Origin of the sequence: Streptomyces sp. NPDC088785 (genome assembly GCF_044750685.1) — a bacterium.
In the GTDB taxonomy this organism is placed as follows: Bacteria; Actinomycetota; Actinomycetes; order Streptomycetales; family Streptomycetaceae; genus Streptomyces.
This window is the reverse complement of the sequence record NZ_JBIVKH010000007.1, coordinates 278,515-330,999: the sequence shown is the minus strand read 5'-3', so window position 1 is coordinate 330,999 and position 52,485 is coordinate 278,515. Positions and strand designations below refer to the sequence as shown.

At 73.9% G+C, this 52,485-nt stretch carries 43 protein-coding genes and 1 pseudogene (1 of these 44 only partly in view); 20 read left to right on the top strand and 24 right to left on the bottom strand.

Translation table 11 applies throughout. From position 1 onward, the window contains the following. The first annotated feature begins 505 nt into the window (after positions 1-505). Positions 506-955 carry a PTS glucose transporter subunit IIA gene (locus tag ACIP5K_RS22025; protein ID WP_401411850.1) on the top strand — a complete coding sequence of 150 codons (450 nt, stop codon included), beginning with the start codon at positions 506-508 and terminating at the stop codon, positions 953-955. 75 nt (positions 956-1,030) lie between these two features. Then, complete coding sequence (ptsP, locus tag ACIP5K_RS22020; protein WP_401411849.1) at positions 1,031-2,701, top strand: phosphoenolpyruvate--protein phosphotransferase; 1,671 nt, start codon at positions 1,031-1,033, stop codon at positions 2,699-2,701. Positions 2,702-2,776: 75 nt separating this feature from the next. Here ptsP and ACIP5K_RS22015 read toward each other — a convergent pair whose 3' ends face one another. Further along, on the bottom strand, positions 2,777-3,679 hold the full coding sequence (locus tag ACIP5K_RS22015) for a hypothetical protein (protein ID WP_401411848.1): 903 nt from the start codon (positions 3,677-3,679) through the stop codon (positions 2,777-2,779). Between the two features lie 79 nt (positions 3,680-3,758). After that, the gene (locus tag ACIP5K_RS22010) at positions 3,759-5,732 is read right to left on the bottom strand and encodes an acetoacetate--CoA ligase (RefSeq protein WP_401411846.1); all 1,974 of its coding nucleotides are present in this window, start codon (positions 5,730-5,732) and stop codon (positions 3,759-3,761) included. A 214-nt stretch (positions 5,733-5,946) separates the two neighbouring features. Here ACIP5K_RS22010 and ACIP5K_RS22005 point away from each other — a divergent pair, with 214 nt between their 5' ends. Then, positions 5,947-8,310 (top strand): glycoside hydrolase family 31 protein, encoded by a 2,364-nt coding sequence (locus ACIP5K_RS22005; RefSeq protein ID WP_401411845.1) that lies wholly within the window; start codon positions 5,947-5,949, stop codon positions 8,308-8,310. Positions 8,311-8,458: 148 nt separating this feature from the next. On the opposite strand, the gene ACIP5K_RS22000 is transcribed toward ACIP5K_RS22005, so the two are convergent. Next, positions 8,459-8,995: an NUDIX domain-containing protein gene (locus tag ACIP5K_RS22000; RefSeq protein WP_401411843.1), complete on the bottom strand. Its 537-nt coding sequence runs from the start codon at positions 8,993-8,995 to the stop codon at positions 8,459-8,461. Positions 8,996-9,066: 71 nt separating this feature from the next. On the opposite strand from ACIP5K_RS22000, the gene ACIP5K_RS21995 reads away from it, so the two are divergent. The 5 genes from ACIP5K_RS21995 (at position 9,067) to glpK (ending at position 14,511) form a co-directional block, all read left to right on the top strand. Beyond that, positions 9,067-9,876, top strand: coding sequence for a M15 family metallopeptidase (locus tag ACIP5K_RS21995; RefSeq protein ID WP_401411842.1), 810 nt, complete (start codon positions 9,067-9,069; stop codon positions 9,874-9,876). Positions 9,877-9,967: 91 nt separating this feature from the next. Then, positions 9,968-10,426: a Zn-ribbon domain-containing OB-fold protein gene (locus ACIP5K_RS21990; RefSeq protein WP_401411841.1), complete on the top strand. Its 459-nt coding sequence runs from the start codon at positions 9,968-9,970 to the stop codon at positions 10,424-10,426. Beyond that, positions 10,423-11,613, top strand: a complete 1,191-nt coding sequence (locus tag ACIP5K_RS21985) for a lipid-transfer protein (protein WP_401411868.1) — start codon at positions 10,423-10,425, stop codon at positions 11,611-11,613. The genes ACIP5K_RS21990 and ACIP5K_RS21985 overlap by 4 nt, the downstream gene beginning before the upstream one ends. A gap of 539 nt (positions 11,614-12,152) precedes the next feature. Next, positions 12,153-12,908, top strand: a complete 756-nt coding sequence (locus ACIP5K_RS21980; RefSeq protein WP_401411840.1) for an MIP/aquaporin family protein — start codon at positions 12,153-12,155, stop codon at positions 12,906-12,908. 85 nt (positions 12,909-12,993) lie between these two features. Further along, positions 12,994-14,511 carry a glycerol kinase GlpK gene (gene glpK, locus ACIP5K_RS21975; RefSeq protein WP_401411839.1) on the top strand — a complete coding sequence of 506 codons (1,518 nt, stop codon included), beginning with the start codon at positions 12,994-12,996 and terminating at the stop codon, positions 14,509-14,511. 113 nt (positions 14,512-14,624) lie between these two features. Here glpK and ACIP5K_RS21970 read toward each other — a convergent pair whose 3' ends face one another. The 4 genes from ACIP5K_RS21970 to ACIP5K_RS21955 form a co-directional block, all read right to left on the bottom strand. After that, complete coding sequence (locus ACIP5K_RS21970; RefSeq protein WP_401411838.1) at positions 14,625-15,230, bottom strand: GTP-binding protein; 606 nt, start codon at positions 15,228-15,230, stop codon at positions 14,625-14,627. 125 nt (positions 15,231-15,355) lie between these two features. After that, entirely contained in the window at positions 15,356-15,760 is a 405-nt protein-coding gene (locus ACIP5K_RS21965) for a DUF742 domain-containing protein (RefSeq protein WP_401411837.1), read from the bottom strand. Between the two features lie 9 nt (positions 15,761-15,769). Next, positions 15,770-16,207 (bottom strand): roadblock/LC7 domain-containing protein, encoded by a 438-nt coding sequence (locus ACIP5K_RS21960; RefSeq protein ID WP_401411836.1) that lies wholly within the window; start codon positions 16,205-16,207, stop codon positions 15,770-15,772. Then, complete coding sequence (locus ACIP5K_RS21955) at positions 16,204-19,047, bottom strand: nitrate- and nitrite sensing domain-containing protein (RefSeq protein WP_401411834.1); 2,844 nt, start codon at positions 19,045-19,047, stop codon at positions 16,204-16,206. The genes ACIP5K_RS21960 and ACIP5K_RS21955 overlap by 4 nt, the downstream gene beginning before the upstream one ends. Before the next feature lie 418 nt (positions 19,048-19,465). Here ACIP5K_RS21955 and ACIP5K_RS21950 point away from each other — a divergent pair, with 418 nt between their 5' ends. Beyond that, positions 19,466-19,930 (top strand): hypothetical protein, encoded by a 465-nt coding sequence (locus ACIP5K_RS21950; protein ID WP_401411832.1) that lies wholly within the window; start codon positions 19,466-19,468, stop codon positions 19,928-19,930. Between the two features lie 21 nt (positions 19,931-19,951). Here ACIP5K_RS21950 and ACIP5K_RS21945 read toward each other — a convergent pair whose 3' ends face one another. The 4 genes from ACIP5K_RS21945 to ACIP5K_RS21930 form a co-directional block, all read right to left on the bottom strand. Continuing rightward, positions 19,952-24,586, bottom strand: a complete 4,635-nt coding sequence (locus ACIP5K_RS21945) for a hypothetical protein (RefSeq protein WP_401411830.1) — start codon at positions 24,584-24,586, stop codon at positions 19,952-19,954. Between the two features lie 43 nt (positions 24,587-24,629). Then, positions 24,630-25,523 carry a hypothetical protein gene (locus tag ACIP5K_RS21940; RefSeq protein ID WP_401411829.1) on the bottom strand — a complete coding sequence of 298 codons (894 nt, stop codon included), beginning with the start codon at positions 25,521-25,523 and terminating at the stop codon, positions 24,630-24,632. A gap of 49 nt (positions 25,524-25,572) precedes the next feature. Further along, positions 25,573-27,099, bottom strand: coding sequence for a hypothetical protein (locus tag ACIP5K_RS21935; RefSeq protein ID WP_401411828.1), 1,527 nt, complete (start codon positions 27,097-27,099; stop codon positions 25,573-25,575). Between the two features lie 69 nt (positions 27,100-27,168). Next, entirely contained in the window at positions 27,169-27,867 is a 699-nt protein-coding gene (locus tag ACIP5K_RS21930; protein ID WP_401411827.1) for a GntR family transcriptional regulator, read from the bottom strand. 157 nt (positions 27,868-28,024) lie between these two features. Between ACIP5K_RS21930 and ACIP5K_RS21925 the strand changes: the two genes are divergently transcribed. The 4 genes and pseudogenes from ACIP5K_RS21925 to ACIP5K_RS21910 all read left to right on the top strand — a co-directional run bounded on the left by ACIP5K_RS21925 (position 28,025) and on the right by ACIP5K_RS21910 (position 31,283). Then, complete coding sequence (locus ACIP5K_RS21925) at positions 28,025-29,329, top strand: MFS transporter (RefSeq protein WP_401411826.1); 1,305 nt, start codon at positions 28,025-28,027, stop codon at positions 29,327-29,329. 58 nt (positions 29,330-29,387) lie between these two features. Further along, positions 29,388-29,790 (top strand): annotated as a pseudogene (locus ACIP5K_RS21920) (D-glutamate cyclase family protein); the annotation flags it as partial. A gap of 63 nt (positions 29,791-29,853) precedes the next feature. Continuing rightward, on the top strand, positions 29,854-30,315 hold the full coding sequence (locus ACIP5K_RS21915) for a MerR family transcriptional regulator (RefSeq protein WP_401411867.1): 462 nt from the start codon (positions 29,854-29,856) through the stop codon (positions 30,313-30,315). Next, positions 30,312-31,283 (top strand): NAD-dependent epimerase/dehydratase family protein, encoded by a 972-nt coding sequence (locus tag ACIP5K_RS21910; protein ID WP_401411825.1) that lies wholly within the window; start codon positions 30,312-30,314, stop codon positions 31,281-31,283. The genes ACIP5K_RS21915 and ACIP5K_RS21910 overlap by 4 nt, the downstream gene beginning before the upstream one ends. Here the strand turns inward: ACIP5K_RS21910 and ACIP5K_RS21905 are convergent. The 5 genes from ACIP5K_RS21905 to ACIP5K_RS21885 form a co-directional block, all read right to left on the bottom strand. After that, positions 31,251-32,150, bottom strand: coding sequence for an SGNH/GDSL hydrolase family protein (locus ACIP5K_RS21905; protein WP_401411823.1), 900 nt, complete (start codon positions 32,148-32,150; stop codon positions 31,251-31,253). The genes ACIP5K_RS21910 and ACIP5K_RS21905 overlap by 33 nt on opposite strands. After that, a complete protein-coding gene (locus tag ACIP5K_RS21900) occupies positions 32,147-33,418 on the bottom strand; it encodes a glycosyltransferase (RefSeq protein WP_401411821.1) in 1,272 nt (423 codons plus the stop codon). Before ACIP5K_RS21900 ends, ACIP5K_RS21905 begins: the two co-directional genes overlap by 4 nt. After that, on the bottom strand, positions 33,415-34,539 hold the full coding sequence (locus ACIP5K_RS21895) for a glycosyltransferase family 4 protein (RefSeq protein WP_401411820.1): 1,125 nt from the start codon (positions 34,537-34,539) through the stop codon (positions 33,415-33,417). The genes ACIP5K_RS21900 and ACIP5K_RS21895 overlap by 4 nt, the downstream gene beginning before the upstream one ends. A gap of 151 nt (positions 34,540-34,690) precedes the next feature. Next, positions 34,691-36,103, bottom strand: coding sequence for a HEAT repeat domain-containing protein (locus ACIP5K_RS21890; RefSeq protein ID WP_401411818.1), 1,413 nt, complete (start codon positions 36,101-36,103; stop codon positions 34,691-34,693). A gap of 279 nt (positions 36,104-36,382) precedes the next feature. Next, the gene (locus ACIP5K_RS21885) at positions 36,383-36,775 is read right to left on the bottom strand and encodes an ankyrin repeat domain-containing protein (protein ID WP_401411816.1); all 393 of its coding nucleotides are present in this window, start codon (positions 36,773-36,775) and stop codon (positions 36,383-36,385) included. 279 nt (positions 36,776-37,054) lie between these two features. Between ACIP5K_RS21885 and ACIP5K_RS21880 the strand changes: the two genes are divergently transcribed. Both ACIP5K_RS21880 and ACIP5K_RS21875 read left to right on the top strand, forming a co-directional pair. After that, positions 37,055-37,249 (top strand): hypothetical protein, encoded by a 195-nt coding sequence (locus tag ACIP5K_RS21880; protein WP_018534760.1) that lies wholly within the window; start codon positions 37,055-37,057, stop codon positions 37,247-37,249. A gap of 112 nt (positions 37,250-37,361) precedes the next feature. Then, positions 37,362-38,921, top strand: coding sequence for a hypothetical protein (locus tag ACIP5K_RS21875; protein ID WP_401411814.1), 1,560 nt, complete (start codon positions 37,362-37,364; stop codon positions 38,919-38,921). A 7-nt stretch (positions 38,922-38,928) separates the two neighbouring features. On the opposite strand, the gene ACIP5K_RS21870 is transcribed toward ACIP5K_RS21875, so the two are convergent. Beyond that, positions 38,929-40,428 (bottom strand): PLP-dependent aminotransferase family protein, encoded by a 1,500-nt coding sequence (locus ACIP5K_RS21870; RefSeq protein ID WP_401411812.1) that lies wholly within the window; start codon positions 40,426-40,428, stop codon positions 38,929-38,931. Between the two features lie 251 nt (positions 40,429-40,679). On the opposite strand from ACIP5K_RS21870, the gene ACIP5K_RS21865 reads away from it, so the two are divergent. From ACIP5K_RS21865 to ACIP5K_RS21850, 4 genes are all read left to right on the top strand, one after another. Then, the gene (locus tag ACIP5K_RS21865) at positions 40,680-41,300 is read left to right on the top strand and encodes a YitT family protein (RefSeq protein WP_401411865.1); all 621 of its coding nucleotides are present in this window, start codon (positions 40,680-40,682) and stop codon (positions 41,298-41,300) included. Then, positions 41,297-42,064 (top strand): glycerophosphodiester phosphodiesterase, encoded by a 768-nt coding sequence (locus ACIP5K_RS21860; RefSeq protein ID WP_401411810.1) that lies wholly within the window; start codon positions 41,297-41,299, stop codon positions 42,062-42,064. Before ACIP5K_RS21865 ends, ACIP5K_RS21860 begins: the two co-directional genes overlap by 4 nt. Positions 42,065-42,123: 59 nt before the next feature. Beyond that, positions 42,124-43,488 carry an MFS transporter gene (locus ACIP5K_RS21855; protein ID WP_401411808.1) on the top strand — a complete coding sequence of 455 codons (1,365 nt, stop codon included), beginning with the start codon at positions 42,124-42,126 and terminating at the stop codon, positions 43,486-43,488. A 256-nt stretch (positions 43,489-43,744) separates the two neighbouring features. After that, a complete protein-coding gene (locus ACIP5K_RS21850; RefSeq protein WP_003977404.1) occupies positions 43,745-44,119 on the top strand; it encodes an RNA polymerase-binding protein RbpA in 375 nt (124 codons plus the stop codon). A gap of 90 nt (positions 44,120-44,209) precedes the next feature. On the opposite strand, the gene fxsA is transcribed toward ACIP5K_RS21850, so the two are convergent. From fxsA to ACIP5K_RS21830, 4 genes are all read right to left on the bottom strand, one after another. Further along, a complete protein-coding gene (gene fxsA / locus ACIP5K_RS21845) occupies positions 44,210-44,791 on the bottom strand; it encodes an FxsA family membrane protein (RefSeq protein ID WP_401411806.1) in 582 nt (193 codons plus the stop codon). A 69-nt stretch (positions 44,792-44,860) separates the two neighbouring features. Continuing rightward, positions 44,861-45,634 carry a polyprenol monophosphomannose synthase gene (locus ACIP5K_RS21840; protein ID WP_401411804.1) on the bottom strand — a complete coding sequence of 258 codons (774 nt, stop codon included), beginning with the start codon at positions 45,632-45,634 and terminating at the stop codon, positions 44,861-44,863. 500 nt (positions 45,635-46,134) lie between these two features. After that, positions 46,135-47,748: an amidohydrolase gene (locus ACIP5K_RS21835; protein ID WP_401411802.1), complete on the bottom strand. Its 1,614-nt coding sequence runs from the start codon at positions 47,746-47,748 to the stop codon at positions 46,135-46,137. Between the two features lie 101 nt (positions 47,749-47,849). Beyond that, positions 47,850-48,290 (bottom strand): Lrp/AsnC family transcriptional regulator, encoded by a 441-nt coding sequence (locus ACIP5K_RS21830; protein ID WP_111665596.1) that lies wholly within the window; start codon positions 48,288-48,290, stop codon positions 47,850-47,852. Between the two features lie 223 nt (positions 48,291-48,513). Between ACIP5K_RS21830 and ACIP5K_RS21825 the strand changes: the two genes are divergently transcribed. Further along, positions 48,514-48,963, top strand: a complete 450-nt coding sequence (locus ACIP5K_RS21825) for a hypothetical protein (RefSeq protein ID WP_401411800.1) — start codon at positions 48,514-48,516, stop codon at positions 48,961-48,963. 11 nt (positions 48,964-48,974) lie between these two features. Here the strand turns inward: ACIP5K_RS21825 and ACIP5K_RS21820 are convergent, their stop codons facing one another. The 3 genes from ACIP5K_RS21820 to ACIP5K_RS21810 all read right to left on the bottom strand — a co-directional run. After that, a complete protein-coding gene (locus tag ACIP5K_RS21820) occupies positions 48,975-50,078 on the bottom strand; it encodes a phosphotransferase family protein (RefSeq protein WP_401411798.1) in 1,104 nt (367 codons plus the stop codon). 28 nt (positions 50,079-50,106) lie between these two features. Next, a complete protein-coding gene (locus ACIP5K_RS21815; protein ID WP_401411796.1) occupies positions 50,107-51,249 on the bottom strand; it encodes a hypothetical protein in 1,143 nt (380 codons plus the stop codon). Between the two features lie 525 nt (positions 51,250-51,774). Further along, positions 51,775-52,485, bottom strand: partial view of an acyl-CoA dehydrogenase family protein gene (locus ACIP5K_RS21810; protein WP_401411794.1) — the 3' portion only. 453 nt of this gene lie beyond the right edge of the window; only the last 711 of its 1,164 coding nucleotides appear in the window; the start codon falls outside the window, past its right edge — the gene reads right to left on this strand; its stop codon occupies positions 51,775-51,777.

Sequence of the window (52,485 nt, the reverse complement as noted above, 5' to 3'; positions counted from 1 at the left end):
TGATTTTTGGCACGCTGTTGAGTTCTCAAGGAACGGACGCTTCCTTTGTACTCACCCTCTCGGGCTTTCCTCCGGGCGCTTCCCTTCGGTCTTTCGTGTTTCCGACTCTATCAGACCGTTTTACTGGCCGATTTCCTCGGGGTCTTGCTTCGCCTTCCGGGATTCCGCTTTCGCGTTTTCCTTTCCGGCGGCCGTAACTCTAGCAGTCTTTTTTCTGTCCTCCGACCACACCCGTGAGTGCACAGGTCTAGACCAGAGGTAGGGTTCGACTCTTAGAGGCCGCAGGAGACCGGGCACTCGTTGGCACCTCTTGCTCCCTGGCGGAGGTACGACAGTACATGGGGCCCCGCGCGCGGTGCAAATCGTTTGCGGGGTGCTCTACATCAGCCAACCGGTACCTCTCATGCGGAACCGGGACTTTTTATGACTTACGCTTCGAAACGGTACGTCGTCCAGGACAGGCAGTGACGACGACCATCAATCTCCACCCCCTGGGAGGCTTGCCATGACCGATGTGACGTCCCCGCTTGCAGGACGCGCCATTGGGCTCTCTGCCGTTCCTGACCCGGTCTTCTCCGGTGCGATGGTCGGCCCCGGCACCGCCATCGACCCCGTGCGCGAGCCCTCCGAGGCCGTCGCTCCCGTCAACGGCATCGTCGTTTCCCTGCACCCGCACGCCTTCGTCGTCGTCGACGAAGAGGGACACGGTGTGCTGACGCACCTGGGCATCGACACCGTGCAGCTCAACGGCGAGGGCTTCGAGCTGCTCGTCAACAAGGGCGACACCGTGACGCGCGGCCAGGCGGTCGTGCGCTGGGACCCCGCCGCCGTCGAGGCCGCCGGCAAGTCGCCGGTCTGCCCCGTCGTCGCGCTCGAGGCCACCGCCGAGTCGCTCTCCGACGTCGTCGAGTCCGGCGACCTCACGGCGGGCGAGCCGCTGTTCGGCTGGAAGTAGCAGTCGGCCGTCGTGGACGGCCCGCAGGACAATCAACGCGGCGGCACAGCCGCCGCACTATCGGAGACGGGTGAGATGGAGACAACGCTGCGAGGCGTCGGCGTGAGCCACGGTGTGGCGATCGGCGAGGTTCGGCACATGGGGACGGCGGTGCTCGAACCGCCGGCCAAGCAGACTGCGCCGGAGGACGCGGAGCGCGAGCAGGGGCGCGCCCGTCAGGCCGTCGAAGCTGTCGCGGCCGACCTGATTGCGCGCGGCAATCTGGCCGGCGGCGAGGCACAGGCGGTGCTCGAGGCCCAGGCCATGATCGCTCAGGACCCCGAGCTGATCGCCGACGTCGACCGTCGCATCACGGTCGGCAGCACGGCCGAGCGCGGTATCTACGACGCCTTCTCGCACTATCGCGAGCTGCTGGCCGGCGCCGGTGAGTACATGGCCGGCCGCGTGGCCGACCTCGATGACGTGCGGAACCGTATCGTCGCGCGCCTCCTCGGTGTTCCGATGCCGGGTGTGCCGGACAGCGACGAGCCGTACGTCCTTATCGCCCGCGACCTGGCACCCGCGGACACCGCGCTGCTGGACCCCGCGCTCGTGCTCGGTTTCGTCACCGAAGAGGGCGGCCCGACCAGCCACAGCGCCATCCTGGCGCGTGCCCTCGGGGTGCCCGCCGTCGTGGCGCTGCCCGGTGCCGGGGAGCTCGCCGAGGGCACGGTCGTCGCCGTGGACGGCAGCACGGGCGAGATCTTCGTCGACCCGAGCGCCGAGAAGCGCGCCTCCCTCGAGGCCGCGGCCGCCGAGCGCAAGGCCGCCCTGTCCGCGTCGTCGGGTCCGGGTGCCACGTCGGACGGGCACAAGATGCCGTTGCTGGCGAACATCGGTGGCCCCGCGGACGTGCCGGCGGCCGTCGATGCGGGGGCCGAGGGCGTCGGTCTCTTCCGCACCGAGTTCCTGTTCCTGGACGACAGCGCGCACGCTCCGTCCGAGGAGAAGCAGGTCGAGGCGTACCGGCAGGTGCTGGAGGCGTTCCCCGAGGGGCGTGTCGTCGTACGGGTCCTGGACGCGGGCGCCGACAAGCCGCTGGACTTCCTGACCCCCGCCGACGAGCCCAACCCCGCGCTCGGCGTGCGAGGGCTGCGGTCGCTGCTCGACCACCCCGAGGTGCTGAGCACGCAGCTCACCGCGCTGGCCAAGGCCTCCGAGGGCCTGCCGGTCCACCTTGAGGTCATGGCGCCGATGGTGGCCGACCGCGCCGACGCGAAGGCGTTCGCCGACGCCTGCCGGGCGGCCGGGCTCCAGGCCAAGTTCGGCGCGATGGTGGAGATCCCCTCCGCCGCGCTGCGTGCCCGTTCCGTGTTGCAGGAGGTCGAGTTCCTGTCGCTGGGCACCAATGACCTCGCGCAGTACACGTTCGCCGCGGACCGTCAGGTCGGTGCCGTGTCGCGGTTGCAGGACCCCTGGCAGCCGGCGCTGCTCGACCTGGTGGCGTTCTCCGCCGACGCCGCCAAGGCCGAGGGGAAGAGCTGTGGTGTCTGCGGTGAGGCGGCCTCCGACCCGCTGCTGGCCTGCGTGCTGACCGGTCTGGGTGTCACCTCCCTGTCCATGGGTGCCGCGTCGATCCCGTACGTGCGCGCCACGCTCGGGAAGTACACGCTGGCCCAGTGCGAGCGCGCGGCGTCCGCGGCGCGTGCCGCGGACTCCGCCGAAGAGGCGCGCAACGCCGCTCAGGCCGTGCTGTCCGGCGAGTAGCCGAACCGGTCCGCCGGTCCGCGAAGGGCGTCCCACCTCGGGTGGGGCGCCCTTCGTGCGGTCCGGGCGGGTTTGTCAGTGGCGGTGCCCGCCCTCCGGGTCGGTGGTGGGCACCTCCGGCGCGGTGCAGTAGTCGGCGTCGGGCTCGGGGGCCAGCAGCTCGCCGGAGTAGGCGTCGATGCAGTAGGCGTCGAAGACCTGTGCCGCCGTCAGCTTCCGCAGGCTCTCCTCCTTCACCCGCCAGCCGTACACCTGGTCCCGCTCCCCCGCCCTGGCCGTGCGCACGACCAGGGCGCACGCGCTGCCGGTGGCCAGGGCCAGGGCGAGGACGGTGGTCAGCTCCAGCGTCGCGGTCTCGTCGAGTTCGAGGGTGTCGGGTGCGGTCGCGTCGGCGTGGAGCACCGCCTGGAGCGGGTCGCGGCCGGTGGAAGCGCTGCACACCAGGTGGTGGGTGCCCGCGCCGATCGTGTCGAGCACGCGGGTGACGAGATAGGAGGCCCGGGCGAAGGCGATCCGGCCGATGTCCTGGTGGCAGATCGCGCAGGGGCCCAGGCGGGCGAGGACCGAGGACGCGTAGGTCCAGGTGGCCCGGCGGACGGCCGCCTCGACGAGGTCGGGGACGAGGTCGGCCAGGGGCTGTCCCTCGTACGGCAGGGCGGGGCCGGTCGAGGCGAGTTCGGCGGTGAAGCGGCCGCGGCTCGTGGGGGTGTCCGGTTCGATGCCGGTCTCCGCGCAGAATTCCGCGTATTCGACGGGGTCGAAGAGGGCGACGCTGGTGTGGCTGCCGGAGGAGGCCAGGGATTTGAGCAGGCCCTCCACCTGCCGCAGGTAGGTCTGGTGGTCGCGGAAGGTGAAGCTGCGGTAGCGCCGCATCGCCGTGAAGTCCTGCTCGTCCGCCAACAGGCCGATGGTTCCGGCCACCTCGCGACGCAGGAGCTGTCGCGAGGTGGTGGTCCTGCCGTGCTGTGTGTTCGCCATGATTCCCCCTGAGCGTGCTCGATCAATGCTCACTCAGAGTAATCGGGGGTACTGACAACGGGTCTGCCGCGGCGGGTGCTCAGGCGCGCTTGCGGGCGATGTCCTCGTAGAACGCGAGCAGGTCGAGGTTGTCGATGGAGCCGGGGTTCACCGCCTTTTCGAGGGGGGTGCCCTGGAGGAGGCGCTTGACCGGTACCTCGATGCGTTTGCCGGTGAGGGTGTGAGGGATGCCGGGGGCTTCGATGATCTCGTCGGGGACGTGGCGGGGTGAGAGCTGTTCGCGGATGGTCCGCTTGATGCGGGAGCGCAGGTCGTCGTCGAGGGTGGCGCCGGGTGCGAGGTGTACGAAGAGCGGCATCCAGTAGCCGCCGTCGGGCTGTTCGAGGCCGATGACGAGGGACTCGCGGATCTCGGGGAGCCGCTCCACGGCCTCGTAGATGTCGGCCGATCCCATCCGGACGCCCTGGCGGTTGAGGGTGGAGTCGGAGCGGCCGTGGATGACGACGGAGCCGCGTGAGGTGAGGGTGATCCAGTCGCCGTGGCGCCAGACGCCGGGATAGGTGTCGAAGTAGCTGTCGTGGTAGCGGCTGCCGTCGGGGTCGTTCCAGAAGCGGATCGGCATGGACGGCATGGGGTTGGTGACGACGAGTTCGCCGACCTCGTCGACGAGGGGGTCGCCCTGCGGGTCCCAGGCCTGGAGGTCCGTGCCGAGGGCGGGGGCCTGGAGTTCGCCGATGTGGACGGGGAGGGTGGCGACGGCCCCGGCGAAGCAGGAGCAGACGTCGGTGCCGCCGCTGACCGAGGCGATCCAGAGGTCGTCGCCGACCTCGTCGTGGAGCCAGCGGAAGCCGTCGGGCGGGAGCGGTGAGCCGGTGGTCGCCACGCAGGTGACGCGGGACAGGTCGTGGTCGCGCGCGGGGTGCACGCCGGCCTTGCGGCAGGCCATGACGTAGGCGGCCGAGGTGCCGAAGAGGGTCGCTCCGGTGCGCTCGGCGACGGCCCACTGGGCGTCCGTCCCGGGGTGGCCGGGGCTGCCGTCGTAGGTGACGATCGTGGTGCCGGTGAGCAGGCCGGAGACGAGGAAGTTCCACATCATCCAGCCCGTCGACGTGTACCAGAAGAACCGGTCGTCGGGGCCCAGGTCGCAGTGGAGGCCGAGCTGTTTGAGGTGCTCGACGAGGATGCCGCCCTGCGACTGGACGATGGCCTTCGGCAGGCCGGTGGTGCCCGAGGAGTACAGGACCCACAGGGGGTGGTCGAACGGCACCTCCTCGAAGACGGGCGCCTCGTCGCCGGCGGTGAGGGCGGCCCAGTCGAGGGCGCCGTCGGGGGCGTCGGTGCCCAGCAGCGGGATGTGCACCACGGCGCGCAGGGAGGGCAGCGCGGAGCGGAGTTCGGCGACGGTGTCGCGGCGGTCGTGCTCCTTGCCGCCATAGCGGTAGCCGTCGACGGTGAACAGGACGACCGGTTCGACCTGTTGGAAGCGGTCCAGGACGCTGCGGGCGCCGAAATCGGGCGCGCAGGAGGTCCAGACGCCGCCGACGGCCGCGGTGGCGAGCAGCGCGACGACCGCTTCGGGGATGTTGGGCAGGTAGCCGCTGACGCGGTCGCCGGGGCGGACGCCGAGGGCGCGCAGGCGCGCCGCGAGGGAGCCGACCTGGCGGCGCAGCTCCGCCCAGGTGACGGGGCGGGGCTCCTGCGTCTCGTCGACGTGGAGGATGGCGGGGGTGTCCGCCCGGGCGGGGTCCTCCGCGGTGCGCAGGGCGTGTTCGGCGTAGTTGAGGGTGGCGCCGGGGAACCATTCGGCGCCCGGCATGGTGCGGCTGCCGAGCACGCGCGCGTAGGGGTGGGTGAAGCGCACGTCGAACCAGTCGGTGACGGCTTTCCAGAACGTGTCGAGTTCGGTCACCGACCAGCGGTGCAGTGCCTCGTAGCCGCCGTCGGCGGGTGCTCCGTAGTGGTCGGCCGCCCAGGCCTGGAAGCGGGTGATCCGTGCGTCGGCGATCTGTTCCCGATCGGGCTGCCAGAGCGGCGAGGGGTTCGCAGTGTCCATGGGGCGGCTCCCGGAAGTACGCGGCGTGAGCGTGCTGGGCGCGCACGGGCTGGGGTGTGCGCGTGACGCGGCTGACACGGACGATGCCACGTGATCGACTTCGACACCAGGGCGTCCGCCACATAGTCCGTGTCGCGACGATGTGTCTGCACCACTGGTGAACGGCAGTTGAACGCGGCACGCGCGCGTGGCGGTCGGTGGCAGGGTGAGCAGCATGAACGGTCGTGACCTGGTGCGCTCGGTGAAGGTGGTTTCTCAGGTGGGTGCCGCCCAGGGGCTGCGGGCCGTGCGTGCCTCGTGGCGGCATCGCAGGGCGGACTCGGCGGGGCTGCCGCGGCAGGGACAGGCGCGGGCGCGGGTGCCGGGGGCGGTGGTCGGGGTGGAGCCCGCGCCCGGTGGCGGGCGGGTCCGCTTCGCCCGTTCCGAGCTGCGGATCCTGGTCACGGTGCAGGGGGCCGTCTTCTGGGGGTGGGACGGCGCGGATCCCGAGCCGTCGTACGCCCTGGCGGGGCGGTGTCCGGAACCGGACGCGCGGGTGACGCTGGAGCCGGACAAGGACGGCGGGTGGCGGGTGGTCGCCGAGCGGGCGACGGTGACGGTGTCCCGGCACGGCGCCGTCGCGCTGTGCACTCCGGGTGGTGTGCTGCTGCGGCGTGATCTGCCGCCGCGCTGGTGGGAGCCCGAGGCGGGTGGCGAGGCGCGGTGGGCGCAGCGGTCGGAGGTCGCGGCGGACGCGCGGTTCTTCGGGCTCGGCGGGCGTTCCTCGGGACCGCGGCTGCGGGCGGGCACGTACCGGCTGTGGAACACGGCTCCGCACGGTGCGTCCGGTCCGGGGGACGATCCGCTGTCCGTGACGATGCCGGTGCAGCTGGTGGTCGCGGACGGGGGGACGCATCTGGTGTTCCACGACACGACGTGGGACGGCACCGTGGTGCTGCGCGAGGGGCGTGAGGGGGGCGGGTCGGGGCACGACAGCGCCGGGGCGAGCGAGCTGCGGATGCGGGGTGGGCCGCTGCGGTGCTGGGCCCTGGTGGGTACGCCGTCGCGGGTGTTGCAGGGGTGGACGCAGTTGACCGGTGGTGCGGTGGTGCCGCCTTCGTGGGCGTTGGGCCATCAGCACGCGGTGTCGGGGGCCGCCGACGCGGTCGGCACCGACCGGGAGGTGCGCCGGGTGGTGGCGGGCCACCGGGAGCGCGGTCTGCCGCTGGACGCGGTGCATCTGGAATCCGCTCCTCACCGGGTGCGGAAGGGGGCGACGCCGCGGGCCGGGGAGCCTTCCTCCGTGCGCCGGCTGGCGGCCGATCTGCGCTCCGACGGGGTGCGTCTGGTGTCCGTGGTGGAACCGGGGGTCGTCCCGGAGCGGGGTGCCGCCGTGTACGACGGCGGGCGCGCGATCGACGCCTTCGTGCGCGACATGGCGGGCCGGGTGGTGCGGGGAGTCGTCCCGGGCGGTGAGTCGGTGTATCCCGATTTCACGGCGGAGCGGGTGCGCAAGTGGTGGGGCGGGCTGTACGAGGCGCGTCTGGCCCAGGGTTTCTCGGGGTTCCTGCACGAGGTGGCCGAGCCCTTGTCGTTCGCCGGGCTCGGGGGCCGTGCGCTGCCGCTGTCGGCCCGGCACGATCTCGACGGCCGGGGCGCCGACCATCGGGAGGTGCACAACGTGTACGGGGCGTGCATGGCGCGTGCGGGCCACGAGGGGCTGCGGGAGCTCCAGCCCCGGGAGCGGCCCTTCGTGTGCTCGCGGTCGGGCTGGGCGGGGATGCAGCGGCACGGGGGGAGCTGGTCCGGTGAGGTCGAGACGGGCCGGCCGGGGATGCGGGCGTCGCTGTCGCTGGTGGTGGGGCTCGGTCTGTGCGGGGTTCCGTACGCGGGGGCGGACGTGGGCGGGGGCGACGGGGAGCTGTCGCCCGAGCTGTTCCTGCGCTGGTTGCAGCTGGGCGCCTACCTGCCGCTGTTCAGGACGCGTTCGGCGCCGCGCGGCGGCGCGAGTGGGGCGTGGGTGTACGGCGACGACGTGCTCGCCCACGCGCGCGTGGCGTTGGAGGAGCGGCGGCGTCTGCTGCCGTACTTCATGACGCTCGCGCACGTCGCCCGGCATACGGGGGCTCCGTATGTGCGCCCGGTGTGGTGGGCGGCGCCGGAGGACCGGGCGCTGCGTGACTGCGAGGACTCCTTCTTGCTGGGGGACTCCCTGCTGGTCGCCCCCGTGTGGGAGGCCGGTGTGCGGAGTCGGGACGTCCTGCTGCCGCCGGGGCGGTGGTACGACACGGTGACCGGTGAGGTGTTCGACGGGCCGGGCCGGGTGACGGTGAGCGCTCCGCTGGAGCGGATTCCGGTTCTCGCGCGCGCGGGTGACGTGGTTCCGGTGCGTGCCGCCGGCGGGGGGATCGCTCTGGACGTGTGGGCTCCGGCGCCGGGCCGCACCGGCGGCGGGGTCTTCGCGGGCGACGTGGACGGCTGCGAGGAGCCGGAGATGGAGCGTTTCCGGGTGTACCGCAGCGGTGATCGGGTCGTCGTGGAGGCGGAGGCCGAGGGCGGTGGACCGCCGCGCCGGCCGGTGCGGGTGCGGGGCCTGTGAGGGCCCCGCACGGTCCGGGTGGGGAGCGGGTCGGGTGGTGCCGACGGGGCCGGGGCCTGTCTTCGCACTCCCGTCGTCGCCCGAAGAGCGGCCGCGCGGCGTGGTCGCCCGCGGGGCGGCCTCGCGGCGTCCGGTTCGAGAGCAGGCCCTAGATGTAGCGGCCTTCGAACCATGCGCGTACGGCCACGGTGTGCAGCGGGAAGGCGAGTTCGGCCGGGCGGCGCAGCAGGTGCCATCCGTCGGTCTCGTCCGTGGGCTCGCTGGCGGGCAGCTGGGCGGCCGGGCATTCGGGCAGCAGGCCGAAGAGCAGGAGGTGGCCGTCGGGGGCGCTCATGGCGTCGACGAGGCGGACGTCGCGGGTCGCCGCGTCGATGCCCGTCTCCTCCCGCAACTCCCGGACGACGGCGTGCCGCCAGTCCTCCCGGTCGTCGACGAAGCCGCCGGGCAGGGCGACCTCCCCGCGCGCGGGCGCGATGGTGCGGGTGATCACGACGAGGGCGGTGCCCGTCGTGTCGTACACGGGTTGCAGGGCGATCGCCACGGGCAGCGGATTGCGGTAGGCGACGGAGTCGCAGGCGGGGCAGGTGCGCGGCCAGCCGCGTACGTCGGTCCCGTAGGCGGCTCCGCAGCTGGAACAGTGCGAATCCGGAACGGGGTTGACCGGGGAAGGGGTTGATGCGGACACGGCGCGGACTGTATCCGATCACCGGAGCGGGGTCTTCCCCGGTGGGCCCGTCGCCTGATAGACGCAGGGCCATGACTCGAACTGCCGCCGCTCTGCGGAGACTCGCTGTGCTCACGGCCGCCGCGCTGCTCGGTACGGCCGCCGCCCCCTCGGCCGCCCGGGCGACCGCCGATCCCAGGGCGCCCGGGGAGTTCGTGGCGCTCCGCCGCGTCGATCCCACGATCATCCAGGAGATCCGCTACTCCACCGCCCACAACTTCGTGGGCGAACGGGTCGACGGCTACCGCGATCCGATGTGCATCCTGACGGCACCGGCGGCCCGGGCGCTCCGCACGGCGCAGCAGGGGCTGCTGAAGCGGGGCTACTCCCTGAAGGTCTACGACTGTTACCGGCCGCAGCGGGCCGTCGACCACTTCGTGCGGTGGGCCGAGGACCTCGGCGATCAGGACATGAAGGCGGAGTTCTATCCGCGGGTGGACAAGACGCGGCTGTTCGCGGACGGTTACATCGCCGAGAAGTCCGGCCACAGCCGGGGCTCCACCGTCGATCTGACGGTCGTGCGGCTGCCGGCGCGGCCCACGCGTCCGTACCTGCCGGGCGAGCCCCTCAAGCCCTGTTACGGGCCGCAGCGGGAGCGCTTCCCCGACAACTCCCTCGACATGGGGACGGGGTTCGACTGCTTCGACACGCTGGCGCACACCGACGACCCCCGGGTCCGGGGGGTGCAGCGAGCCCACCGCGACCTGTTGCGGAACGCGCTGTCGGCCCAGGGGTTCGTCAACCTGCCCGAGGAGTGGTGGCACTTCACCTACAAGCCCGAGCTGTTCCCGGACACGTACTTCGACTTCCCCGTCGCGCGGAGGTCGCTGACCGGGCGCTGAGCCCGCACGCGGTCGCGCGGGCCCCCTGACGGCGGGCGGCCACCCGTGGCACACTTCTGACGTTCCGTCAGATTCGGTGTCGGGAGGGTTCGTGACGCGTACGCGCACACCGGTCGTGGCCGGGTGGTTCGCCGGTGAGGGTGAGGACTTCCGCCTGTTGGGGACGCGCTGCTCGGCCTGCGCGTCCGTGTTCTTCCCCCGGGAGGAGGGGGCCTGCCGCAACCCCGGGTGCGCGGGCGGCGACCTGGTCGAGGTGCCGCTCTCGCGACGCGGGCGGATCTGGTCGTACACCGATGCGCGCTACCGGCCGCCGGAACCGTACGTGTCGGACCGGGAACTTTCCTGGGAGCCCTACACGTTGATCGCTGTGGAGCTCGTTGCTGAGCGATTGGTGGTGCTCGGGCAGGGGGTTCCCGGGGTGTCCGTGGCCGATCTGGAGATCGGCATGGAGGTGGAGGTCGTACCGGGGCTGCTCGGCGAGGAGGGGGACGAGGCGGGCGGCACGGCTTGGACGACCTGGCACTGGCGGCCGACGGGGGTGACGGCATGACGGGGGACGTGGCGGTGCTCGGCGCGGGCATGCACCCCTGGGGCAAGTGGGGACGGAGTTTCGTGGAGTACGGGACCGCGGCGGCGCGGGCGGCGCTCGCCGACGCGGGGATCGACTGGCGGGAGGTGGGGTCGGTGGTGGGCGCCGACACCGTGCGCGGCGGCTATCCCGGCTATGTGGCGGGGGCGACGTTCGCGAAGGCGCTGGGCTGGCAGGGGGCCCGCGTGACCAGCGTGTACGCGGCGTGCGCCTCGGGTGCGCAGGCCATCGCCACGGCGCGGGCGCAGATCCTCGCGGGCCTCGCGGACGTCGTGCTCGTGGTGGGGGCGGACGCCGCGCCCAAGGGGTTCTTCCGGCCGGCCGGCGGCGACCGGCCGGACGATCCGGACTGGCTGCGGTTCCGGGTGCTCGGTGCCACCAATCCGACGTACTTCGGCCTGTACGCCCGCCGCCGGATGGCGTTGCACGGGGACACGCTAGAGGACTTCGCCCGGGTCAAGGTGAAGAACGCGGCCTGCGGGGCGCTCAATGCGAACGCCCGGTACCGCGCGGCCGTGACGGCCGACGAGGTCGCCGCCTCCGCCGTCGTGGCCGATCCGCTGCGGCTCCTGGACATCTGCGCCACGTCGGACGGCGGTGCGGCCCTGGTCCTGTCCAGCATGGCGTTCGCGCGGCGGCACGGAGCCGCCGATCCGGTCCGGATCAGAGCGGTGTCCACGGTGACACCCACGTATCCGAACACGGTGCTGGACCTGCCGGACATCGCCACCGACTCGGCGGCGGGAGCCGGGCCGGACGGCCCCTCGTTCCGGTCGTCCATCGCGCGTGCCGCCTACGAGGAGGCCGGTGTCGGACCCGAGGACCTGTCGCTCGCCGAGGTCTACGACCTGTCCACCGCGCTGGAGTTGCAGTGGTACGAGGATCTGGGGCTGTGTGCCGAAGGGGCGGCGGTGAAGCTGCTGCGCGAGGGGGCGACGGCGCCCGGCGGCCGCATCCCCGTGAACGCCAGCGGCGGCCTCGCGTCGTTCGGGGAGGCGGTACCGGCGCAGGCCATCGCTCAGGTATGCGAGCTGACCTGGCAGTTGCGGGGCACGGCCGGGGCGCGGCAGGTCGCCGGGGCGCGGGTCGGGATCACGGCCAACCAGGGGCTCTTCGGCCACGGATCGTCGGTCGTGGCGGTCCGCTGACCGGCCGGCGCGGGCCTGCGGCGCCGGCCGGGCCCGACGGCGCGCCGGTGCGGCGGGGCGGCGGAGCGCCGAGGTGACGCGGCAGGGGCTTCGCGCACGTCGGGACGCTGCCGTCAACACCCCTTCGGGACACGGCACTTCAGGGGCTTCGCGCACGTCGGGACGGTGCCGTCAACACCCCTTCGGGACACGGCACTTGGTGAACCGCGCACCCCCGGCCAACCGGTGCGGTCGGCGACCTTGACGCTCCTGTACGGCCGGTGAACACTTCCGGGTGTCAGTCGGCCTCGCCGCATGACGGCCCCTCTCCGACGCCCCGGGTCCGCTCGCCGTTCCCGAGGCGCCCCCTGTCCGGTCGTGGCAGGTCGGGGCCGCTCCCCCACGCGCGGTTCCGGCTGTGCGGGCACGCTCGTCACGGACGCCGGGCAGGGTACGGGATCTCCCTCGCCCCGGCGGAAGTCGCCAGAACCAGCCGGGGGGAACGCCCTCTGTGCACAGGACCGGGGCGCGCCGCTCCGGGCGAGGGGCTAGGAGCCGCTATGCACAGCAACGCAGACATCTTCGTCGGTGAGCTCATCGGCACCGCTGTCCTGATCCTGTTCGGCGCGGGCGTCTGCGCCGCCGTCACGCTGAAACACTCCAAGGCGAGGGCCTCGGGCTGGATCGTCATCGCGTTCGGCTGGGGGTTCGGCGTCCTGGCCGGCGCGTACACGGCGGCGCCCCTGTCGGGCGGCCACCTCAACCCCGCCGTGACGCTGGGCATCGCCATCGACACCGGCGACTGGGACCAGGTCTGGGTCTATCTGTGCGGGCAGATGGTCGGCGCGATGCTCGGCGCCGTCCTCGCGTACCTGGTGTATCTCGCGCAGTTCAACGCCAACGCGGGCGTCGCCGGTGACGCGACGGCGGCCGACGGGGACGGTCCGCTGCCGACGCTCGGCATCTTCTCCACGATCCCCGAGATCCGGAACCCGGTCGCCAACCTGCTCACCGAGGTCATCGCGACGATCGCGCTCGTGCTGCCGATCCTGGCGTTCGGGCTCAGCAAGGGGCTGGGCGAGTCGGGCACGACGGCGCTGGTCGTGTCGCTGCTGGTCGTGGGCATCGGCCTGTCGCTCGGCGGGCCGACGGGGTACGCCATCAATCCCGCGCGCGACCTGGGCCCGCGCATCGTGCACCAACTGCTGCCCATCCCCAACAAGGGCACCTCCGACTGGGGTTACGCCTTCGTGCCGGTCGTCGGTCCGCTGATCGGCGGCGCGCTGGCGGGCGTCATCTACAACGCAGCGTTCTGAAGGGGCCGCGGGGCCCGGCCGGCCCGGCGCCGCGCCGTCCCGCCACCCGATCCACGCACGACCGACTTCTCACGAAGGGGTAGCCATGCCCGGGACTTCCGTGAAGTACGTGGCCGCGATCGATCAGGGCACCACGTCGAGCCGTTGCATCATCTTCGACCACGCCGGTGAGATCGTCGCCGTCGACCAGCGTGAGCACCGCCAGATCTTCCCGAAGCCCGGCTGGGTGGAGCACGACGCCACGGAGATCTGGTCCAAGGTCCAGGCCGTCGTGGCCGGCGCGATCGCCAAAGCGGGCCTGCGCGCCGACCAGCTCAGCGCCCTCGGCATCACCAACCAGCGGGAGACCACGGTCCTGTGGGACCGCGCGACCGGCAAACCGGTGCACAACGCCATCGTGTGGCAGGACACGCGGACGTCGGCGCTCTGCGCCGAACTCGGCGGCACCGACGGCCAGGACCGGTTCCGTGAGCAGACGGGTCTGCCGCTCGCGAGCTACTTCTCCGGGCCGAAGGCGGCCTGGCTGCTGGACAACGTGCCGGGGCTCCGGGCGCGGGCCGAGCGCGGCGAGATCGCCTTCGGCACGATCGACTCCTGGCTGATCTGGAACCTGACCGGCGGCACCGACGGCGGTGTGCACGTCACCGATGTGACCAACGCGGGCCGCACCATGCTGATGGACCTGGAGACCCTTCAGTGGGACACCTCGATCCTCTCGGCGATGCGGGTGCCGGAGGCGGTGCTTCCGGAGATCCGTTCGTCGGCCGAGGTGTACGGCACGGCGGTCGGGCAGCTGTCCGGGGTGCCCGTCGCCTCCGCGCTCGGCGATCAGCAGGCGGCCGTGTTCGGGCAGGCGTGCTACGACACGGGGACGGCGAAGAACACGTACGGCACGGGCAGCTTCCTGCTGCTCAACACCGGTAACCGGCCCGTCCCCTCGAAGAACGGGCTGCTCACCACCATGGGGTACAAGATCGGCTCCGAGGCGCCGGTGTACTGCCTCGAAGGGTCCATCGCGATCACCGGGGCGCTCGTCCAGTGGTTCCGGGACCAGCTCGGCATCATCAGGACCGCCGACGAGATCGAGACGCTGGCCGCGAGCGTCGACGACAACGGCGGGGCGTACATCGTGCCCGCCTTCTCCGGCCTGTACGCGCCCTACTGGCGTTCCGACGCGCGCGGGGTGATCGCCGGGCTGACCCGGTACGTCACCAAGGCGCACCTCGCACGGGCCGTCCTGGAGGCGACGAGCTGGCAGACGCGCGAGGTCGTCGACGCGATGTACCAGGACTCGGGGGTGCGGATCACGACGCTCAAGGTCGACGGCGGCATGACCAGGAACAATCTGCTGATGCAGCATCAGGCGGACGTGCTGGACGTGCCGGTGATCCGGCCCAAGGTGTCGGAGACGACGTGCCTGGGCGCCGCGTACGCGGCCGGGCTCGCCACAGGGGTGTGGAACGACCTGGACGAGCTGAAGGCGCACTGGCGGCGCGACGTCGAGTGGACCCCGTCCATGGACGCGCAGGCCCGGGACCGCGAGTACCACAACTGGCACAAGGCGGTGGAGAAGAGCCTCGGCTGGCACGAGGAGGACGTGTAGGCCCGGACACGGAGCATGTGCACGCGCGCGTGGAGGCGAGAGTGTCTCTCCGCGCGCGTGCGCGACGGCCGGCTACAGACGGCAGCAGCCGGGAGCTGACGGGAGCGGACGGATCAGGTGACGGCCGGCTCGCGGCGCCGCGCGGAGACGGCGGCCGCGTGTTCGACCATGTCGATCAGGACGTGCTTGACGGATTCCTTCTCGCGCGCGTCGCACAGCACCACGGGCACCGTGGGGTCGAGGTCGAGGGCCTGGCGCACCGTGTCGGTCGGGTAGCGGGCCGCGCCCTCGAAGCAGTTGACGCCGACGACGAAGGGGATGTCGCGCCGCTCGAAGTAGTCGATGGCGGCGAAGCAGTCCTCCAGGCGGCGGGTGTCGGCGAGGACGACGGCGCCCAGCGCGCCGGTGGCGAGCTCGTCCCACAGGAACCAGAAGCGGTCCTGGCCGGGGGTGCCGAAGAGGTACAGGACCAGGTTCTCGCGGACGGTGATCCGGCCGAAGTCCATGGCCACGGTGGTGGTGTGCTTGCTCTCGACGCCCTGGGTGTCGTCCACCGGGCGGCCGGCCTCGCTGAGCAGTTCCTCCGTGCGCAGCGGCCGGATCTCGCTGACCGCGCCGACGAGGGTGGTCTTGCCCACGCCGAATCCGCCGGCCACCAGGATCTTGAGCGTGACGGGCTCGACGGGGGCCCTGCCGCGCTCGGAACGCCCGAAGATCATGGGTTGTCTCTCCTGACTGGCTGACTGGCCTGACTGGCCTGACTGGCCTGACTGACCTGACTGGTCCGGTCGTGCGGGGGGGGGGCGAGGTGGCGGCGGCCGTCGTGCGTGGGCGGGGCCGCCGTTCAGAGGGCTCTGAGGCCGTCGATCACATCGCGCAGGATGCTTTCGTCGGGGAGGTCCGCCGGGGGCACCGGGCGGGTCACGTGGACCAGCTCGTCGTCGACGAGGTCGCCGATCAGGACGCGGACGACACCGATGGGAAGGTCGAGTTCCGCGGCGAGCTCGGCCACCGACTGCGGGCTGTCGCGGCACAGTTCGACGATGTCGACGTGTTCCGGCGACAGGGTCTGGTCGGCGACCGGGTCGCCGCCGCGCTGCTGCGCGACGACGACCGCGATCAGGTCGAGGCGGTGCTGGCCCGCGCTGGTGGTGCGGCCGCGCGTCATGGCGTACGGACGCACGACGGGTCCGGCGTCGTCGTCGAACCAGTGCTGCGTCTGCTGCGTCCCCTGACCGTCTGCGCTCATGCCAGCCCACTACCCTCCGGCGGGTGGATCCGTGCGCGGCGCCGTCGCGAGATGCGCGCCGACCCGCTTGACCAGCAAGGTCATCTCGTAGGCCACGAGGCCGACGTCGGAGTCCGCGTCGGACAGGACCGCGAGGCAGCTGCCGTCGCCCGCCGCGGTGACGAAGAGGAAGGCGTCGTCGAGTTCGACGACCGTCTGCCGGACCCCTCCCGCGTCGAAGTGCCGGCCCACGCCCTTGGCGAGGCTGTGGAAACCGGAGGCGACGGCGGCGAGGTGCTCGCTGTCCTCGCGGGTGAGGTCCTGGGAGACCCCGGTGGGCAGTCCGTCCCCGGACAGTACGAGCGCCTTGCGGATGCTGGCGACGCGTTCCACCAGGTCGTCCAGGAGCCAGTTCAGCTCACCCGAACCCCCCGGGCCGGTGTGCGCGCCTGCGTTCGGTGCGGTCATCGACCGTCCCCCTCAGATGTCGTTCCCTGTGCTGTGCCGTCGGCGTTCTCGGCGCGCGGGGCGGGCCCGTCGCCGGCGGCGTCGTGGTCGGTCGTGGTGGTCTCGTCGTCCGCGGCGTTCTCCTCGCGGCCGCGTCGCCAGCCGCTCTGGAGCGAGGCCATGCGGCTGCGCACCTCGTCGGCGTCCCGCTCGGCGGGGTCCGTGGTGGCCGTCCCCGCCGGCTCCGCGGCGCGGTCGGCGCGCAGGTCGGGGCCGTCCTTCAGCTGCGGTGCCAGGTTCGCCTGCCGGACGCGGCGGGGCAGGCCGCCGCCGGGTCCCGCCGGGGCGCCGGGCCGCCCGGCGTCGGCGGGCGGGGCGGGCGGTGCCGGGGCGGCGGCGGGCTCGGTGGCGCGGGCGCGGCGCGTGGGCAGGTCGGCGGGCGGCGCGGGCGGGAGGGCGTCGCGCGGGCGCTCCGCGGCGTTGCGGTCGTGCCGCTCGCCGGCTGCGGCGCCCGTGCGGTCGCTCTCCCCCGGCCGGGTGTGCGTGACGGGCCTGCCGTGCGAGCTGACCAGCTTGGGGGTGCGCCGGCGGGGCAGCGGGACGAGGCCGCCGGCCGGCACGCCGCTCGGGGCGCCGTCGTGGTCGTCGGTGCTGCGGCGGCGGGGTCCGAAGACGCCGCCCCGGTCGGTCTCGGCGGCCTGCTGGTGCTGCTCGCCCGCGCTGCCCGCCACGGGGCGGCGCGGGCGGAAGAGGGCGCCGCGCTCGCTGTCGTCGTCGCCGAGGGCACCGGGGAACGCGGTCATGTCGGAGGTGGCCAGCGGCGCTTCCAGCTCCACCGGGCCGTCGAGCAGCGAGGCGGGCAGGCCCGGCAGCCCCTCGGACGCGGTCAGGGTCCGGCCGCGCTGGGCGGCGGGTGCGCGGCGCACGGCCTCGGGCCGGTCCAGGCGGAACCCGGCGCCCTCGGTGTCCGTCGCGTCCGTGAGGAGGGAGTCCGGGATGAAGACGACCGCGGTGGTGCCGCCGTAGGGGGACGGCTGGAGCGACACGCGGACGTTCTGCCGCTGGGCGAGCCGGCTGACCACGAACAGGCCGAGCCGGTCGGTGTCGGACAGTTCGAACTCGGGGGTCTCGGCGAGCCGGAGGTTGGCGTCGAGCAGTGCGTCGGGGGCCATGCCGAGGCCGCGGTCGTGGATCTCCAGGGTGAAGCCGTTGGCGACGCTCTCGCCGAGGACCTGCACGGCGGTGTGCGGGGGCGAGAACACCGTGGCGTTCTCCAGGAGTTCGGCCACCAGGTGGGTGAGGTCGGCGACGGCGGGTCCGGTCACCGCGATCCGCGGCAGGCGGCGCACCTCGATCCGCTCGTAGTCCTCCACCTCGGCGACGGCGGCGCGCACGATGTCCATCAGCTGGACGGGCTTGCGCCACTGCCGGGACGGGGCGGCGCCGGAGAGGATCACCAGGCCCTCCGCGTGGCGGCGCATGCGGGTGGTCAGGTGGTCGAGGCGGAACAGGTCGGCGAGTTCGTCGGTGTCCTCGGTCCTGCGCTCCATGGCGTCGAGCAGGGTCAGCTGCTTGTGCAGCAGGACCTGGCTGCGGCGGGCGAGGTTGACGAAGACCTCGGAGACGCCGCGGCGCAGCTCGGCCTGTTTCACGGCCGCTTCGACGGCGGAGCGTTGCAGGGTGTTGAGTGCCTGGCCGACCTGGCCGATCTCGTCCTTGTCGTAGGACAGGCGCGGCGCCTCGGTCTCCACGTCGACCGTCTCGCCCGCCGCGAGGCGGCGCATCACGCTCGGCAGCCGCACACCGGACGCCTCGTGCGCCGCGAGACGCAGCCGGCGCAGGTCGCGGACGAGACCGCGGCCGATACGCAGGGACAGGAAGAGGGAGAACAGGAGTGCGAGCAGGCCCAGGACGCCGGCGATGCCGGCCCGCACGAAGACCTGGACGGCGACGGGCCTGGCCCGGTCCTCGTAGTGCTCGGCGGTCTGGGTGTTGCGCATCCGCAGGGCGTGCAGCACCTGGCCGGACGCCGTGTCCCAGCTCTCGGCGGTGACGCCCTTCGGGGTGCCAGGGCTGCCGTTCACGACAGCTTTCTCGGCGTTGCGCAGGGAGGCGGTGTCGGCGCTGCGCCAGTACCGCTGGTAGCGGGAGCGTTCGTCGCCGGAGAGCAGGGCGAGGTTGGTCTCGTAGAGGAGGGTGCGCTGGGCGATGAGGTCGGAGACCTGGCGCAGTTCGGCGTGGGTGAGCCGCCCGGCGACGAGTCCGGAGCCGACCAGCGCGTCCTCCCGCGACAGCAGTTCGCGGGCCTGGACCACACCGACGACGGCGCGTCCCTCGCGCTCCACCTGGGCGTCGTCGAAGGAGACGACGCCCAGCAGGAAGTCGTGCGTGGGTTCAATGAGGCGGTTGTAGAAGGTGAGTGCCTGGCCGCGGGTGACGGTTCCCTCGTCCACGTTGCGGCGCAGCGACTCGATGCCGTCGAAGCCTTCGACCGCGGTGTCCAGGACGGCGCGCGTGTCGTCGTCCATCTCGCCGCGGAGGTCGGTGTCGCGGGCCTTCTGCTTGATCTCGCCCATGGCCTCGTCGGAGGCGCTGCGCCTGGTCCGCAGGAGGGACTGGGCGTCGGACGCGCGGGGGTCCGCGAGGTAGACGAGCGTCTGGCGGCGCTCCTCCTGGAGGACGCGGCCGGTCTCGGCCAGCGGATAGCCGATGCTGTCGACGACCTTGCCCGCGGCGAACAGTTCCACGGCGGCGCGTCCCGTGATCACCGAGGCGAAGGCCCAGATCGCGGTCAGGGACAGCAGCGGCACCAGCAGCAGCGCCACGATCTTCCGGCGGATGGACTTCCCGCGAAAGCGCATGGCCTCCCCCAGATCGACCCCCAGCGGTCAGGGGCACACATGTGCGTCAACAAGCGGCGCGAGCCTACTACTGAGACAGGAACAACTCGAAGGGCTGTCCGGATGCTGTCCGACGCGTCGTCGGTGCGGACGTCCGCAGTTGTCCGGTCATGGTGGGAGATTGCGGTCCGGAATCCCCTCGAACTCCTGTGTTCCTTATCGGCCGGTCTTCGCGGGGAGTTGGCCGGAATGCTGTGCCTGGCGCCCGAACTCGACCGGCCCGTGGGGGCGGTGGCGAGATACGGAGATCTTCGCGGTCCGGAGCGGGAATCTTCGGGCCGCGCCGATCGTCGTACATCACAGGGCGGGACGGGGGCATGCGCAGAGAGCCGGAGACGCGGCACGGTCGGCGTAAAGGTGATCAAACCGGGCAGTCAATGTGCAGGCCGATGCGGGGGCATCAGAACCGGGCCCGGGAGCGGCGGGGAGTGATGCAGTGATGAGTACGGCGGAGCAGCGCGAACTGTGGGTCGAGGAGCCGGCGAAGCGTCGCCGGATGCCCGATCCCGTGCGGACCGCGGCGGTGCGGGCGGCGCTCATAGCGTCGCTCACCCTGATCCAGGCCATGGTCGCCACCCTGTGCACGCTGGCGGACTCCTGGCTCGCCTTCCCCATGGTGCTCAGCAGTGTCGCCAGCACCGTGGTGGCGACCTGGGGCGTCCTGGACGTCTGGGTGACCCGCCAGGTGTGGAACCAGCGCAACGGGGTGGTGTCGGTCCCGGCCAGCACGGCGCGGCGCCTGCGCAAGGAGCGCCGCCAGGCCCGCCGCGCGGCCCGCTCGGGCGGGCGGCACACGAAGAACATACGGGCGCGGGGCGGAGCCGGGCAGTTGACGCACGGGTGAGCCGCCCGGCCCGGCCCGTCGTCAGCTCGGCTGCGGCTGGGGCTCCGGCCGCTTGTACATCCGGGTGGCCGTGATCTCGCCGTGCACCGTCTCCCCCTCGGGGTCCTGCTGCGGCAGGCCCGGGCGCAGGTGCTCCTCCACGCTGATGTACTTCAGGCCCGCCCGGAGGTCGGCGTCGTTGCGCAGCCTGATGACGAGGGGGAACTCGGCGAGCGCCGTCGTGTCGAACAGGCCGGTGGTGTAGAGGAGTTGGACGCCGAGCGCGTCGGAGACGGCCCGCTGCAACTCCAGGAGGTACGTGGCGTTGGCGCGGCCGATGGGGTTGTCGAGGAACAGCGTGCCCGCGTGGCGGTGCTTGTCGCGGCCCCGGTCGTTCGAGCGCAGCGCGGCCATCGTGCAGTACAGGGCGATGGCGGCGGTGAGCAGCTGACCGCCGGAGAACACGTCGCCCATCTGTCCGACGGGGACCCGCTCGGCGCGCAGCACGGCGTCCGGCTTGAGAATCTCGACGGCCACCCCCTTGGGCTGGAGCGCGGCGCCGACGCCGCGCAGCAGCAGGGACATGCCGTCGCGGCGCAGGTCGGAGTTCTTCTTGACGGCGGCGCGGGTCGCCTCGTCGATGACCTCGCCGAGCCGCTCGGTGAGCGTGGCCTGGTCGGGCTCCTCGAAGCGGATCCGCAGGAACTCCTGGCCGGACCATTCGCCGAGGCCCTCCGGCAGCCGGGAGAGCCGCTGGGCCGAGCGCAGGGTGGCGAGCGACGACTCGACCAGTCCGCGCAGCCGGTCGACGATCGAGTCCCGGTTGCGCTCCAGTTGCGTCAGCTCGTCGGTGAGGACCCGCAGCCGGGGGGCGAACGCGTCGGCCCACTTCTGCGCGTGCTCGGGCAGCGCGGCGGCCGGCAGCTCCCGGATCTGCTGGCGGGCGGGGGTGCGCACGGCCTCGTACCGCGTCGCGTTCGCATGCCGTACGAGGATGTCGCTCGCCTCGCGGACGGCGGCCTCGGCGGCGGACAGGTCGCCGGCGCAGCCGCGCAGGGAGCGGCGGGTCTCGCCGGCGGCGGTGCGGGCCTCCTCCAGGCTGCCCGGGTACGGCTCGGGCTCCTCCTGCTCGTCGGTGTCGGCGGTGTGGTCGCGGAGCAGGTCGCGCAGGAGCGCGGCCGTCTCGTCGAAGCCGCCGGCCCCGTCCTCGGCGGCGCGGTGCGCGTCCAGCAGTTCGCCGTGGGCGGCGCGGGCGGTGGCCAGGGCGTCGGTGCGGACGGCGAGTTCGGTGGTGGCCGTGCGCAGCAGGGACTGGGCCTGCTCGATGTCGGCCGGGACCTGTGCGTCGGGCAGTTCGGTGTGGACGGCGCCGTCCTCGGGCGCGTGCCGCTCCGCCTCGCCGCGCAGCCGCCCCAGCTGCTCGCTGGCGGTGGAGGCGCGGGTCTCCAGGAGCTGGACGTGCTCGTCGGCGCGGGCCGCGGCAGCCTGCCGGGACGGGCCGTCGGAGCCCTCCGGTGATTCGAGGAGGGTGGCGGCGCGGGTGCGGACCTTGTTGCTGAGCCGGTTCAGGTCCGCGAGCGCGGCGCTCTCGTCGCTCTCGGCCCGGGCCTGCTCGGCCCGCAGGTCGGCGCCGACGCCGACCTTCTCGTACACCTGGGACGCGGCCCGGTAGGCCTCGCGCAGGGCGGGCAGGGACGCCCTGGGCGCCTCTCCCTCGGGTACGTCGTCGGGGGCGCCGGCGATCTCGGCGCGCTCGGCGCGCAGTGTGCGGGCGGTGCGGTGGGCGTCGTCGGCGGAGCGCTGGGCGGCCCGCCGGTCCTCGTCCGCGGCGCGCGCCCCCTCCAGGCAGGTCTGGGCGCGGGCCTCGAACTCGACCGCCTCGTCGGCCAGTTCGCGGACCTTGGCCTGCCAGGCGGCGCGCTCGCGCAGCCGGTAGGCGAGTCCGGCGAGCGCGTCGGCGGCGCGCCGGGACCTCTGGGCGGCCTCCTGCCGCTCGTCGCGGACCCGGGTGGCCTCGGCGGCGGCCTCGTCGGCCTCGGCGCGCGCGGTGCGGGCCTCGGCGAGTTCGGCCTCGGCCTCCTCGGCGAACGTGCGGGCCTGCCGTGCGGCGCCCGCCAGTTCGGCGAGGCGGCCCGCCGGGCAGCCGGCGCGCCAGGAGCCGAGCCGGGAGGCCAGCTCGCGGTCCTTGGCGAGGCGTCCGGCGAGGGTGCGGATGTCCTCGTCGCGGCGGGCGGCCCGCTCGCGCAGCGCCTGCCGTTCCTCGTCGGCGGCGTGCTCGTCGTGCATGGCCGGGTTCGGCGGGACCAGGAAGACGCTGCCGGCGGTCTCGTCGGTGGCGTTCGCCGCCGGGGTCGGGGCGAGGAGGGCGGCGGCGGTGCCGACGGCGACGGCGGACCGGGGCAGGAGTGCGGCGCCGGCGAGCGCCTCCCTGGCCCGCAGGTGGGAGGCGGGGTCGGTGATGATGACGCCGTCGACCAGCTCGGGCCGGGCGGCGAGCACGCGCGCGTGGTCGGCGGGGTCGACGGACTGGGCGAGGTAGCGCCAGCCGGGCAGTGCCGGGATGCCGTGCTCGCCGAGGAACTCGACGGTGGCGAGCACGTCCGGGCCGGGCGGCAGCAGACCGCCGTCGCCGAGGGCGCCCAGGATGCGGGAGTCGTCGGCGGCGGCGGTGCGCAGGTCGAACAGCTGCCGCTCGGCGGAGGCCACGGAGTCGTCGAGGAGGGTCTTGAGGTCGTCGGCGGCGCGGTCGAGGTCGTCGGCGGTCAGGGGGGCGTCGGCGGCGGCGCGGGTGCGGCCCGCCGCGGACGCGGGGCCGTCGCCCGGCCCCGACGGCCCGTTCACCCCGAGCAGTTCGGCCAGCCGCTCCTCGGCGGCGAGGGCGGCGGCGGCCCGGTCCTCGGCCTGGTGGGCGCTCTCCGCCGCGCTCGCGGCGTCGGCGGCGCGGGCCGCGGTCAGCTCGGCGCGGGCCTCGACGGAGGCGGTCTCGCGGGCCTGCTCGGCGGCGCGGCGGGCGGCTTCCCGCGCGGTGTCCCAGGCGGCGACGGCCGTCTTCTCGGCGTCGGCGGCGGCGAGGGCGGCGCGGGCCGGGTCGGCGTCGGGCGCGCTGTCGTCGAGCCAGCCGGCCCGGACGGCCTCGGCGGTCTCCTGCTCGACCTCGCTGAGCCGCTGGCGCAGGTGGCCCAGCTCGCTGCGGGCGCGCTGGGCGTCGGTGGCGGCGGCGGTCGCGTCGCGGTGCGCGGTCTCGCCCGCCTCCTGGAGGACGGCGGAGCGCTCCTCCTCCTCGTTCGCGTGGGTCTCGGCGCGCTCGGCGGCGCCGTGCAGGGCCCGGACCAGGTCGTGGGCGGCCTTGGCGCGGGCGGCGAGCGCGGGGGCCGCGTCCCGCTCGGCCTCGCGGATGGCGACGGCCACGCGCGCGGAGCGGTCGGCGGCGGCGCGGTGGCGCAGGACGGCCTCGGCGGCCTGCCAGGCGGAGTGCAGCGTGCGGGCGTCGGCCAGCTCGCGCTTCTGGGCCGCGGCGGCCTTCTCGGCTCCCGCGAGGGCCAGCGAGGCGTGCCGGTAGGCGAGTTCGGCGGCGATCAGGGAGCCGCGTTCGCGCGCGGACTCGGCCTCGGTGACGGTGTGCGCGGCGGCGGTGACCCGCTGGGCGAGGTCTCCGGCGCGGCCGCGCTCGACGGCGGCGCGGGCGGAGAGGCGGCGGGCGAGGGTACGGGTGCGGCGCTCGGCCCCGGCGTGGATGTCCCGCGCGCGGGAGCGGGTGCCCGCGGCCTCCACGATCCGGGTCAGCAGGTCCACGGAGCCGGCGGTGAAGTCCCGCTCGGCCATCAGCTCGGAGCGCCGGCCCAGCTTGTTGCCGAAGCCGCTGACCAGGTCGGCGAGGCCGTCGGTGTCCCGGGTGTCGGTGACGGCGCGCAGCAGCAGGTCGGTGAAGTCGGAGTCCTTCTTGACGGCGAAGAGGCCGGCGGCCTCGCCCTCGTCGGCGTTCATCTCGCGCTGGTAGCGGAAGAGTTCGGGGTCGAGGCCCAGGTCGCCCAGGTGCTCGTTCCACCGGTCGTGGCCCTCCTCCCAGTGCACTTCGAGGTGCGGGTAGGCCTTGCCCGCCTCGACGAGCGCGTCGCGGAAGCCCTTCATGGTGCGGCGGCGGCCCCGGGCGTGGGAGGCACCCTCGACGAGGGGCCGGACCGCGTTGGACTCCGCCACGGGGAGGGCGTCCAGGCTCATGCCGGGGCCGGGCCGGAAGGAGTACCAGGCCTCGGCGAACTTCCGCGGGTCGTTGGAGACCTGACGGCCGCGCCACTCGCTGACCTTGCCGACGACGACGCATTCGCCGGTGAGGGTGTGCTGCCACTCCAGGGCGACGTGTCCGCAGTCGTCGGCGAGGAGGAACTTGCGCAGCACGCCGGAGCTGGCGCCGCCGAGGGTGTTGCGGTGGCCGGGCAGCATCACCGAGAAGATCAGCTTGAGCAGGACCGACTTGCCGCCGCCGTTCTCCAGGAAGAGCACTCCGGCCGGCGCGGGGCGGCGCGGCGGGCCGACGGGCTCGTCCTCGAAGAACTCCGCCTGGGTGGGCGCGGGGTCGGGCACGGGCGCGCCGACGCCCCGCAGGTCGAGCACGGTGTCGGCGTAGCGCGCGCCGGCAGGCCCGATGGAGTAGAGGCGAACCCGGGACAGCTCGTACATGGCGGACTCTCGTGGTAGGTAAGGAAGTTCAGGACGTTCGTGCTCAGGAGTGGAAGGGCAGTCCCGCGTCGGCGACCAGGTCCCCCGCGTCCTCGTCCATCGGCGGCGCCAGGCTCGCGGATCCGTCGGTGACGGCCACGACGCCCAGGTCGAGCAGTTCGGCCATGGCGGCGGTGCCCGCCATGTCGCGGACCTGGAGCTGGTAGCGGGCCGTGGTGCGGTAGGTGCCGCCCCCGTCGTCGCCGGTCCGTTGCAGGAAGCCGGAGTCGGTGAGGAAGGCGACGGCCTTGGCGACGATGCCGGTGGTCGAGTGGGCCAGGCGGCGGGTGTCCTTGGTGGCGCCGGTGGAGCTGCGCCGGGCCCAGATCCGCCAGGCGGCCTCCAGGCCGGGGGCTTCGGTCGCCGGGTCGGTGTTCTCGCCCTGCTCCTCGGCGCGCTCCTCCAGCTTGTGGCAGGCCTGCCGGACGAACGCGTCCACGCCGTTGACGCTGACGCGTCCGATGTAGCCGTCGTCGGCGAGGTCCTCGGGGCGGGGGAAGGCGAGCGCGGCGAGCGCGAGGTGGGCGAGGCCGTGCAGGAAGCGGTCGGTGGAGTCGACGGCGGTGCGGCGCGCGTAGTCGCCCATCCGCACCGCGAAGACGGAGTCCTCGGCGGCGGTCACCGCCATGCCCGCGCGCGCGGACACCTCCAGGACGACGAGACCGAGCCCGGAGGCGACGGCGTCGGCGAGCCGGGCGAACGCGGGGTCCTCCCGGTAGCGGCGCAGCAGCTCCTGGTACTCCTGGTCGCGGGAGGGCTGGAGCTTGGGCTGGAGTCCGAAGGCGACGAGCCGCGCGGCGTCGGCGGCGTCGGCCGGGGTGACCGGCGCCGCGCCCCTGGCCGGGCCCGGCGCCTCGGGCTCGCCCCGCTCGGCGTGCTCTTCGGGGTGCTCGGTCACGGGCGGTGCTCCTTGATCGTTCCTACGTGCGTCGGGCGCGGTCCGCGCATCACGCGGCCTCCGTCCGGTCCGCGGCCATGCCCGCCGCGTCGAGCAGGGCGGTGCCCACGATGAGGTCGGCGCCGCCGAACTCGTCGTCGTCGAGCTCGGTGCCGTCGTCCACGGCGAAGAGCAGCTTCTCCTCGCCCTGCCGGTAGGCGGTGCCGACGGCCGGGCTCGCCGCGTGCACGGCCAGCAGGGCGACCAGGTAGGGCAGTTCGGGGTCGCGGGCGCGGGCCTCGGCGAGCAGTCCGGACAGGCGGCGCGGGGCGTCCGGCGGCAGGTCGAGGAGCTGCTTGGCGCTCGTGAGCTGCGCGTCGCTGAAGCGGCTGTCGTCGGGGGTCTCGATGAGGTCCGGCTCGGGCATCTCGGCGCCGAGGTGCTCCCGCTCCACGGGCGGGGTCAGCAGTATGTCGACGAGGTCCCCGACGCGTACCGAGACGGGGGTGCGCAGCCCTGTGCCGCGGGCGAAGAAGGCGTCCGTCACCCGGCGGGCCTCCTGGACCGGCAGGGGCAGCAGGGGGGCGACGAGCTGCCCGTACAGGTCGAGGCCCGCGCGCGCGGAGGGCGTGGCGAAGGCCTGCCGGTCCTGCTCGGCGCGGAACAGCGGGCCGGCCTCCAGGAGCCGGGACTGGAGCTGGGTGTGGCGGCGGATGCAGTCCTTGACGATGTCGACGAGTTCGGCCGCGCGGCGCTTCTGCTCGGGGTCCTCGGACTCGTCGCGCGCCTTGCGGATGTTCGTCAGGATCGCGTTCTCGTGGCGGTAGCGGTCCGCGACGTGGTCCAGGGCCTCGGCGATCATGTCGGGGACGGCCCGCAGCCAGTCGACGGCGCGGACGTTGCGGCGGGTGGCGTCGAGCGCCTTGCGCAGGGTCTCCGAGTACTGCACGGTCCGGTAGCGGGCCTGCTCGGCGGCGAGCTGGGCGTCGGCCAGGCGGCCCCGGCTGATCAGGACCTCGAGCTTCACCTCGGCGGCGATCTGGGCGCTGGTGACATCGGTGTCGAGGGCTCCGACGAGGACGTTCACCGCCTCGTCGGTCGTGCGGAGGTAGACGCTGCCCCCGTGGCCGGGGACCTCCTCGATCAGCTTGAAGTCGTAGTCCCGCCGGACGTAGGAGCCGTCCGTCGCGAACGTCCCGTAGACGGCGCGGAAGCCGCGGTCCACGCTGCCCACGTTGATCAGGTTCTCCAGGACCCAGCGCGCCACCCGCTCGTGCTCGGCGGTCGGCCGCGCGGGGGCCTGGGCGGCGATGCGGGGGATCAGGCGAGCCACTATCTGCTCGTGGTCGGCGCCGGTGTCGAAGTCCATGTTCAGGGTGACGAGGTCGATCGCGCAGAGGGCGACCTCGGCCATGCCGTACGTCGAGTACGCGCCCGCCAGGTTCGCCTTGCGCACGTCCAGGTCGTGCAGGGGCGCGGTGCAGGCGAGCGCGCGCAGACGCCGCGCGAGCCCTTCGTCGGCGGCCGGGCCCGGTGCGGGGCGCGGCCCCGCGCTGAGCTGGGGCGGAACGGATTCCGTGGGGGCAGGCGAAGTCACGGAGCACAGACTAGGCGCTGGGTCCGACAACGGTCGAAACGACGCAGATGCCCCGGCCCGCGCGGGGCGTCACGCCTCGTGCGCCACGCGCTGCCCGTACGCCTCGACGAGTCCGTCGCGGGAGTCGTCGAGGTAGTGGGCGAGCAGGGTCTCGGCCTCGTCGCGGCGCCCGTCGGCGAGGGCCCGGACGAGCTGCGCGTTGCGGGCGAGGTAGGGCTCGTGGAGGCGGCGCGGGTCGTCCACGACGTGGAAGGCGAGGCGGAGTTCGGCGAGCACGCTGCGCATCAGTTCGTCGGTGCGCTCGCTGCCGGCGAGGGCGACGAGTTCGCTGTGGAAGTGGATGTTGGCGGTGGAGACGCCTTTCCAGTCCCGCGCCCCGGCGGCCCGCCGGCCGTCCTCGACGGCGGCGGCCACCCGGTCCAGGGCGTAGGGCGGTTCGCCGAGGGAGCGCACGACGGAGCACTCGATCATGCGCCGGGTGCGGTAGATGTCCCGGACGTCGTCGACGCTCAGGACGCGGACGAAGACGCCCTTGTTCAGGCGGTGTTCCAGCAGGCGCTCGTGCGTGAGCAGCCGGAACGACTCGCGCAGGGTGTTGCGGGAGACGCCGAGCGCGCTGCCGATGCTGTCCTCCGACAGGCGGGTCCCGGGCGGGAAGAAGCCTTCCGCGATCCGGGTCCTGAGGATGTCGGCGACGCGCTCCGCGGTGCTGGTGCGTCCCAGCAGCGCGCGGTCGTCGGCGAGTGCGTTCAGTTCTTCCGTGGCCACGGCCGAATTCAAGCGCAGATACAAGAACGAGACAACGTGGGTATTGAGGGATTGTTCAACGATCCTCTACCTTGGCGTTCAGGCACCGCTCCGCCGCACGCACCGCCACGCACGCTCCTCTCCCCGTGAGTTCCCGAGTTCTCCTGCGAGGTGCTTCATGAGCACGACTCCCCCGGCACCGGGCCCCACCGTCCCCGCGCCGCCCGCGCCCTGCGCTCCGCTCCCCCGCTCCGACGGCGCCCTCGGCTGGCTGCGGGTGCTCGGGCCGCGGGGCCGGCGCGCGTTCGCGGGCGCGTTCGGCGGCTACGCCCTCGACTCCTACGACTACTTCACGCTGCCGCTCAGCATGGTCGCGCTGGCCGCCTCCTTCGGCCTGAGCAGCGGCCAGACCGGTCTGATCACCACCGTCACGCTGGTCGTCTCGGCCGTCGGCGGCGCCGTCGCGGGCGTGATCGCCGACCGGTTCGGCCGGGTCCGGGCCCTGCTGCTCACGGTGGCCACGTACGCCATGTTCACCGTGGCGTGCGGATTCGCCCCCGACTACGGGACGTTGCTCGTCTTCCGCGCCCTCCAGGGGCTCGGTTTCGGCGGTGAGTGGGCGGTCGGCGCGATCCTGGTCGCCGAGTACGCCTCGACCCGGGACCGGGGCCGCACGCTCGGCGCCGTGCAGAGCGCCTGGGCGGTGGGCTGGGGCCTGGCCGTGGTCGTCTACACCCTGGTGTTCCGGTTCCTCGACGACGGTCTGGCCTGGCGCGTCATGTTCTGGACCGGCGCGCTGCCCGCGCTGCTGGTGCTGTGGGTGCGCCGCCGGGTGCAGGACGCGCCCCGGACGGCCGAGCGGCTGGACGCCGATGGGCGCACGGGGTCGTTCACCGAGATCTTCCGGCCCGGCCTGCTGCGCACGACGCTCTTCGCGGTCCTGCTGTCGACCGGCGTCCAGGGCGGCTACTACACGCTCGCCACCTGGGTGCCCACGTACCTGAAGTCGGAGCGCGGCCTGACGGTGGTCAACACGGGCGGCTACCTGACGCTCCTCATCTCCGGCGCGTTCCTCGGGTACCTGACGGGCGGTTACCTCACCGACCGGCTCGGCCGGAAGCGGAACATCGTCCTGTTCGCGGTGCTGTCCGCGGTGAGCATCCTGGTGTACACGCACGTCCCGGACGGCGCCAACACCCTTCTCCTGGTGCTCGGTTTCCCGCTCGGCTTCTGCATGTCGGCCATCTTCAGCGGCTTCGGCTCGTATCTGAGCGAGCTGTACCCGACGGCCGTGCGCGGCACGGGACAGGGCTTCACGTACAACACCGGCCGGGCGGTCGGCGCGGTCTTCCCCACCCTGGTCGGCTTCCTCGCGGACAGCTGGGGCGTGGGCGGCGCGCTCGTCTTCGGCGCCCTCGGGTACGCGCTGGCCGTCGTGGCCCTGCTGGGGCTGCCCGAGACCCGTGGCGAGGAACTGCGGTGAGCGTCGCCGACGGCCGCACCAGGGGCCCCGCCGACAAGCACCGCGCCGCCGCCTGGACGCCGGGGTTCCGCTGCGCCACGTCGAACAGGGCAGGAACGTGCCGGTGTACGTCACCACGCGCGCGTGCCGGGGCGCGGGTCGGCTGCGCGGCCCGCTGGTCGAGTCGATGCGGCCGGTCCCGCCGCGGGCCCTGGAGGCGGCGGTCCGGGAGAGCTCCCTGATGCCGGCGGTGCACGGCGGGCCTGTGCACATCGGCGACCGGGGGGCCCTCGGCATCCGCGACCTCGACGCGCCCGGACTTCGGCGACCCGGTGGAGCGGTCCCCCGGCGACATCCCGGTCTTCTGGGCGTGCGGGGTGACGCCGCAGGCGGCGGCGAGGGCGTCCCGGCCGCCGTTCGCGCTCACCCACGCGCCCGGGCACATGTACCTCGCCGACACCCGGGACGAGCAGTACCGGATCGTGCCGCCGTACCGACCCCGCCCCGCGCGAGCGCCACGTTCCGCCGCGTTTGCCCTCAAGCGCTTGAGGTGTGTTCTGCTGCCGGACATGGCGCACTACACGATTCAGGACGTATCGCGGCGCAGTGGGCTGAGCGAACCCACGCTGCGCTACTACGAGGAGGTGGGGCTGGTCGGGCCGGTCGGCCGGGACGAGCGCAGCGGACACCGCCGCTACGCCGAGGACGACCTCGATCTCCTCCAGGCGCTGGCCTGCCTGCGCGCGGTCGGTATGAGCATCGAGGACATGCGCACCTACCAGGGCAACCGGGCGCGCGGCCGGGCGGCGGCGGCCGAGCAGCGTGATCTGCTGCTGCGCCACGCGGCGCGCGTCGAGGAGGAGATCACCGCCCAGCGGGCCCGGCTCGGCTACCTGCGCGAGAAGGCCGCCCTGTGGGACGCGCGCGAGCGCGGCGACGCAGAGGCGGAGGCCGCGGCGACCCGGCGGTCCCTCGACGCGGCCCGGCGTCTGGAGGTGCTGCGATGAGCCCCGTCCTGGTGACCGGCGGGTCCGGCTATCTGGGGACGCAGGTGATCGCCGCCCTGCTGCGGGAGGGCCGCGAGGTGCGGGCCACGGTGCGCTCGACGGCCCGCGAGGCCGAGGTGCGCGCGGCGGTGCGGCGCGGCGGCGCCGACGACTCCGGGCTGCGGGTCGTCGCGGCGGACCTGATGAGCGACGACGGCTGGGCCGCCGCGGTGGCCGGCTGCGCGGAGGTGCACCATGTGGCCTCCCCGATCCCGGCGGTCCAGCCCGCGGATCCCGACGAGCTGATCGTCCCGGCCCGCGAGGGCACCCTGCGGGTGCTGCGCGCGGCACGCGCAGCGGGCGTCCGGCGCACGGTGCTGACCTCGTCGTTCGCGGCGGTCGGCTACACGCCCAAGCCCGGCGCCGAGTTCACCGAGGCCGACTGGACCGACCCCGACACGCCGGGGCTCGCGCCCTATCCGCGGTCGAAGGCGATCGCGGAGCGGGCCGCATGGGACCTGATGGAACGCGCGGGCGGCGGCACCGAACTCGTCGTGGTCAACCCGACCGGGATCTTCGGGCCCACGCTGACAGCCGCTCTCGGCTCCTCCATGCAGTTGGTGAAGGCGATGCTCGACGGCGCGATGCCGGTGGCCCCGCGCGCCCGCTTCGGCGTCGTGGACGTCCGCGACGTGGCGGACCTGCACCTGCGGGCGATGGCCGCGCCCGGGGCCGCCGGGCGGCGGTTCCTGGCCGTCGCGGACGGCCCGACGCTCAGCTTCGTCGAGCTGGCGGCCCTCCTGCGCGAGCACCTCGGGCCGCTCGCCGCGCGCGTGCCCGTCGAGGAGGCGCCGGGCGCCGCGCCGCCCCGCCCGGTCATCCACAACGACCGGGCGCGCACGGAGCTCGGCTGGCGCCCGCGCGACGTGGCGACGACGCTCGTGGACTCGGCCGCGTCACTGCGCGACCTCGGGCTGCTCGCGGACTGACCGCAGAGGGGCGGGGCGCCCGCCCGCGGCGTGGCCCGGGGTCGCGGCCAGGGCCGCCGCCACCCCGGCCGAGGCACGCAGGTCGAGGTGGGCGCCGGTCCCGCGCAGTCCGTGCCGCACCTCGTCCGCGGCGAGGGCGAGCAGCTGGGGCAGCAGGTCGGTGCAGCGCCGGGCGACCCAGCCGGTGCCCGCGGTGGCCAGCCACCGCCAGGCGGCGGCGCGGGTCGGCGCGGGCCCGTCCGGCTCGGTGCCGGGGGCCGGGCCGTGGGCCGTCCCCGACGCGGCCAGCAGGGCGTGGAAGCCGGCGGCGAGCAGCCGGTGCCCGCGCTCCGCGGGATGCAGCCGGTCCGCGCTCCACAGCGTGCGGTCGGCCACCCGATCTCCTTGCGAGGCGTGCAGGTGGACCGCTCCGTGGCGTTCGGACAGGGCGTGGACCACGGAGTTCACGGCGCGCTGGCGGCGGGCGAGCGGGCGGGCCAGGGCCCCGGGCAGGCCGAGCAGCGCGCCGGGGTCGGGCAGGCAGGCGGTGAGCAGGACCGTGCCCCGGGAGCCGAGCGCGCCGTAGACGGTGTCGAGGCGGGCGGCCACCGCGTGGAGGTCGAAGGTGTGGCGCAGGGTGTCGTTGACGCCGACGACGACGGAGGCGACGTCGGGGGCGAAGGCCAGCGCGGCGGGCAGCTGCCGCTCCAGGACGTCGCCGGTGCGGGCCCCGCTCACCGCGAGGTTGTGGAACTCCACGGGGACGTGGGCGGGCGCGAGCCCGGCCGCGAGCAGCGCGGCCCAGCCCCGCCACCGCCCGTCGCCGGCCGGGTCGCCGACGCCTTCGGTGAGGGAGTCGCCGAGCGCGGCGAACCGCAGCGGGCTCATCGCGCGGCCCGGTGCGCCGGAAGCCGGCCGGGCGCCCGGACCGGCGGCGTGTCGTGGGGCGCGTCGTGGGCCGGGGGCCGGGACGCGTCATGCGCCACGATCCGGGACGCGTCGTGGGCCGCGATCCGGGACGCGTCATGCGCCACGACCCGGGACGCGTCGTGCGCCGCCAGGAAGGCGTCCACCGCCGCGCCCCAGCCGAAACACTCCGCCCGCGCGCGTGCGGCCTCGCGGCGCTGGCGTTCGGGCCGTGCCAGCACCTCCCGTACGGCACGGGCGAAGGCCGCTCCGGTGTCGGCGGCCACGGCGCCGGCCGCGCCGATCACCTCGGGCAGCGCGGAGGACGCGCTGACGACGACGGGGGTTCCGCAGGCCAGTGCCTCCAGCGCGGCGAGGCCGAACGTCTCGGCGGGGCCGGGCGCCAGGCAGACGTCGGCCGTGGCCTGGAGCGCGGCGAGTGCGGCCCGGTCGGCGACATGGCCGAGGAACGTCACGGGCAGCCCCCGCGCCCGCTGCCGGAGCCCGGCCCGCAGCGGACCGTCCCCGGCGACGACCAGCCGGGCCGGGACGCCCGCCGCGCGCAGCGCCGACAGGGCGGCGAGGGCCGTGCCGGGCCGCTTCTCCACGGACAGCCGGGTGCACATGACGAGCAGGACCTCGTCCGCGCGCGCGTGCCGGGCCCGCAGCCGGCTGTCCCGGGCCTGGGGGCGGCAGCCGACGAGGTCGACGCCGAGCGGGGCCCGCACCACGTTGCGCGCGCCGAGCCGGACGAACTCCCGCTCCGCCCATTCGGTGGTGCACACCACGCGCGCGTAGGCGTGTGCCGTACGGGTGTTGAGGGCGTCGGCGGTGCGGCGCGCGGCGGCCTCGGGCAGGCCCCAGGCGCGCAGGACGCCGTGGGCGGTCTCGTGGGAGACCATCACGGCGGGCACCCGGGCCCGCCGGGCCCACTCGCCGGTCCAGCGCAGGGTGGTGCGGTCGGAGACCTCCAGGCGGTCGGGGCGCAGCCGCTCCAGCAGCCGTGCCACGCGCTGCCGTTCGCCGAGCACGCGGTAGCCGCCGGTGCCGGGCAGCGTTCTGCCCGGCAGGGTGATGACGCGCCCCTGGTCGCTCTCCTCGTCCGCGGCGCGTTCCCCGGGCACGATCAGCACGGGGTCGTGCCCGGCCGCCGCGTAGCCCGCGCCCAGTTCGCGCAGCGCGGTGCGCAGGCCGCCCGAGGCGGGTGTGACGAAGTTGGCGAGCCGGACGATGCGCAGGGCCCCGCTCATGCCGCCACCGCCGTGCGGGCGCGCAGCACCTCGGCGTAGTGGCCGAGCAGCTGGTTGCCCACCGCCGTCCAGGTCCGTGCCGCCACGGCGGCCCGGCCCGCGGCTCCGTAGGCCGCGCGCCGGGCGGGAGCCACGGCCAGGGTGCGTACCGCGTCGTGGACGGCGCCGGGATCGCCGGGCGGTACGAGCAGGCCGGTCGTGCCGTGCGCGACGAGGTCGAGCGGGCCGCCGGCGGCGGGGGCGACCACCGGCACGCCGCTCGCCATGGCCTCCTGCACGGTCTGGCAGAAGGTCTCGTGCGGGCCGGTGTGCACGAACACGTCCAAGGAGGCGTAGAGGCGGGCGAGTTCGTCGCCGGTGCGCCGGCCGAGGAAGCGGGCGCCGGGGAGCGCGCCGCGCAGTGCGGCCTCGCTCGGTCCTTCGCCGACGATCACGACCTGGACGCCGGGGCGCCCGCACACCCGCGCGAGCAGCTCCACCCGCTTCTCGGGGGCGAGCCGTCCCACGTATCCGACGAGCAGTTCGCCGCGCGGCGCGAGGTCGGCGCGCAGCCGTGCGTCGCGCAGCGCGGGGCGGAACCGCACCGTGTCCACCCCGCGGGGCCACAGCCGTACCCGCGGCACCCCGTGGGCCTCCAGGTCGCGCCGCGCCGCCGTGGACGGGGCCAGGGTGCGGTCGGCGGCGCCGTGCACCGCGCGGATCCGCCGCCAGGCCGTGCTCTCCCCGGTCCCCAGGTACGTCCGGGCGTAGCCGGCCAGGTCGGTCTGGTAGACGGCGACGGTGGGGATCCGCAGCCGGGCCGCGGCGGCCATGCCGCGCACGCCGAGCACGAACGGGCCGGCCAGATGGACGAGGTCGGCGCCGTGCGCGGCCAGGGTCCGGTCGACGCGGCGGTTCGGCAGGGCGACCCGCACCTGGGGGTAGCCGGGCAGGGGCAGGGAGGGGACGCGCACCACCGGGCAGGGCGCGGCGGCGTCCGCCTCGGGTCCTGCCGGGGTGGCCGGGGCGACGACCAGGGGTTCGTGGCCGCGGGCGGCGAGGTGCCGGGCGGTCTGGAGGGCGCAGTGCGCCACTCCGTTGATGTCGGGCGGGAAGGACTCGGTCACGATGACGACTCGCATACGGGTGTTCTCGCCGGGTCCGGCGTGCCCGCGTCGACGTGGATCTGTCCCGCCGTGGAACGTCCCGTGAGCGTTGCGTCACCCCGCGACACCGGGGGCAACGGCGGGAGGCGGCTGCCCGCCCGGGGGCCGCCTCCCGTCCATCAGGGCGTCACAGGGCCGTCGCGTCCGGTCCGATCCTGCTGCGTACGGCGGTCTGCACCTCGGCCTCCTCGGCCGGGTCGGCGGCGAGCCTGCGCAGCTGGTCCACGACCCGGGCGTCGCCGGTCTCGGCGTGCCGGGCGGCGATCTCGCGGGTGGACTCCTCGCAGTCCCACAGGCACTCGACGGCGAATCCGGCGGCGAAGGAGGGGTCGGTGGCGGCGAGGGCGCGGGCGGCCTGTCCGCGGCCGTGGGAGGAGGCGGTCTCGCGGTAGACGTGCCGCAGGACGGGGGCCGCGCAGGCGATGCCGAGGCGGCCCGCTCCGTCGACGAGCGGCCAGAGGGTGGGGGCGTCGGGGCCGTCGGCGCGGACGGCCTCCCTCAGGGCGGTCAGGACCAGCTCGCCGTCCTGGGTGCCGCCGCGGCAGGCGAGCATCCGGCCGGCGGCGGCGCCGAGCACGTCCGGCCGCGGTGACCAGCGGCGGGCGCGCTCCACGGCGGCGACGGACCGCATCCGCTCGAAGCAGTCGACGGCCGCGTCCACGACCACCCTGGAGGGTGACTCCACGGCGGCCTCGACGAGATCCAGCACCTCGGGATCGTCGGTGTCGGTGAGGTAGCGCAGGGCGGTGCAGCGGGCTCCGTCCGAGCCCTCGCGGGCGGCGCGCAGGATCTCGGCCCGGTCGGTGGGGCCCGCGACGGCGGTCAGGCAGCGCGCGGCCGGCACATAGAGCGCCGCACCGCGCTCGAAGCCCTGCTGCGCCCAGTCGAAGACGGCCTGCACGCTCCACTCGGGGCGCGGCCCGGCGGGGCGCATCTGCCGCTGCCAGCGGTCGAAGGAGCCGGCGTCCCGGGCGGCACGCACGCGTGCGCCGACGTGGGGCCGCGGGTCGTCGGCCCACAGGCGCCACGGACGGGGCTCGAAGGCGTCGCGGACGGCCGCGACGAGGTCCGCCTCGGCGTCCAGCGGAAAGCGGGCGAGGACCGGCTCGGCGAGGGCGCGCAGCCCGGCGTCGTCGTCGCGCAGGGCCAGCTCGTCGAGCGCCCAGGCCCAGTTCCCGCCGAGGGCGGCGTATCTGCGCAGCAGCTCCAGGGCGTCCCGCCTGCCGTAGGAGGCGAGGTGGCCGAGCACGGACAGGGCGAGGCCCGTACGGCACTCGTCGGTGTCCAGGACGTCGGCGGGGTCGAAGAGGTGCCGCTCGATCGCCCCGAGCCCGCCGTGCAGGTCGAGGTAGAGGCGGGCGTAGTACAGCGAGCGGTTCTCCACCTGCCAGTCGTGGCGGGGGTCGCTCAGCACACAGTGATCGAGAGCCGCGAGAGCCTCGTCCCGCGGCGCCGTCAGCGCGTGCAGCGTGCCGTCGCCGCGGCCCCGCTGCAACAGGCCGAGCAGCGTACCGCTGGGCGCTATGACCGGTTCGAACATGGGAAACAGCCTCACATCAAGCGTCGACGCAACCGGGAATCCGCACTTACCTGGCCACGTGACAACACGTCGGAGTGCCCGCCGTTTCCTGCTTGCTGTAGACCATCTCTCTGCCTCTCGTCCAAGGCCCGATCCGGGCCACTTACGGCCCGCGTGGCACGTGGGCAGCACCTGCCCCGCCATCGCGTCCGTAAATCACGCCGTCATCATGACCCAGCGGTTCCGCCCGCCGCGACCACATTTCCCGGACCCCCGTCCTGCCTGATCAGCGCCGGTGTCTCAGGACGCGCCGAACAGCTCCAGGAGCTCCGCCTTGCCGAACATGCGGGCCGTGTCGACCGCCGAGGGCGTGCCCGCCGTCGGATCGGCGTCGCCCGCGAGCAGCGCCCTGATCACGGCTTCCTCGCCCTTGAAGACGGCGCCCGCGAGCGGGGTCTGCCCCTTGTCGTTGGGGCGGTTGGCGTCGGCGCCGCGCGCCAGCAGCGCGGTCACGGCCGGTGCGTGGCCGTGGTACGCGGCGAGCATGACGAGCGTGTCCCCCCGGTCGTTCGTGAGGTTCGCGGGCACGCCCGCGTCCACGTACGCCGTGAGTGCCTCCGTCTCGCCGCGGCGCGCGAGGTCGAAGATCTTGGTGGCCAGCTCCACGACCTCCGGGTCGGGGGCTTCGCTCATCGGCCGAACCGCCTTTCACATCCGTGCGGGTACGGCCGTGCGGCCGTACGAGTGAATCGCCAGGGTACTGCCCTGCGGGGCACATGACCCGACCCCGCCGAGGCAAAGATCACGGGCAGAACGGACGACCGTCCGGCGGCCCGCCCGGGCACCTCACCGCGTCTGCCGACCGGGTGAAACATGGGAAGAAACACCCATTTGCACCTTTTGTCGTATAGATACATGCTGTGAGCCTGGAAGAACTCATGGTGACTGTCCCCACCAACCAGGAGAACCCTCATGATCCTGTCCATCTCGGGCGTCGTGCTGCTCGGCATCATCGTCTTCCTCTTCTTCCGCAAGGACGGACTGAAGGCCTCGCACGCACTGGTATGCGCCCTCTTCGGCTTCTACCTGGCGGGCACGGCCATCGCCCCGAGCATCAAGGCGGGCGGGGCGAGCCTCGCCAGCCTGCTCGGCGGGATCAAGTTCTGACGGCCCATCCACCCGCACACACCTTCAGGAGACCGACGTGGTCAGGCGTCCCAACTCCCCGTTGCCCCGGATTCTGAGCACCGGCAGCGCCTCCATCGCCCGGAGCCGGGAAATGGCACGGACGGCCGCCGACGGCGCCACCGACGTCCTCCACCCGCTCATCACGATCACCCGCGGCCTGCGTCGTCTGGCTGCCGCCGGACGACGCAAGTGGACCGACACCCCCAAGGACCGGCGCGGACCGCTGCTGTTCCTGGTGGCCGCCGTGGTCCTGGTCGTGGTGTTCATTCCCTACGGGCCGCTGCTCGCGATCATCACGGTCATGGCGGCGGCCGCGTGGAAGGGCCGCGACCCCAAGCAGCCCGAGGCACCGGCCGGACCCGACGAGTCCCAGGTCAAGCGCCTCTCCTCGCTCTACGAGGCGCTCGTCCCGTACTTCTCCGTGGCCGAGGATCCCAGCCCGCTCTACGCCCACGGCGGCGAGTGGGAGAAGGCCTTCGAGACGTACGACTTCGACGGCGACGGCCGCTTCGACCGGCTCACGATCAGCTACCCCGCCTACTTCGCCGACGGCGAGGCCGAGTCACGGGCGCGGATCGAGCAGCTGCTCGGCGCCAAGCTGGGCCGCGGCCGTGAGTACCACTTCGCCTGGGACGAGGAGGGCAACCACCTCACCGTGACGGTGCTCGCCCCGCTCCCCACCGACATCGCCGCCCAGCGCTTCGTGACCGCGCCCGCCGAGACGGTCCTCGGCTTCACCGACGGGACCGGGGTGCAGCGTACGCTGCCGGTCATGGACGGCGAGGAGCAGCGCGACGTGCCGCCGGTGGTGTGGCGCACCGGCGTCCGCTCCACCGAACCGCACCTGCTGGCCGTGGGTCAGCCGGGCAGCGGCACCACGTCCCTGGTGCGCTCGATCGCCCTCCAGGCCCTCCAGCACGGCGACGTGCTGATCGTCGAGGGCAGCGGGACCGGCGACTACGCCAGCCTGGTCGGCCGGGACGGCGTCCTCGCCGTCGAGTGCGGCCTCGCGGGCGCGCTCGCCAGTCTCGAATGGGCGGCGCACGAGACCGAGCGCCGGCTGATCGCGGCGAACCGCGCACGACAGGCCGGACACCCCACTCCGGACGACATCAAGCGCCCGCTGTGGATCCTGCTCGACCGGCCCGGCGCCCTGGGCCACCTCGCCGCCGCGGACGGCCGCAAGGACCCGCAGACCCTGCTCCAGGTGCCGCTGCGACACGGGCGCGCGGCCGGGGTGACGGTCGTCGTGGCCGAGCAGTTCGACAGCCTCGACGCCCTCATCGAGCCGGTGCGCCAGCACACCCGCGCGCGCGTGGTGCTCGGTCCGGCCACCGCGGAGGAGCTGGAGGAGGTCCTCGGCGTCCAGCCGGGGACCACGCCCACCTCCGACGTGCCGCCCGGCCGGGGCTACGCGCGCCTCGGCACCGGTGCGGTCCACCGGCTCCAGGTGCCGGCCACGCCCGACCCGTACGACGACGCCACCAGCGAGGCGCACCGGCAGGCCGTCATGGCGCTGCTGCCGGACCGGCCCGGCCACCCGGCGGAGCCGTCCGCGACGGCCGAGCCGTCCGAGGCGTCGGCGAGCGCCGGGGCCGACACCGCCGCGGAGGCGGTGCCGGACGAGGCCGAGGCGCTCGCGGAGCGCTGACGGCGGTTCACGCGATCAGGGTGCGCGGCACGTCCCCGCCCGCACCCTGACCGTCCGTCACGAGCCGGGCCGCCGTCGCGAGCCGCACCGCCGCCTCGTCGGCCACGGCGCCCCCCACGGTGAACGGCAGCCGCACATAGCCCTCGAACGCGCCGTCCACGCCGAACCGCGGCCCGGACGGCACCCGCACGCCGACCCGCTCCCCCACCTCGGCGAGCCGCGAACCGGAGAGCCCGCCCGCCCGGACCCACAGCGTCAGGCCGCCCTCCGGCACGTCGAACTCCCAGTCGGGCAGTTCCCTGCGCAAGGCGCTCACCAGGGCGTCCCGGTTCTCCCGCGCCTGGCAGCGGCGCAGCTCCACGGCCTCCTCCCAGCCGCCGGTGTTCAGCAGCCAGTTCACGGCCAGCTGCTCCAGCACGGGGGTGCCCAGGTCCGCGTAGGCGCGCGCGGCGACCAGGCTGCGGATCACGTCCGGGGCCGCCCGCACCCAGCCGATCCGCATGCCGGCCCAGAACGCCTTGCTCGCGGAGCCCACCGTGACGACCGTTGAACCGGCCGGGTCGAACGCGCAGACGCGGCGCGGCATGTCCCGGTCCCGGTCGAAGTGCAGTTCGGTCATGGTCTCGTCGACCACGAGCACGGTGCCCGCCGAGCGGGCCGCGTCGACCAGCGAGCGGCGCTGCTCCTCGTCGGCGAGCGCGCCGGTCGGGTTGTGGAAGTCCGCGACCACGTAGGCGAGCCGGGGCGCGGCGTCCCGCAGCACCTGCCGCCAGCGGTCGAGGTCCCAGCCGGCGAGCCGGTCGGCCATGGCGACGGGGACCAGCCGCAGCTCCGCCTCCCGCATCAGCTGGAGGATGTTCGCGTAGCTGGGCGACTCGACGGCGACGCGCTCGCCGCGGCCCGCGAAGAGATGGCAGATCGCGTCGATGGCACCCATGGCGCCGGTCGTCACCATGATCTGCTCGGGCATGGTCGGGATGCCGTGCGCGGTGTACCGCTCGGCGATCATCGTGCGCAGCGCGGGCAGCCCGGCCGGGTAGTCGCCGTGGGTGTGGGCGTAGGGCGGCAGCTCGTCGAGGGCGCCGCGCACGGCGCGGGTCAGCCACGGCTCGGGCGCGGGCAGGGCGGCGGTGCCGAGGTCGATCATCGAGCCGAGGGCCTCGGGCGGCAGGGGTTCCAGGCCGCGCGCGGGCAGCGGGTTCCCGGCCGGGCCCGCGGTCCAGCTGCCCGCGCCCCTGCGCGACTCCAGGAATCCCTCGCCGCGCAGCGCCTCGTAGGCGGCGGCGACGGTGGTGCGGCTGACCGAGAGGGCCTGGGCCAGTTCCCGCTCGGCGGGCAGCCGGGTGGCCACCGGGACCCGGCCCTCCAGGACGAGCAGGCGGATGCCGTCGGCGAGCGCGCGGTAGGCGGGCGGGCGCCGGGCGCCGGGGCCGGGCGGGCGGTCCTGCTGCGAGGTGAGCAGCCGGGCGAGCTGGGCCGAGCCGATCGCCGAAGTCCACTGAGCCATGCGGTCCAGTCCACCTTCCCGGAATTGGCCATGGTTGGCCGGGGTTCACAGGCCACAGAGTGACACGGGTCGGTCCACTATCACCACAGGGGGATGTCTTGTCAGCGCCCGAGCCTTCCGTGCCAGAGCCCTCGGTGTCCGAGCCGCCGCAGCCCGTACCGTCGGCGACCGGTCCGTCGGCGACCGGGGCGACCGGTCCGTCGGCCACGGGAGCGTCGGCGCCCCGGGGCGGTCCGCTCGCCCTCCGTCTCCTGCGGCTGTACGCCGGACTCGCCCTCTACGGCGCCAGTTCGGCCCTCCTGGTGGAGGCGGGCCTCGGCCTGGAGCCGTGGAACGTGCTGCACCAGGGACTCGCCGAGCTGACCGGCCTCTCGATCGGCGTGGTGTCGATCATCGTGGGCGCGGGCGTGCTGCTCCTGTGGATCCCGCTGCGCCAGCGGCCCGGGCTCGGCACGGTGTCGAACGTGTTCGTGGTCGGCCTCGCCATGGACGGCACGCTCGCCCTGGTGCCCGAGGTGCACGCCTACGGGGTGCGCGTCCCTCTGATGATCGTCGCGATCGTGCTGAACGGGGCGGCGACCGGCCTCTACATCGCGGCGCGGTTCGGCCCCGGCCCGCGCGACGGCCTGATGACGGGACTGCACCGGCGCACGGGCCGCTCGATCCGCCTGATGCGTACGGCCGTGGAGGTCACCGTCGTGGTCACCGGCTTCCTGCTCGGCGGCACGATCGGGGTGGGCACCGTGCTGTACGCGGCCGCCATCGGTCCGCTGGCCCAGTTCTTCCTGCGCGTCTTCGCCGCCCCCGCACAGCCGGCCGGGACCACCGCGGCCACCGGGGTGTCGCCGCGCCGGGCGATACTGCGACGGTGACCGACCCCGTACGCCACCCCTATCTCGACCACCCCGGTCCGCTCGCCCTCGCCCACCGCGGCGGGGCGGCGGGCGGCCTGGAGAACACGCACGCGGCGTTCCGGCGCGCCGTGGACCTCGGCTACCGCTACATCGAGACCGATGTGCACGCCACGCAGGACGGCCGGCTCGTCGCGTTCCACGACGCCACCCTCGACCGGGTCACGGACGCGCGGGGCCGGATCGCCGACCTCCCCTGGAGCGAGGTCCGCCACGCGCGCGTGGCGGGCAGGGAGCCGGTCCCCCTCTTCGAGGACCTGCTGGAGGCCTTCCCCGACGTCCGCTGGAACGTGGACGTGAAGGCCGAACCGGCCCTCGTCCCCCTGCTGGACCTGCTGCGCCGCACGCGCGCGTGGGACCGGGTCTGCGTCGGCTCGTTCTCGGAGCGCCGGGTCGCCCGGGCGCAGGCCCTCGCCGGACCCCGCCTCGCGACCTCGTACGGCACCAAGGGGGTGCTCGGCCTGCGGCTGAGGTCCTACGGTCTCCCGGCCGCCCTGCGCGACTCGGCGGTGTGCGCCCAGGTCCCGGTCGCGCACGGGCGGATCCGGGTCGTCGACGGGCGTTTCGTGCGGGCCGCCCACGCGCGGGGGCTCCAGGTCCACGTGTGGACGGTGAACGAGGAGTCCGAGATGAGACGGCTTCTCGACCTGGGCGTCGATGGCATAGTTTCCGATCACATCGAAACGCTGCGGGACGTCCTGAAGGACCGGGGAGGCTGGGTCTGAGGACCCGGGCCCGCGGCGTGAGGGACGCACGGGGACAGCACGTCAACAAGGGGACACGGGTGGGCACCGACACCGCGCGGGGGACGGCGGCGGGCGCCACCGCCCTGGCCGAGCGCAAGCGCGAACAGCGCGGCTGGTACTTCTACGACTGGGCGTGCTCGGTCTACTCCACGAGCGTCCTGACCGTGTTCCTGGGCCCGTACCTCACCTCGGTGGCGAAGGCCGCGGCCGACGCGGACGGCTATGTCCGTCCGCTGGGCGTGCCGGTGCGCGCGGGGTCCTTCTTCGCGTACACGGTCTCCCTGTCGGTGGTCGTCGCGGTCCTGGTCATGCCGCTCGCGGGAGCGGCCGCCGACCGGTCGGGCCGCAAGAAGCCGCTGCTCGCCCTCTCCGCCTACACCGGGGCGGCGGCCACGACCGCCATGTTCTTCCTGGACGGCGACCGCTATCTGCTGGGCGGACTCCTCCTCGTGGTGGCGAACGCCGCGCTGGCCGTCTCGATGGCGCTCTACAACTCCTTCCTGCCGCAGATCGCCCCCGCGGAGGAGCGCGACGCCGTGTCGTCGCGCGGCTGGGCCTTCGGCTACGCGGCCGGCGCGCTGGTGCTCGTGGTGAACCTGGTGCTGTATCTGGCCCACGACTCCTTCGGTCTCACCGAGTCGGCGGCCGTGCGGATCTGTCTCGCCTCCGCCGGAGTGTGGTGGGGCGCGTTCACCCTGATTCCGCTACGGCGTCTGCGTGAGCGGCGCCCGGTCCCCGCGCAGGGCGGCGGTGCGCGCACGGCGACCGGGCTGCGTCAGCTGGTCGCCACTTTGAAGGACATGCGCCGCCATCCGTTGACGCTCTCCTTCCTCCTGGCCTACCTGGTCTACAACGACGGCGTGCAGACGGTGATCTCCCAGGCGTCCGTGTACGGCTCCGAGGAGTTGCGCCTCGATCAGTCGGCGCTGATCACGGCGGTGCTCCTGGTGCAGGTCCTGGCGGTGGCCGGGGCGCTCGCGATGGGCCGGCTCGCGCGCGCGTACGGCGCGAAGCGCACGATCCTCGGCTCGCTGGTGGCCTGGACGGCGACCATCGGGGCGGGTTACTTCCTGCCGAAGGACTCGCCCGGCTGGTTCTACGCCCTGGCGGTCGGCATCGGGCTGGTCCTGGGCGGCACCCAGGCCCTGTCCCGCTCCCTCTTCTCCCACCTGGTGCCGGGCGGCAAGGAGGCCGAGTACTTCTCCGCGTACGAGATGAGCGACCGGGGCATCAGCTGGGTGGGCCCGCTGGTGTTCGGGCTCGCGTTCCAGCTGACCGGCAGCTACCGGGACGCGATCGTGTCCCTGGTCGTTTTCTTCCTGATCGGTTTTGTCCTGCTCGCGCGGGTACCTGTCCGGGAGGCGATCCGCGACGCGGGGAATCCCGTACCGACCCGGATTTAGCACCTGAAGGCAAAGGCCGGTAGTGTACGCGGTTGGCCTGCCAGGCGTACCGTTACTGCACGTCAAGAATCTGCGACGTTCGGTGATATCTGGTGTCAGATGTGACAAACCGGGCACTGGTGGGTACAACAAGGGGCGGCCACGACGGCGACGCATAACCCGGGGACGGGGAATCTTTACCGCCGACCGGACGTTGACCGGATGACGACGACAGCGACACCTGTCCTGTGGGCGACAAGCCCGGGAGGCACGATTCATGAGTGAGCGAGCTCTTCGCGGTACGCGCCTCGTAGTGACCAGCTACGAGACGGACCGCGGCATCGACCTGGCTCCGCGCCAGGCCGTGGAGTACGCATGCGAGAAGGGACATCGCTTCGAGATGCCCTTCTCGGTGGAGGCCGAGATTCCGCCGGAGTGGGAGTGCAAGGTCTGCGGGGCCCAGGCACTTCTCGTCGACGGGGACGGCCCTGAGGAGAAGAAGGCCAAGCCCGCCCGTACGCATTGGGACATGCTGATGGAGCGGCGCACCCGCGAGGAGCTCGAAGAGGTCCTCGAGGAGCGCCTGGCGGTGCTGCGCTCGGGCGCGATGAACATCGCGGTCCACCCGAGGGACAGCCGCAAGTCCGCGTAACCCTGCGGGGCTTTTCACGACAGCGCACGAGGCCGGGGCCGGACACACACCGTGTGTCCGGCCCCGGCCTCGTCGTGCGTCCGCGCCGCCTCAGGGCGTGAGCGGCGGCCGCGGTGCGTCGTCGTCGCGCCGGCCGCCCGGCTGCCCGTCCTCGCGGACCACCTCGCCCTGGATCACCGTGGAGCCGGGGCGGCGCATGCGCGCCTGCTGGAACGCGTCCCCCAACGAGCCCGGGGCCGCCGCGCCGATCCTCTTCTCCAGCGTCCGCTCCGTGTAGCGGCTCAGGGCCGCGCGCAGCGGCGGGAGGAGGAGCAGCAGCCCGAAAGCGTCCGTGATCAGTCCGGGGATCATCAGCAGGAGTCCGGCGAGCAGCAGCAGCCCGTTGCCCTGGCGGCGCTGCTCCTCCGCCTCCACGACGCCCTGCTGCTGGCGCCGGAGCGTCTCCTGGAGGCTCTGGAAGGCGCGGCGGCCCGCCGCCTTGATCACGACGGCGCCGAGCACGAAGCCGGCCACCATGATCAGGAAATACGGGAATCCGCCGATCGCCCCGGCCACCACGGTCCCCAGCCAGATCTCCAGGACCACCCACGCGGCGACGCCGATCGGCAGGAGCGTACGGGCCCGGGAGCGCCGGGCCCCCGGGGACTTGCGGGGCGGGGTGGCAGTGGTCATGCCTCAAGTGTGCCCGCTGCCGCGTCCAAGCGGCGTAAGCGCGGGATCAGCGGAGCCCGCCGGAGGGGCTCAGCGGCTGTCCGGCCCGCGTCCGAGCACCTTGCCCACCCGTTCGCCCACGCCCCATGTGGTGACCCGCCACAGGGCCTCCACGACGATGTCCTTGCTCATCTTGGAATCGCCCAGCTCGCGCTCGACGAAGGTGATCGGGACCTCGACGACGTGGTAGCCGGCCTTGATGGCGCGGCGGGCCAGGTCGACCTGGAAGCAGTAGCCCTGGGAGGCGACCTCGTCGAGGCCGAGTCCTTCGAGGGTCTCGCGGCGGAAGGCGCGGAAGCCGCCGGTCACGTCGCGGATGGGGACGTCGAGCAGCAGGCGCGAGTAGGTGGAGCCGCCGCGAGAGAGGAACTCGCGGGACTTGGGCCAGTTCACGACGCGGCCGCCCGGCACCCAGCGCGAGCCGAGCACGAGGTCGGCGCCCTTGAGGGCGGTGAGCAGCCGGGGCAGCTCCTCCGGCTGGTGCGAGCCGTCGGCGTCCATCTCGATCAGGACGCCGTAGTCGTGCGCGATGCCCCAGGCGAAGCCGGCCAGGTAGGCGGCGCCCAGGCCCTCCTTGCCGGTGCGGTGCAGCACGTGCACCCGGTCGTCCTCGGCGGCCAGCTCGTCGGCCAGCTTGCCGGTGCCGTCCGGGCTGTTGTCGTCGGCGACCAGAACGTGCGCCGCGGGCACCGCCGCACGGACGCGACCCACGATGGACGTGATGTTCTCCGCCTCGTTGAAGGTCGGAATGATCACCAAGGCCGTACCCAGAGGGCCGAACTTCCGCCCACCGCCGTCGCTCACAGGTTCCCCTTAAGACTTCCGTTCACAGGGGGTCCACCATAGCGAGCAGGAATGATCACGCCGACCAGGCGCCCTGCGGAGGCGGTACGGGAACTGCGGATCGGGGCCGGGCGTCCTTCGGGCCGACCTGGGGCCCGCTGGCTGCGGGTCGACCGAGAGCCGTTGTCTACTGAACGCCCGGGCCCCACCCGGGTCGCACCTGGCTCGACCGGCCGGAACGTTCCAGCGCCCCGTGGCGCGGGCGCTGGGCCTGGCTCCCAGTGGTGGTGCGCCGGTGCGGCGCACCACCCCCTGACCCAGCTGCGTTCGACGACTGCGTGGACTTCCCCGGTCGTGCCTGCAAGGTGGTGGACCCGGCCGAACCTACCCGTCCCCCGCCGCGTTCTGTCAACAGCCCTTCGACCTGCGACTCTTTGCCAAGACGCCTGGTCAGGGCGGAGGACACGCAGGTCGTGCGGGACGGCGTGGACGCGCGATCGGCCGCACGCCGCCCCGGCACATCACTCGTCCGGCCGTACGAAGACCGTCTGTCCGAACACGACGGTCCGCAGGCACACGGGGAGCGCGCCGCCGGGGGTGAGGTCCGGCAGGCCCGGGGTGCCCGAGCGCGGGTCGGTCGACCAGCGGGCCACCCGGTCGTCGGGGGCCTGCACGACCAGTTCGTCGGTGCGCCAGACGGCGTAGTCGGCGGGGGCGCCCGGGACGAGGACGCCCGCGTCGTCGCGGCCGACGGCGCGCCAGCCGCCGCGCGTGTGGGCGGTGAACGCGGCCCGTACGGAGACCCGGTGCTCGGGCGTGCGGTGGAAGGCGGCGGCGCGGATCGTGCCCCACGGGTCGAGCGGGGTGACCGGGCTGTCCGAGCCGAAGGCGAGCGGGACGCCGGCCTTCAGCAGGGCGGCGTACGGGTTGAGGGTGCGGGCCCGGCCGGCGCCGAGGCGGTCGGCGTACATGCCGTCCGCGCCGCCCCACAGGGCGTCGAAGGCGGGCTGCACGGACGCGGTGAGGCCGAACTCCGCGAACGCGGCGACGGTGGCGGGGGTGAGCATCTCGGCGTGCTCGACGCGGTGCCGTGCGGCGCGCACCCGTGCGAGGCCGATCTTCCCGGCGGCCGCGCGCATCCCCTCGGCGACGGTGGCGCAGGCGGCGTCGCCGATGGCGTGGAAACCGGCCTGGAGGCCCGCCTCGGTGCAGGCCACCACATGGGCGGCGACCTCGTCCGCCGTGAGGTAGGCGGTGCCGCTGTGGGCGGCGTCGGCGTACGGCTCGCACAGGTGCGCGGTGTGCGAGCCGAGCGCGCCGTCCACGAAGAGGTCGCCCGCGGCGCCGAGCGCGCCCAGGCCGCGGGCCCGCTCGATGTCGCGGTCCGCCCAGTAGCCCGCGACGCGCGGTCCGGGCTCGGAGCGGGCGAGGTCGAGCAGGCCGGTGAAGTCGTCCTCGGAGGAGATGTCGGGGCCCGCGCACTCGTGGACCGAGCCGATGCCGAGCGAGGCGGCGTGCCGGAGCGCGGCGCGCTGCGCCTCGGTGCGCTGCTGCGGGCCGACGGCGCCGAGGGCGGCGGCGCGGACGGCGTGGTGGGCGTCGCGGGTGAGGGGGCCCGTGCGGTCGAAGCCGGCGCGGTCGGCGACGCCGGGGACGAGGCCGAGCAGGGCGGTGCTCACGACGGCGGAGTGCACGTCGATGCGGCTGAGGTAGACGGGTCGGCCGCCGGTGGCCTCGTCGAGTTCGGCGCGGGTGGGCGGCAGCCGGTCCGGCCAGCGGGCGGCGTCCCAGCCGTGGCCGAGCAGGACCCGGTCGGCGGGGCGGGCGGCGGCGTGCTCCCGGACGAGGGCGAGGGCTTCGGCGCGGGTGCGGGCGGCGGTGAGGTCGAGGCCGGTGAGGGCCAGACCGGTCGACGTGGTGTGCACGTGGGCGTCGGTGAACGCGGGGGTGACCAGGGCGCCGTCGAGGTCGACGACCTCGTCCGCACCGTCCGCGAACGCGTCCGCCGCGCCCTCCGAGCCGACCCAGGCGACATGGCCCGCCTCCACGACCATGGCGGTCGCGAAGGGGTCGGCGGGGCTGTGGACCTCGCCGCGGCGCAGGAGGACGGTGCGGGTGCTGGGGGGCGTGCTCATGGGACCAGTTTCCCGTGTCGTGCGCAGTGGTCCGGTGTCGGGGTGCTTGTCGGGGATGTCGCCGGCACCCCGCGCCCGCGACAGGATCCGCCGGACAGGCCCTAGATGCGCGGGGGCCTGGATTCGTACGGGGTCGACAGGACGACCGTGGTGCGGGTCGAGACGCCGGCGAGGGAGCGGACCCGCGCCAGCAGGTTCTCCAGCTCGTGCGGGGTCTCCACGCGGACCTTCAGGATGTAGTTCTCGTCGCCCGCGACGCTGTGGCACGCCTCGATCTCCGGTACGCCCGCGAGGCGTTCGGCGATGTCGTCGGGGGCGCTCGGGTCGAACGGCTTGACCGAGATGAACGCGGTCATCGGCAGCCCGACCGCCTCGGGGTCGACGACCGCCGCGTAGCCGCGGATCACGCCGCGCTGTTCGAGGCGGCGCACCCGCTGGTGCACCGCGGACGTGGACAGGCCGGTGGCCTTGCCCAGGTCGGTGTAGCTCATCCGCCCGTCCTTGACGAGCAGCTGCACGATCTGTCGGTCGAGCTCCTCCATGGCGACGAACCTACCCGTCCCTTGATCCTCCCGGTACCGCGAAGGGCCTCTCGTCTACCGCGCCCCGGGCACCCGCAATCGACATGTGACGAAGGCCACACCCTTCAGACCGTGTCCTGGGGTCTCGCGCGGTTACCTCGCGCGCGGGGCGGGAAGTGCTTGCTGTGGTCGAGGCCGCCACCCATGGACATCAGCGGCCGGCCCACCCGAGGGGGAGAATCCCATGCAGAGTGTGAAGCGTCCCGGACGCCCTGCCGCGCGCGGCACCCGCAGGCAAGCGGTTGTCGAGCCCCAGCCGGAGGGTGTCGAACCCGGCTTCGACGACGAGGCCGGCGACGAGCCCGACCCGTACGACACGTTCGAGATGTATCGGGTGATCTGCCCGGACTGCGCCCAGCCCATCGCCCTCCTCGCGGACGAGGACGAGCTGCCCGAGCACGCCCACGTGGCCTCGCCCTGGAACCCGTTCGGGCTCTCCGTCTGTGCGGGCACCGGCCGCGCCGCCGCCGAGGCGCGCCCCGCCGACGCGGTGACGGGCGCTCAGGAGCAGGACACCGCGCTGCTGTTGACGCTCCCTCAGGGGCTCGACTGGCGCACCCAGCCGTTCTCGCACGTCGGCGGTCCCGGTTCGCGCCCGATCCAGGTGCCCCGCCAGCGCAGCGACGCCGCCTGACCCGTTCGGGGTCACTCGGCCTCCCGCCAGTAACTGCCCTGCACCATGGCGCGCAGCGTGTCGTGGTGCAGGATCAGTGTGTCCGGATCCGCGGGCACGGCGATCTCGCCGAAGTGGGCCTGCCGGTAGGCGACCCTGAGCATCACCACGGCGTGCCGCAGGGCGGCGTAGAGCGTGTAGAAGTCCATGTCGCGCGGGGTGTGGCCGGTGCGGCGCGCATAGCTCTCCTCGATCCGGTCGCGGCGCAGGAAGCCGGGCAGTCCCGGCTGGCCGAAGCTCACGGTGAGGTCCTGGAAGAAGCGGTGCAGATAGACGGTCCAGCCGAGGTCGACCTCGCGCGGGGCCAGGGCCGCCATCTCCCAGTCGAGCACGGCGGCCGGTTCGAAGCCGTCGTAGATGATGTTGCCGATCCGGGCGTCGCCCCAGTTGAGGACGGCGTCGCCCTCGTCGTCCGGCCACAGCCGCTCCAGGCGGGCGAAGGCGCGCTCGATCAGCGGTGAGGGGGCCAGTCCGGCCACCACCCAGGCGTAGTAGGCGCGTTGGGCGCCGACGTGCCGGCGCAGCGGGCTGCCCGCGCCGGGCAGTTCCAGGAACCGCGCGTCGGCCGCCGGCACGCCGTCGTGCAGCCGGGCGATGACGCCGACGCTCGCCTCCTCCAGGCGGGCCCGCTCGGCGTCCGTCGCCGCGTGCAGCCAGTTGCCCTCGTAGGTGTACGGCATGACGTCGGGCGGCACCCGGCCGGCGACCCGCTCCATGACGAAGAAGGGGGCGCCGAGCGGCCCCGGGTCCTCCTCCAGCCACAGCACGCGCGGTACCGGGATCCGGGCGCGCTCGGCGGCGAGCCGCATCGTGCGGTACTGCCGCGGCATGTCGTACTCCGGGAAGATCGTGTACGCGGCCGGGTCGGCGGCCAGCCGCAGCGCGCAGGAGCGCACCGGGGGTGCGGGGTGCTCGATGTCGAAGAGGAGCGTCTCGCTGGACATGCCGTTGGACTCGGGCACCCGGACGTCCACCGCGGTGGCGCCCGGCAGCCTGCCGCGGAGCCACCCGGTGAGGAGGCGGCCGACTTCTTCGGGTTCGCGGGTGGAGGTGCGCGGGCGCGGCGCTGTCGCCATCGTCGGACTCCCTCTGCCTGGAGGCGGGTTACGGTCGCCCGGGGGCGACCGCGTCGAAGCCGGTGAAGCCGCTCGGGTCGTGCCGGCCGAAGCTGCCGTGCTCGAAGATGCCGTGGCCGACCCGCCCGTCGAGGGTGAAGCGGGCCGCGTGGTCGGTCACGCCGTACGCCGCCAGCGGGTGCGCGGCCGGGTCGGAGAGGTCGTAGGTGCGCCGGTCGGTCCAGTCGCGGCCCCGCCAGGTGCCGTGCTGCCAGTCGTCGGCGGGCGGATAGCCGGCGCCGAGCGCGAGGGGCGAGGAGGTGAGGATCTCCACGCCGAGTTCGAGGGGCCTGCCGGTGCGGGGGTCGGCGAGGTGGACGACCGCGCTCTCGGGGTGGCGGGTGCCCGGGCGGTAGGTGATGTCGGTGCGGGGCCAGCCGAGTTGGCGGTCGGGGTGCCCCTCGCGGACGAGGGTGGCGTCCGTCAGGGTGCGGTGGCCGTCGGCGTCCTCCTGGGTGAGCACCATCAGGAAGCGGTCGTCGAAGCGGACCGGCGCCCAGATCCAGTGGAAGCCCTCGGTGGGGTGCTCCTGTGCGAGCCGGCCGCCCTCCTCGCCCGGTACCGGGCGCACCCCCCAGCTGCGGTCGCGGGTGCCGGTCCAGTCGTGGACGCCGATGTCCCGGCCGCCCACGCGCAGCCGTCCGTCGACCCGGCCCGCCTGCACGAACCGCTTGCCCTCCAGGGTCAGCCGGCCGCCCCGGCGCTGGAGGTGGTGCGGCTCCCACAGGGCCGGGAAGCCGGCCTTCCAGGTCAGCTCGTAGGAGAGGCCGTCGGGGTCGTCGGGTTCGGCGGCGCAGGTGAGGACGAACTCCTTGAGCGGGCGCTCGACGTGGATGTGCAGCGGGCCGACCGCCATCCGCATCCGGTGCTCCTCGTCCAGCGCGTCGGAGGCGCGGACGGCGTGCAGGGTGTCGCCGGCGCGGAGCGTGGCGTAGGCGTCGACGACACCGAGGTTGGGGTAGACGCCGAGGCCGAGGATGAGCAGGTAGCGCCCCTCGGGGTCGACGAGGTGGAAGATGCAGCGGTCGTAGGCGTTGCGGTCCCCGGTCGCCACGTGCCGCATGGACAGCGGCACCTGGTGGACGGGGTACTCGTCGAGCGCCACGGGACGTTCGTCGTCGGCCACGGGCATCCTCCCTGCGTGCGGACCGGTTGACGTCGCCCGGAGGGGTACGGCCTGCCCGGCGGCGGAGTTGACGGTACGTCAGCTCCGCTCGGCTGAGAAGACGTCCGGCCGCGCCGGCGCCCGCGGACCGGTTATGCCGCGAACGGACGCTCGATACCGTCACCACGTGACCCGAGCCGTCGCCCCGGCGTTGACCTGGCATGACCCCGACGGAGATCCCGGCCTCTGCGCCCACCGGACGACGCAGGCGCATCCTCGTCCCTGTTGCCGCAGAATCGGTTCATCATCAGCAACAGCAGGCACCCCAGGCGCATCCTCCCCAGCTGTCCCAGCTGTCCCACGCCGCACCGCAGCCGCCGCGTCCCGCCGCGCCGTACGCCCATCAGCGCGTCGCGGCCCCCGCGGTCCACCAGGACCCGCCCATCTACCGGGCCCTGCTCGCCACCTGGGCCGACCGCGGCAGGACGCTGCCGGGCCGGCCCGACCCCGAGTGGGCGCGGCTGAGCGCGCCGACCGTGCGCGCCGGGCAGTTCAGCGGGACTCAGGTCCCGCGAGGTGACGGGCGATGACCATGCGCTGGATCTGATTGGTGCCCTCGACGATCTGGAGCACCTTGGCCTCGCGCATCAGGCGCTCGGCCGGGAAGTCCGCGGTGTAGCCGTATCCGCCGAGGACCTGCACCGCGTCGGTGGTGACCTTCATCGCCGCGTCGGTGCACAGCAGCTTCGCCATGGCCGCCTGCTTGGAGAACGGCCGGCCCGCGTCCCGCAGCCGGGCCGCCGACAGGTACAGGGCGCGGCCCGCCTCTATCTGCGTCGCCATGTCGGCGAGCATGAAGCGCAGGCCCTGGAAGTCGGCGATGGGGTGGCCGAACTGGGACCGGCCCTTGGCGTACGTCACCGCCTCGTCCAGCGCCGCCTGCGCCACGCCGATCGCGCAGGCCGCGATGCCGAGGCGGCCCGAGTCGAGGGCCGACAGGGCGATCTGGAAACCCTGCCCCTCGTCCCCGATCCGCCGCGCGTCGCCGATCCGCACTCCGTCGAAGTGGATCTGCGCGGTGGGCGAGCCCTTCATGCCCATCTTCTTCTCGGGCACGGCGGCGCTCAGTCCGGGCGCGTCGCCGGGGACCAGGAACGCCGTGATGCCGCGGGCGCCCGCGCCGCCGGTGCGGGCCAGCACGGTGTAGAAGTCGGCGATGCCGCCGTGGGTGATCCAGGCCTTCGTGCCGGAGAGCACCCAGTC

What these genes read in the sequence shown, in the direction of transcription:
- ACIP5K_RS22025 (WP_401411850.1), top strand. Translation starts at nt 506, where the DNA reads ATGACCGATGTGACGTCCCCGCTTGCAGGACGCGCCATTGGGCTCTCT.
- ptsP (WP_401411849.1), top strand. Translation starts at nt 1,031, where the DNA reads ATGGAGACAACGCTGCGAGGCGTCGGCGTGAGCCACGGTGTGGCGATC.
- ACIP5K_RS22015 (WP_401411848.1), bottom strand. Translation starts at nt 3,679, where the DNA reads ATGGCGAACACACAGCACGGCAGGACCACCACCTCGCGACAGCTCCTG.
- ACIP5K_RS22010 (WP_401411846.1), bottom strand. Translation starts at nt 5,732, where the DNA reads ATGGACACTGCGAACCCCTCGCCGCTCTGGCAGCCCGATCGGGAACAG.
- ACIP5K_RS22005 (WP_401411845.1), top strand. Translation starts at nt 5,947, where the DNA reads ATGAACGGTCGTGACCTGGTGCGCTCGGTGAAGGTGGTTTCTCAGGTG.
- ACIP5K_RS21995 (WP_401411842.1), top strand. Translation starts at nt 9,067, where the DNA reads ATGACTCGAACTGCCGCCGCTCTGCGGAGACTCGCTGTGCTCACGGCC.
- ACIP5K_RS21985 (WP_401411868.1), top strand. Translation starts at nt 10,423, where the DNA reads ATGACGGGGGACGTGGCGGTGCTCGGCGCGGGCATGCACCCCTGGGGC.
- ACIP5K_RS21980 (WP_401411840.1), top strand. Translation starts at nt 12,153, where the DNA reads ATGCACAGCAACGCAGACATCTTCGTCGGTGAGCTCATCGGCACCGCT.
- glpK (WP_401411839.1), top strand. Translation starts at nt 12,994, where the DNA reads ATGCCCGGGACTTCCGTGAAGTACGTGGCCGCGATCGATCAGGGCACC.
- ACIP5K_RS21970 (WP_401411838.1), bottom strand. Translation starts at nt 15,230, where the DNA reads ATGATCTTCGGGCGTTCCGAGCGCGGCAGGGCCCCCGTCGAGCCCGTC.
- ACIP5K_RS21965 (WP_401411837.1), bottom strand. Translation starts at nt 15,760, where the DNA reads ATGAGCGCAGACGGTCAGGGGACGCAGCAGACGCAGCACTGGTTCGAC.
- ACIP5K_RS21960 (WP_401411836.1), bottom strand. Translation starts at nt 16,207, where the DNA reads ATGACCGCACCGAACGCAGGCGCGCACACCGGCCCGGGGGGTTCGGGT.
- ACIP5K_RS21955 (WP_401411834.1), bottom strand. Translation starts at nt 19,047, where the DNA reads ATGCGCTTTCGCGGGAAGTCCATCCGCCGGAAGATCGTGGCGCTGCTG.
- ACIP5K_RS21945 (WP_401411830.1), bottom strand. Translation starts at nt 24,586, where the DNA reads ATGTACGAGCTGTCCCGGGTTCGCCTCTACTCCATCGGGCCTGCCGGC.
- ACIP5K_RS21925 (WP_401411826.1), top strand. Translation starts at nt 28,025, where the DNA reads ATGAGCACGACTCCCCCGGCACCGGGCCCCACCGTCCCCGCGCCGCCC.
- ACIP5K_RS21910 (WP_401411825.1), top strand. Translation starts at nt 30,312, where the DNA reads ATGAGCCCCGTCCTGGTGACCGGCGGGTCCGGCTATCTGGGGACGCAG.
- ACIP5K_RS21905 (WP_401411823.1), bottom strand. Translation starts at nt 32,150, where the DNA reads ATGAGCCCGCTGCGGTTCGCCGCGCTCGGCGACTCCCTCACCGAAGGC.
- ACIP5K_RS21900 (WP_401411821.1), bottom strand. Translation starts at nt 33,418, where the DNA reads ATGAGCGGGGCCCTGCGCATCGTCCGGCTCGCCAACTTCGTCACACCC.
- ACIP5K_RS21895 (WP_401411820.1), bottom strand. Translation starts at nt 34,539, where the DNA reads ATGCGAGTCGTCATCGTGACCGAGTCCTTCCCGCCCGACATCAACGGA.
- ACIP5K_RS21890 (WP_401411818.1), bottom strand. Translation starts at nt 36,103, where the DNA reads ATGTTCGAACCGGTCATAGCGCCCAGCGGTACGCTGCTCGGCCTGTTG.
- ACIP5K_RS21885 (WP_401411816.1), bottom strand. Translation starts at nt 36,775, where the DNA reads ATGAGCGAAGCCCCCGACCCGGAGGTCGTGGAGCTGGCCACCAAGATC.
- ACIP5K_RS21880 (WP_018534760.1), top strand. Translation starts at nt 37,055, where the DNA reads ATGATCCTGTCCATCTCGGGCGTCGTGCTGCTCGGCATCATCGTCTTC.
- ACIP5K_RS21875 (WP_401411814.1), top strand. Translation starts at nt 37,362, where the DNA reads ATGGCACGGACGGCCGCCGACGGCGCCACCGACGTCCTCCACCCGCTC.
- ACIP5K_RS21870 (WP_401411812.1), bottom strand. Translation starts at nt 40,428, where the DNA reads ATGGCTCAGTGGACTTCGGCGATCGGCTCGGCCCAGCTCGCCCGGCTG.
- ACIP5K_RS21850 (WP_003977404.1), top strand. Translation starts at nt 43,745, where the DNA reads ATGAGTGAGCGAGCTCTTCGCGGTACGCGCCTCGTAGTGACCAGCTAC.
- fxsA (WP_401411806.1), bottom strand. Translation starts at nt 44,791, where the DNA reads ATGACCACTGCCACCCCGCCCCGCAAGTCCCCGGGGGCCCGGCGCTCC.
- ACIP5K_RS21835 (WP_401411802.1), bottom strand. Translation starts at nt 47,748, where the DNA reads ATGAGCACGCCCCCCAGCACCCGCACCGTCCTCCTGCGCCGCGGCGAG.
- ACIP5K_RS21830 (WP_111665596.1), bottom strand. Translation starts at nt 48,290, where the DNA reads ATGGAGGAGCTCGACCGACAGATCGTGCAGCTGCTCGTCAAGGACGGG.
- ACIP5K_RS21825 (WP_401411800.1), top strand. Translation starts at nt 48,514, where the DNA reads ATGCAGAGTGTGAAGCGTCCCGGACGCCCTGCCGCGCGCGGCACCCGC.
- ACIP5K_RS21820 (WP_401411798.1), bottom strand. Translation starts at nt 50,078, where the DNA reads ATGGCGACAGCGCCGCGCCCGCGCACCTCCACCCGCGAACCCGAAGAA.
- ACIP5K_RS21815 (WP_401411796.1), bottom strand. Translation starts at nt 51,249, where the DNA reads ATGCCCGTGGCCGACGACGAACGTCCCGTGGCGCTCGACGAGTACCCC.